The organism is Rothia sp. P5766, assembly GCF_048513555.1.
Lineage (GTDB): Bacteria > Actinomycetota > Actinomycetes > Actinomycetales > Micrococcaceae > Rothia.
Genome location: NZ_JBLXXS010000005.1, coordinates 1 through 57,457, shown reverse-complemented (window position 1 = coordinate 57,457; position 57,457 = coordinate 1). Strand labels below are relative to the sequence as shown.

At 57.0% G+C, this 57,457-nt stretch carries 55 protein-coding genes and 1 tRNA gene (1 of these 56 cut by a window edge); 46 read left to right on the top strand and 10 right to left on the bottom strand.

Translation table 11 applies throughout. From position 1 onward, the window contains the following. Positions 1–782, top strand: the 3' portion of a protein-coding gene (locus ACN08V_RS03765) for a metal ABC transporter permease (protein ID WP_419100532.1). The gene continues 106 nt to the left of window position 1, outside the view; the window shows 782 of its 888 coding nt (coding positions 107–888); its start codon lies off the left edge, out of view; it ends in the stop codon at positions 780–782. Positions 783–945: 163 nt separating this feature from the next. Here the strand turns inward: ACN08V_RS03765 and ACN08V_RS03760 are convergent, their stop codons facing one another. After that, a complete protein-coding gene (locus ACN08V_RS03760) occupies positions 946–1,377 on the bottom strand; it encodes a Fur family transcriptional regulator (protein ID WP_419104597.1) in 432 nt (143 codons plus the stop codon). A gap of 143 nt (positions 1,378–1,520) precedes the next feature. On the opposite strand from ACN08V_RS03760, the gene ACN08V_RS03755 reads away from it, so the two are divergent. The 9 genes from ACN08V_RS03755 (at position 1,521) to ACN08V_RS03715 (ending at position 7,426) form a co-directional block, all read left to right on the top strand. Then, complete coding sequence (locus tag ACN08V_RS03755) at positions 1,521–2,180, top strand: MBL fold metallo-hydrolase (RefSeq protein WP_419104596.1); 660 nt, start codon at positions 1,521–1,523, stop codon at positions 2,178–2,180. A gap of 10 nt (positions 2,181–2,190) precedes the next feature. Next, on the top strand, positions 2,191–2,616 hold the full coding sequence (locus ACN08V_RS03750) for an HIT family protein (RefSeq protein WP_419104595.1): 426 nt from the start codon (positions 2,191–2,193) through the stop codon (positions 2,614–2,616). A 311-nt stretch (positions 2,617–2,927) separates the two neighbouring features. Continuing rightward, a complete protein-coding gene (locus ACN08V_RS03745) occupies positions 2,928–3,389 on the top strand; it encodes a hypothetical protein (RefSeq protein WP_419104594.1) in 462 nt (153 codons plus the stop codon). A gap of 3 nt (positions 3,390–3,392) precedes the next feature. Then, on the top strand, positions 3,393–3,593 hold the full coding sequence (locus ACN08V_RS03740; protein WP_419104593.1) for a helix-turn-helix transcriptional regulator: 201 nt from the start codon (positions 3,393–3,395) through the stop codon (positions 3,591–3,593). A 273-nt stretch (positions 3,594–3,866) separates the two neighbouring features. Beyond that, positions 3,867–5,291, top strand: a complete 1,425-nt coding sequence (locus ACN08V_RS03735) for a hypothetical protein (protein ID WP_419104592.1) — start codon at positions 3,867–3,869, stop codon at positions 5,289–5,291. 224 nt (positions 5,292–5,515) lie between these two features. After that, positions 5,516–5,875, top strand: a complete 360-nt coding sequence (locus ACN08V_RS03730) for a hypothetical protein (protein ID WP_419104591.1) — start codon at positions 5,516–5,518, stop codon at positions 5,873–5,875. Between the two features lie 86 nt (positions 5,876–5,961). Then, positions 5,962–6,519 carry a hypothetical protein gene (locus ACN08V_RS03725; RefSeq protein ID WP_419104590.1) on the top strand — a complete coding sequence of 186 codons (558 nt, stop codon included), beginning with the start codon at positions 5,962–5,964 and terminating at the stop codon, positions 6,517–6,519. Positions 6,520–6,524: 5 nt separating this feature from the next. After that, a complete protein-coding gene (locus ACN08V_RS03720; protein WP_419104589.1) occupies positions 6,525–6,785 on the top strand; it encodes a hypothetical protein in 261 nt (86 codons plus the stop codon). Between the two features lie 119 nt (positions 6,786–6,904). Continuing rightward, positions 6,905–7,426 (top strand): hypothetical protein, encoded by a 522-nt coding sequence (locus tag ACN08V_RS03715; RefSeq protein ID WP_419104588.1) that lies wholly within the window; start codon positions 6,905–6,907, stop codon positions 7,424–7,426. Here the strand turns inward: ACN08V_RS03715 and hrpA are convergent. Then, the gene (gene hrpA, locus ACN08V_RS03710; RefSeq protein WP_419104587.1) at positions 7,423–11,904 is read right to left on the bottom strand and encodes an ATP-dependent RNA helicase HrpA; all 4,482 of its coding nucleotides are present in this window, start codon (positions 11,902–11,904) and stop codon (positions 7,423–7,425) included. The two genes, ACN08V_RS03715 and hrpA, sit on opposite strands and share 4 nt — an antisense overlap. 213 nt (positions 11,905–12,117) lie before the next feature. Continuing rightward, on the bottom strand, positions 12,118–12,840 hold the full coding sequence (gene deoD, locus ACN08V_RS03705) for a purine-nucleoside phosphorylase (RefSeq protein WP_419104586.1): 723 nt from the start codon (positions 12,838–12,840) through the stop codon (positions 12,118–12,120). A 92-nt stretch (positions 12,841–12,932) separates the two neighbouring features. Here deoD and ACN08V_RS03700 point away from each other — a divergent pair, with 92 nt between their 5' ends. After that, entirely contained in the window at positions 12,933–13,907 is a 975-nt protein-coding gene (locus tag ACN08V_RS03700) for a GNAT family N-acetyltransferase (RefSeq protein ID WP_419104585.1), read from the top strand. 159 nt (positions 13,908–14,066) lie between these two features. Here the strand turns inward: ACN08V_RS03700 and ACN08V_RS03695 are convergent. Continuing rightward, positions 14,067–14,139 (bottom strand) — tRNA-Arg (locus tag ACN08V_RS03695). A 260-nt stretch (positions 14,140–14,399) separates the two neighbouring features. On the opposite strand from ACN08V_RS03695, the gene ACN08V_RS03690 reads away from it, so the two are divergent. The 9 genes from ACN08V_RS03690 to ACN08V_RS03650 all read left to right on the top strand — a co-directional run bounded on the left by ACN08V_RS03690 (position 14,400) and on the right by ACN08V_RS03650 (position 26,506). Continuing rightward, positions 14,400–15,317 carry an alpha/beta hydrolase fold domain-containing protein gene (locus tag ACN08V_RS03690; protein WP_419104584.1) on the top strand — a complete coding sequence of 306 codons (918 nt, stop codon included), beginning with the start codon at positions 14,400–14,402 and terminating at the stop codon, positions 15,315–15,317. Positions 15,318–15,380: 63 nt separating this feature from the next. Further along, positions 15,381–17,042, top strand: a complete 1,662-nt coding sequence (gene argS, locus ACN08V_RS03685) for an arginine--tRNA ligase (RefSeq protein WP_419104583.1) — start codon at positions 15,381–15,383, stop codon at positions 17,040–17,042. Between the two features lie 2 nt (positions 17,043–17,044). Beyond that, positions 17,045–18,529, top strand: coding sequence for a diaminopimelate decarboxylase (gene lysA, locus ACN08V_RS03680; RefSeq protein ID WP_419104582.1), 1,485 nt, complete (start codon positions 17,045–17,047; stop codon positions 18,527–18,529). A 168-nt stretch (positions 18,530–18,697) separates the two neighbouring features. Further along, positions 18,698–19,993 (top strand): homoserine dehydrogenase, encoded by a 1,296-nt coding sequence (locus tag ACN08V_RS03675; protein WP_419104581.1) that lies wholly within the window; start codon positions 18,698–18,700, stop codon positions 19,991–19,993. An 18-nt stretch (positions 19,994–20,011) separates the two neighbouring features. Continuing rightward, positions 20,012–21,016, top strand: a complete 1,005-nt coding sequence (gene thrB, locus ACN08V_RS03670; RefSeq protein WP_419104580.1) for a homoserine kinase — start codon at positions 20,012–20,014, stop codon at positions 21,014–21,016. A 308-nt stretch (positions 21,017–21,324) separates the two neighbouring features. Continuing rightward, a complete protein-coding gene (rho, locus tag ACN08V_RS03665; protein WP_419104579.1) occupies positions 21,325–23,325 on the top strand; it encodes a transcription termination factor Rho in 2,001 nt (666 codons plus the stop codon). Between the two features lie 104 nt (positions 23,326–23,429). After that, complete coding sequence (gene prfA / locus ACN08V_RS03660) at positions 23,430–24,512, top strand: peptide chain release factor 1 (protein ID WP_419100642.1); 1,083 nt, start codon at positions 23,430–23,432, stop codon at positions 24,510–24,512. Positions 24,513–24,514: 2 nt separating this feature from the next. Then, on the top strand, positions 24,515–25,426 hold the full coding sequence (gene prmC, locus ACN08V_RS03655) for a peptide chain release factor N(5)-glutamine methyltransferase (RefSeq protein ID WP_419104578.1): 912 nt from the start codon (positions 24,515–24,517) through the stop codon (positions 25,424–25,426). 21 nt (positions 25,427–25,447) lie between these two features. Continuing rightward, the gene (locus ACN08V_RS03650; protein ID WP_419104577.1) at positions 25,448–26,506 is read left to right on the top strand and encodes an L-threonylcarbamoyladenylate synthase; all 1,059 of its coding nucleotides are present in this window, start codon (positions 25,448–25,450) and stop codon (positions 26,504–26,506) included. An 80-nt stretch (positions 26,507–26,586) separates the two neighbouring features. Here the strand turns inward: ACN08V_RS03650 and ACN08V_RS03645 are convergent, their stop codons facing one another. Next, a complete protein-coding gene (locus ACN08V_RS03645; protein ID WP_419104576.1) occupies positions 26,587–27,660 on the bottom strand; it encodes an NAD-dependent epimerase/dehydratase family protein in 1,074 nt (357 codons plus the stop codon). Between the two features lie 243 nt (positions 27,661–27,903). Between ACN08V_RS03645 and ACN08V_RS03640 the strand changes: the two genes are divergently transcribed. The 13 genes from ACN08V_RS03640 to ACN08V_RS03580 all read left to right on the top strand — a co-directional run bounded on the left by ACN08V_RS03640 (position 27,904) and on the right by ACN08V_RS03580 (position 40,538). After that, on the top strand, positions 27,904–29,754 hold the full coding sequence (locus tag ACN08V_RS03640; RefSeq protein WP_419104575.1) for a glycosyltransferase: 1,851 nt from the start codon (positions 27,904–27,906) through the stop codon (positions 29,752–29,754). Beyond that, entirely contained in the window at positions 29,747–31,609 is a 1,863-nt protein-coding gene (locus ACN08V_RS03635) for a polysaccharide biosynthesis protein (protein ID WP_419104574.1), read from the top strand. Before ACN08V_RS03640 ends, ACN08V_RS03635 begins: the two co-directional genes overlap by 8 nt. Next, complete coding sequence (locus ACN08V_RS03630) at positions 31,610–32,638, top strand: MraY family glycosyltransferase (protein WP_419104573.1); 1,029 nt, start codon at positions 31,610–31,612, stop codon at positions 32,636–32,638. Next, positions 32,628–33,050, top strand: a complete 423-nt coding sequence (locus tag ACN08V_RS03625) for a hypothetical protein (protein WP_419104572.1) — start codon at positions 32,628–32,630, stop codon at positions 33,048–33,050. Before ACN08V_RS03630 ends, ACN08V_RS03625 begins: the two co-directional genes overlap by 11 nt. Positions 33,051–33,074: 24 nt before the next feature. Continuing rightward, complete coding sequence (locus tag ACN08V_RS03620; RefSeq protein ID WP_419100634.1) at positions 33,075–33,329, top strand: hypothetical protein; 255 nt, start codon at positions 33,075–33,077, stop codon at positions 33,327–33,329. Between the two features lie 100 nt (positions 33,330–33,429). Beyond that, entirely contained in the window at positions 33,430–34,233 is an 804-nt protein-coding gene (atpB, locus tag ACN08V_RS03615) for a F0F1 ATP synthase subunit A (RefSeq protein ID WP_419104571.1), read from the top strand. Between the two features lie 135 nt (positions 34,234–34,368). After that, on the top strand, positions 34,369–34,578 hold the full coding sequence (gene atpE, locus ACN08V_RS03610) for an ATP synthase F0 subunit C (RefSeq protein ID WP_419104570.1): 210 nt from the start codon (positions 34,369–34,371) through the stop codon (positions 34,576–34,578). A gap of 51 nt (positions 34,579–34,629) precedes the next feature. Further along, positions 34,630–35,175: a F0F1 ATP synthase subunit B gene (locus ACN08V_RS03605; protein WP_419104569.1), complete on the top strand. Its 546-nt coding sequence runs from the start codon at positions 34,630–34,632 to the stop codon at positions 35,173–35,175. Next, positions 35,175–35,987 (top strand): F0F1 ATP synthase subunit delta, encoded by an 813-nt coding sequence (locus tag ACN08V_RS03600; RefSeq protein ID WP_419104568.1) that lies wholly within the window; start codon positions 35,175–35,177, stop codon positions 35,985–35,987. The genes ACN08V_RS03605 and ACN08V_RS03600 overlap by 1 nt, the downstream gene beginning before the upstream one ends. A gap of 158 nt (positions 35,988–36,145) precedes the next feature. Beyond that, a complete protein-coding gene (gene atpA / locus ACN08V_RS03595) occupies positions 36,146–37,771 on the top strand; it encodes a F0F1 ATP synthase subunit alpha (protein WP_419104567.1) in 1,626 nt (541 codons plus the stop codon). 77 nt (positions 37,772–37,848) lie between these two features. Beyond that, positions 37,849–38,769 carry a F0F1 ATP synthase subunit gamma gene (locus ACN08V_RS03590; RefSeq protein ID WP_419100629.1) on the top strand — a complete coding sequence of 307 codons (921 nt, stop codon included), beginning with the start codon at positions 37,849–37,851 and terminating at the stop codon, positions 38,767–38,769. A gap of 45 nt (positions 38,770–38,814) precedes the next feature. Beyond that, positions 38,815–40,278 carry a F0F1 ATP synthase subunit beta gene (atpD, locus tag ACN08V_RS03585; RefSeq protein WP_419104566.1) on the top strand — a complete coding sequence of 488 codons (1,464 nt, stop codon included), beginning with the start codon at positions 38,815–38,817 and terminating at the stop codon, positions 40,276–40,278. Positions 40,279–40,280: 2 nt separating this feature from the next. Next, positions 40,281–40,538, top strand: coding sequence for a F0F1 ATP synthase subunit epsilon (locus ACN08V_RS03580; protein WP_419100627.1), 258 nt, complete (start codon positions 40,281–40,283; stop codon positions 40,536–40,538). A 142-nt stretch (positions 40,539–40,680) separates the two neighbouring features. Here ACN08V_RS03580 and nucS read toward each other — a convergent pair whose 3' ends face one another. Then, a complete protein-coding gene (gene nucS, locus ACN08V_RS03575) occupies positions 40,681–41,397 on the bottom strand; it encodes an endonuclease NucS (RefSeq protein ID WP_419104565.1) in 717 nt (238 codons plus the stop codon). Between the two features lie 67 nt (positions 41,398–41,464). Here nucS and ACN08V_RS03570 point away from each other — a divergent pair, with 67 nt between their 5' ends. Further along, the gene (locus tag ACN08V_RS03570) at positions 41,465–41,806 is read left to right on the top strand and encodes an ATP/GTP-binding protein (protein ID WP_419100625.1); all 342 of its coding nucleotides are present in this window, start codon (positions 41,465–41,467) and stop codon (positions 41,804–41,806) included. A gap of 82 nt (positions 41,807–41,888) precedes the next feature. Here ACN08V_RS03570 and ACN08V_RS03565 read toward each other — a convergent pair whose 3' ends face one another. After that, positions 41,889–43,196: an AI-2E family transporter gene (locus ACN08V_RS03565; RefSeq protein WP_419100624.1), complete on the bottom strand. Its 1,308-nt coding sequence runs from the start codon at positions 43,194–43,196 to the stop codon at positions 41,889–41,891. 156 nt (positions 43,197–43,352) lie between these two features. Here ACN08V_RS03565 and ACN08V_RS03560 point away from each other — a divergent pair, with 156 nt between their 5' ends. From ACN08V_RS03560 to ACN08V_RS03540, 5 genes are all read left to right on the top strand, one after another. After that, complete coding sequence (locus ACN08V_RS03560) at positions 43,353–44,282, top strand: tetratricopeptide repeat protein (RefSeq protein ID WP_419104564.1); 930 nt, start codon at positions 43,353–43,355, stop codon at positions 44,280–44,282. A 139-nt stretch (positions 44,283–44,421) separates the two neighbouring features. After that, positions 44,422–45,315 (top strand): ABC transporter ATP-binding protein, encoded by an 894-nt coding sequence (locus tag ACN08V_RS03555; RefSeq protein ID WP_419104563.1) that lies wholly within the window; start codon positions 44,422–44,424, stop codon positions 45,313–45,315. After that, positions 45,291–46,904 carry a hypothetical protein gene (locus ACN08V_RS03550; protein WP_419104562.1) on the top strand — a complete coding sequence of 538 codons (1,614 nt, stop codon included), beginning with the start codon at positions 45,291–45,293 and terminating at the stop codon, positions 46,902–46,904. Before ACN08V_RS03555 ends, ACN08V_RS03550 begins: the two co-directional genes overlap by 25 nt. Before the next feature lie 84 nt (positions 46,905–46,988). Continuing rightward, entirely contained in the window at positions 46,989–47,276 is a 288-nt protein-coding gene (locus tag ACN08V_RS03545; protein ID WP_419100620.1) for a DUF3039 domain-containing protein, read from the top strand. Positions 47,277–47,461: 185 nt separating this feature from the next. Next, on the top strand, positions 47,462–49,246 hold the full coding sequence (locus ACN08V_RS03540; protein WP_419104561.1) for a DEAD/DEAH box helicase: 1,785 nt from the start codon (positions 47,462–47,464) through the stop codon (positions 49,244–49,246). Positions 49,247–49,315: 69 nt separating this feature from the next. Here ACN08V_RS03540 and ACN08V_RS03535 read toward each other — a convergent pair whose 3' ends face one another. Together ACN08V_RS03535 and ACN08V_RS03530 are read right to left on the bottom strand one after the other, a co-directional pair. Then, positions 49,316–49,942 carry an isochorismatase family protein gene (locus tag ACN08V_RS03535; protein WP_419100618.1) on the bottom strand — a complete coding sequence of 209 codons (627 nt, stop codon included), beginning with the start codon at positions 49,940–49,942 and terminating at the stop codon, positions 49,316–49,318. A 16-nt stretch (positions 49,943–49,958) separates the two neighbouring features. Further along, complete coding sequence (locus ACN08V_RS03530) at positions 49,959–51,269, bottom strand: nicotinate phosphoribosyltransferase (RefSeq protein ID WP_419104560.1); 1,311 nt, start codon at positions 51,267–51,269, stop codon at positions 49,959–49,961. Between the two features lie 216 nt (positions 51,270–51,485). Here ACN08V_RS03530 and clpS point away from each other — a divergent pair, with 216 nt between their 5' ends. From clpS to ACN08V_RS03495, 7 genes are all read left to right on the top strand, one after another. Beyond that, positions 51,486–51,818, top strand: a complete 333-nt coding sequence (gene clpS / locus ACN08V_RS03525; protein WP_419100616.1) for an ATP-dependent Clp protease adapter ClpS — start codon at positions 51,486–51,488, stop codon at positions 51,816–51,818. Position 51,819: 1 nt separating this feature from the next. After that, on the top strand, positions 51,820–52,380 hold the full coding sequence (locus ACN08V_RS03520) for a DUF2017 domain-containing protein (protein WP_419100615.1): 561 nt from the start codon (positions 51,820–51,822) through the stop codon (positions 52,378–52,380). A gap of 131 nt (positions 52,381–52,511) precedes the next feature. Next, positions 52,512–53,477: a glutamate racemase gene (gene murI / locus ACN08V_RS03515; protein WP_419104559.1), complete on the top strand. Its 966-nt coding sequence runs from the start codon at positions 52,512–52,514 to the stop codon at positions 53,475–53,477. A 13-nt stretch (positions 53,478–53,490) separates the two neighbouring features. Continuing rightward, entirely contained in the window at positions 53,491–54,393 is a 903-nt protein-coding gene (locus tag ACN08V_RS03510) for an MBL fold metallo-hydrolase (protein WP_419100613.1), read from the top strand. A 52-nt stretch (positions 54,394–54,445) separates the two neighbouring features. Then, positions 54,446–55,195 (top strand): ribonuclease PH, encoded by a 750-nt coding sequence (rph, locus tag ACN08V_RS03505; protein WP_419100612.1) that lies wholly within the window; start codon positions 54,446–54,448, stop codon positions 55,193–55,195. After that, positions 55,195–55,827 carry an RdgB/HAM1 family non-canonical purine NTP pyrophosphatase gene (gene rdgB, locus ACN08V_RS03500; RefSeq protein WP_419100611.1) on the top strand — a complete coding sequence of 211 codons (633 nt, stop codon included), beginning with the start codon at positions 55,195–55,197 and terminating at the stop codon, positions 55,825–55,827. Before rph ends, rdgB begins: the two co-directional genes overlap by 1 nt. Positions 55,828–55,850: 23 nt before the next feature. Beyond that, the gene (locus ACN08V_RS03495) at positions 55,851–56,732 is read left to right on the top strand and encodes a phosphotransferase (RefSeq protein WP_419100610.1); all 882 of its coding nucleotides are present in this window, start codon (positions 55,851–55,853) and stop codon (positions 56,730–56,732) included. Positions 56,733–56,743: 11 nt separating this feature from the next. Here ACN08V_RS03495 and ACN08V_RS03490 read toward each other — a convergent pair. Continuing rightward, the coding region (locus tag ACN08V_RS03490; RefSeq protein WP_419104558.1) for an ADP-ribosylglycohydrolase family protein at positions 56,744–57,457 on the bottom strand (714 nt) is incomplete at its 5' end.

Below are 57,457 nucleotides of genomic sequence, written 5' to 3'. Positions count from 1 at the left end.
TTGGGGGGTTCGTTGGACTCTTCGTCATGCTCCGCCGCCATGCCTTTGCCGTTCACGCTATTGCTGAGATGTCTTTCGCTGGTGCGGCGCTCTTCTTGCTCCTGGGCTACAACGTGGTCACCGGCTCGCTGATAGGGTCGATCTTCTCGGCCCTCATAATTGCCCTGATGGGTGCCAAGGTGCATGAGAACGACTCCATCATTGGGGCGCTCATGCCCTTTGGGCTGGGTCTGGGTATTCTCTTCTTATCCCTCTACTCGGGACGCTCGGCCAACAAGTTCTCTCTGTTGACCGGTCAGATTGTGGCGGTTGATTCGGCCCAGCTTACCTCTATGGTAGTTGGTGGGGCAGTTATCATTACGGCTCTAGCGCTCATGTGGCGGCCTCTGATGTTTGCCTCATTGGACCCGGTGGTTGCGCAGGCTAAAGGCCTGCCGCTACGCTTGCTCTCTGTCGCTTTTATGGTGGTGCTCGGTATCGCCACTGCGCTATCGGTTCAGGTGGTGGGGTCGCTCCTGGTGCTAGCCCTGCTTATCACCCCGGCTGCCTCAGCTCTTCAGGTTACAGCTTCACCCCTGCGGGCGCTCATCCTATCGGTACTCTTTGCTGAGGTCGCCATGGTAGGCGGAATCCTGCTGGCACTAGCCGGCTCACTCCCTATCAGCCCCTACGTCACCACGCTGTCTTTTCTTATCTTTGTCATGTGCCGCGGTATTCGGGCAGTACGCCAGCGCTACTCAGCATCGGGCCGCAAGCGCAGTGAGCCTGGGCTGGAGAAATAGCCGTATAAGCCATTACGTTCGCTTAGCACCCGGTGTGCCAACATCCCCGAACGCCAGACCCGAGCCAGTTGGCACACCGGGTGCTAAGCCGGGCTGTGGATGCGCTTGCCAATCTCGCCGAACGCCAGACCCGAGCCAGTTGGTAGCCTGGCCGCTGGGTCGCTTACCGGCCCTCAGCTGCGCAGGTAGCGCAGAGGCCCGTAATCTCAATGACGTGGCTGACCTGGGTGTAGCCGTGCTGACCGGCAATAGCGTGAACGAGCTCTTCAAGCTCAGGAATCTCAAACTCCTGGGCCGCCCCGCAGGACCGGCAGAGAATATGGTGATGGTGGTGCTCAAGGCCGCACTGGCGGTAAATGGCTTCGCCCTCTTCGGTTTTGAGGGTTTCGACCTCCCCAGCGTTCACCATGGACTGCAAGAGACGGTAAATCGTCGCCAGGGAAACCTTCTCGCCGCGTGAGAGCATGAGCTGGTGCAGATCCTGCGCCGAGATGAAATCCTCAAGCGTTTCAAGGGTTGCGGTTACAGCGCGACGCTGTTTGGTGTTTCTAATTTCTATAGGTTTGGTAGTAGCCGATGCCGGTTGGGTCGCCATGAAAGCATCCTCGTGGGGTCCAGGTCTGTTTTTCTTTGCCTTACTGTACACGATAGAGCGAACCGGCAGGGCTTAGGTCGCCGCTTGCTCGGTGTGCTCCCTGGTACTGGTATCGGGTAGACCGAGATACTAGGGTTGGAGGTATGAAACTTACTAAATACACCCACTCCTGCGTTCGTTTAGAAAAAGACGGCGCCGTGCTGGTGCTGGATCCCGGCAACTTCTCGGAAGTTGAGCAGGCCCTAGATGGCGCTGACCATGTTCTGATCACCCATATACACCCCGACCACTTCGATGAGGGTAGGGTACTGGCTTTCTTAAAAGAGAACCCGCAGACTACCCTGCACGCCCCTGCCGCTGTGGTTCAGGCGGTCCTCAAAGAGCTACCCCAGGCTCAGGCTCTGGCCGTAGAAGCAGATGGACAGCTGACCCTCTCCGGTTTTAACATCAAAACCTTTGGCGGTAACCACGCGGTTATTCACCCGCTCCTGCCGACTATCGACAACGTGGGCTACCTGATTGATGATAACCTCTTCCACCCTGGCGATTCCTTTGTGGTCCCTGACGGTATCGAGGTCAAAACCCTGCTGGTACCCATTCACGCCCCTTGGAACAAAATCCAGGAAGTCATCGACTTTATTATTGCGGTGCGGGCGCAGAAGGCTTATCAGATTCATGACTCCCTGCTGGCAGAGACGGGAAGGAACATGATTGTGGGGCACGCAACCAACTTTGGTAAGAAGTACGGTACAGAGTTTGAGTACCTGGCACCGGGTACCACCGTTGATCTAGAGAACAACTAGGGGAGTGGCTATGAGCACCATTTTTACTAAGATTATTAACCGCGAGATTCCCGGCCGTCTCATCTGGGAGGACGAGCACTGCCTTGCTTTCTCTACCATTGAGCCTTTCCAGTACGGGCATACCCTGGTGGTTCCCCGCCTGGAGATTGACCACTGGGTTGACTTACCCGAGCAACTGAGCGCCCACCTCTTCGCTGTGGCTCACAAGGTTTCTCGCGGCTTGGTAAAGGCCTTTGACCCGACTAGGGTCGGCATGATGATTGCCGGTTTCGACGTACCTCATACCCACCTGCACGTGTGGCCAGCTCTTGACCAGAGTGAGTTTACCTTTGAACAGGCCAACCGTAACCCTGACCCCGCACTTATGGACGAGGCGGCTGAGAAACTGCGCGCGGCCCTGACCGACCTGGGCTACGGGGAGTTTGTCACCAGCTAAGGGTACAAGGTAATTGTGGCTGTGAGGGTTGCAGTAAGGCCTTAGCAAGGTACTACCTAGATTGCTCTAGCTCTACGGCTTTCGGGTCAACTGGCTCGGGGCTGGCGTTTAAGGGTGTTGACCCGAAAGCCGTAGAGCTGGTGAGCTAGCGTGTGGATAAGCCCCTCCCGATACCTAGCCTTGTAGAGCTGGGTACTGGGAGGGGCTTTTCTATTCCCTGTGTGTAAAGTGTGCTTGACTTAAAAATGCTGAGATGTGTAAAGTCTGTTTTACAAAGAAATGTAAAGCACCTTTGACATGAGGAGTCTGAAATGGAAACAAAAAAGAAAGTAAGCACCTGGGGTAGCTCCCGCTATGGTGGCGGGCAAGCAACCCTGCTGACCATCAGTATTGTTGGCGGTGCGGCTCTTTCCTTGCTAGTGGGCTGGGGCATTGTGAGCTTCCGGCAGGAGGACTTGCCGGGCTGGGCTCTTCCTGTGGTTTCCTTACCTGTATGGCCTGTAGCAATAGCAGGTATTTGGGCCCTCCTGGTAGACCGTTCAACCCTCAAAGGGGCGGTCCGTAACCCAGAAGCCAGCGTTGAAAGTCACTGGTATGCCAAGGCGGCAGAAAACACCTTTTACTGGATGATTGCCATCATGGGCCTGGGTGTCGGAGCCTTTTCAACCTTCGGCTGGGACGCGCCCGCCTCCCTAGTGCTCACTGCCACCACAGTCTTAGCAATGCTCATCTTCCTGGCAAACTACTTGGTCTATAAGCGCAGGGGCGTTTAGCCTATGCAGAATCGTCTCAAAGAACTGCGGGCAGACCGCGGCTACTCCCAGCAGGAGCTAGCGGACCGGCTGGGAGTTTCCCGGCAGACCATTATCAGCATCGAAAAGGGCCGTTTTGACCCTTCCCTGCCCCTAGCCTTCCAGCTAGCCGCCGCCTTTAGCTGTAGAATCGAGGACATTTTTACTCCACATCATGCAGGGTAATGAGCCTTGCCGGAACCCAATGTTGTCATAGTTGTTACCTTGCGCGTTGTTAACCTAAGGTAAATTATGAGTTGCGGTGGAGCCGCGGCGGCAGCGATAGCAAGTTATCAAGAAAGAGTTTAAAGAGGCATGGGATCAACACTCAGTAGTTTTGCTCAATCACAAGCTGCTCCGTCTGCTCTATCCATTGGTAGCTACCCTCAGGACTAGTCACTTTTTGACACTGGGGACCCTGCCCCAGGAAGTCCTTTTGACTGGGTCGCGATTCGCTCGATGTGGGATAACAAAGCAGAGGCACTTAATGTTGCGCTTTCTTCTTTTAGGGCCACTGGGGAGCTTGCCGGGCAAGGCTATAAAGTTCGCTATCTCAACGAGTCCCTGTATCTTGGAGAATACTTTATTTGGCAGGTTCACAAAGAATTTAATCGCATGGCGCAGTTAGCTCAGCGTTGGGAGCAAACTCTGATTGATATTAAAGGGCGTGCTCAGGAAGCGCATCGTCTAGCGACTGCGGCGCAAGACAGCGCTAGGGAATGTTCCATAAAATTGGCGGCATTGACTGTAAGCCTGAATCACATAGACGATAAGTCAGAGAGGGAAGATACCCAAAAAAGTATTGCAGGGTTCGCCACTGAACTATCGGATGCGCAGCAGGTTTTGGAGGCGCAACGTGAGATTGTTCGTGGTCTTGCACGTGAATATCAGACTGCTGGGGAAGGCTTAGGTGCTGAGTATAAGCTGACTCCGGTGGGGGATATGTTCGCCCTGGCGCATACCAATCATGGGGTGCCTAATTTTGCTTTGGGAACTGCCTCGGGAGGCTCATTGTTTGAGCTTTCGCCCGATGTGATTCGGGGTAACCCGCCGGTTTCTGCTCGTGATTTGAAGCTCCTGTCGGAGAAAACTGCTGAAAGCCCTGAAGCTTTGCAGGAGTACCTATCTAGTATTGCTTTGTTATCGCCGGCTGAGATTGCTGATTTTGCCCGGCGGTACCCTGAATTAGCGGGCCTGCCTCTGCATGTGTCTAATGATGGTGTTGGTAATGCGCAGGCATCACGGGACTGGTGGAATCTTGACGGCTCTCATGTTTATGGCTTATCGGAGGAACAGCGTGCTGCTTTGATTGCACAGATGCCTGGTTTCGTGGGAAATCTTGAGGGCGTACGGTACTCTGACCGGCACCAGGCAAATATGACTTTACTGAACCTGAAACTAGAGCACCCAGAGCTCTTATCTGATTACGCCAAGGATACCTTGCTGCTCATTCAAACAACTATAAACGCCCAGCAGAAAGGCGCTCCTCGAAGCCTCATTAATCTTGATTTGTCCAATATGGGTACGACGGTGCGCTACGACGGGTTCGGTCGAGAACATCGAAAGGATAAAGTCGAGACAGACGATGTACTCACTACAATTGCGTACGGTGTTTTGGATCGGGCTGATGTCGTGACTATTTTTAATCCTGGGATGCTTAACCACCCCAAGACCAGTCTTGATCCGAACGATGGAGATTTGGCGGGGATGGGCCAAAGAATCTACAATGACCAAAAAAATATCTACAGGGATAACAACAGCAAAACTGCCCACGCTGTGGTTATCAACCTGAACTATGTAACCCCCCCCAAGGGCTGGATGTACTTTCAACTGACGATGCCGAGATTGCTTCCGAGCGCAATGCTAACGCGGTTGATGCCTTGAACGTGCTGGGCAATAATCTTTCGTTCGGGGATGATAACCGTAAAATCTATTTGTGGAACCATTCCTACGGCTCTACAACCGCTGGTTTTACGCTACAAAATGTAAATTCACCCATTGAGGCTTATTACAATATTGGAGCCGCTGGGTGGCCCAAATTCTATTTTGGTGACCCGAATGCCATGTCCTTTGAATACCTGGGGAAGGACGGTCAGGGGCATCCACAAATGTATAGCACACTAGCTGATGCTGATAACATTGCTCGCGCCGGTGAATACGCTAGCGGTAGGTTTGACCCGCGCGCTTTTAAAAATAGTTTTACCCTATCTTCGGAGGCCTCTGCTGACGGTCAATTTGGTGCTGTGCAGGGGCACCCGGTGAATCCGGCTGATGGGACGGGCTATAACTCCCCCGGAAGGACTTCCTATGCCAACGGAATTCTCATTACAACCGACAATGCTGGGATGATTAATTCTTCTGAGATTACCTTTAACGCTGATTACCCTGAATGGGTCTACAAACGGGGTAGTGCTACCCTAAGGGATGATCCGTCACACAAAGACTTCATTCTGGACCGCAGTAAATAGGGGGAACGGTGTTCTATAAAAAACTACTGGCAGTCCTACTGCCGCTCTGTCTTTTAGTTTCAGCATGTAGCGCGAAAGAAGAAAAAGTGGAAGATTCCAAATACTACACTAAGGTGTCTTTGCAGGAGACCATTGATGAGTGGATGTTGGCTCGTAATGGGACTATTAAGGCGAGTGGGGATCAACCTTTCTACTATGACGGTGAGGATAGGTTTGCTGTTGATCCTGAGAGTACGGATATGCGGTATGACTTGCCGGGGAATTATTGTCCGGGGACGGTGATCTCGGACCCAGAGACTCATTCAGCCTATGCTTCATTGAATGTTTCTACGAAGGCTTTTGATTCTTCGGGGATGGATGTTGAGGTTGAGATTGAGCGGGTGAGTGAGTTTTGGCGGTCTCAGGGGTGGACGGATATTCGGCGTGGCCCTGAAGCTACTGGTGAGCGACGTATTTATGTTTATAGTCCTTCGGGGTTAAGGCTGATCTATGAGGTAATGATTTCTGGGGATAGAGCTATGAAATCTTTGCAGATGGATTCTATGTGTGCGCGTGAGTTCGCCAGTGGTAGTCCGGTGTACTTGGGGGATTTTGAGGACCGTTATTTTGCTTCTCCGAGTGCTTCGTCTTCTGAGGGGCAGTGATAGGTATGTCTCTTGAGATTCATTATGATCAGCTTCAGAATTCTATTGATACTTTTCATGCCGTCTGTTTGGCTCTTGAAGATGCTCAGGGTGTAGGGGTGGCTTATGTAGCTGAGGGTAGGGATGCCTTATCTGGTGTTCATGAGGTTGCTTTGGGGGAGCTGGGGAGGCTTTTTGAGGTAGCTGGTGGTGATTTTGCTCGGGTTCGTTCTTCTGCTCAGGTTATTTTTGATGGTTTTAAAGCTGCTGATAGTGCTGGGGGGTGAGAGCTGTGGTGTTGGGTAGAAGGGGGTTAGTGTTTGTCTTGTTGGGGTGTCTTGTGTTGTCTGCCTGTGGTTCGGAGGCGGTGAAGCCGGAGGATTCTGAGTATTACACCAAGGTGTCTTTGCAGGAGACCATTGATGAGTGGATGTTGGCTCGTAATGGGACTATTAAGGCGAGTGGGGATCAACCTTTCTACTATGACGGTGAGGATAGGTTTGCTGTTGATCCTGAGAGTACGGATATGCGGTATGACTTGCCGGGGAATTATTGTCCGGGGACGGTGATCTCGGACCCAGAGACTCATTCAGCCTATGCGTCCCTTCACGTTTCTACGAAGGCTTTTGATTCATCGGGGGTGGATGCTGAGGCTGAGCTTGAGCGGGTGAGTGAGTTTTGGCGGTCTCAGGGGTGGACGGATATTCGGCGTGGATATGGAGGTGTTGGCGATCATCGCATTTATGTTTATAGTCCTTCGGGGTTAAAGCTGGTTTATACCTTGATGATTTATGAGGGTAATGCTGTGAGGGTTTTGGAGATGGATTCTATGTGTGCGCGTGAGTTCGCCAGTGGTAGTCCGGTGTACTTGGGGGATTTTCAGGACCGTTATTTTGCTTCTCCGACTGCTTCGTCATCATCCGCCTAGCCTGCAGAACCCCTCATGGTCTCAACTGCCTGGCGCAGGGCCTTACCGACGCGCTTCTCACTGACCGTGTAGGCGGTCCCCAACTCCTGAGCAAAGAAGCTGACCCGCAGTTCCTCAATCATCCAGCTCACAGCCTCCAACTCGGGGGTAGGGGAAACCCCGGCAGGCAGAGACTCAAGAGCCTTATCGTAGGAATCCTCTAGCTCCTGAACAGCCAGCATGAGCTGATTATCCCGGTTGATGTTTGGCCCCAGCTTCTCCATACGCTTAATCATGGCTTTGAGGTAGCGCGGTAGGTGGTGCAGTTGAGCCGCGCCGGTAGCGGCCACAAAACCCGGGTAAATCAGGTTCTCCAACTGCGCTTTCATATCGCCTATAGCGTGAATAACAGCCAGCGAGGTGCTCTTTTTCATGAGCTTCTGAACAGCGGTTGCCTGGGTAAGAATATCGGCCACCAGCTTGGTGATGGTAAAAACCGTATCAATCAAATCAGCGCGCACACTGTTAAAAAGCTCGGTGTAGTCGGCCCGGGTGAAGGGCGGGGTCGCCGGGGTGAGTTGGTCAATGGCCGCTACGGTGCAGTCGCTAATGAGTGAATCAACAGAGCCGTGCGGGTTCTGGGTAAAGACCATCTTCTCCCTATTATTCAGGTGCTCAGATACATACCGCTCAGGGGAGGGAGTATTGAGTTTGAGCAGGCGGATAACACCGGAACGCTGGGCACGGACGGCCTCGGCCTCGGAGGGAAAAATACGCACAGCAACAGAGGAACCCTCATCGACCAGAGCCGGATAGCCAGCAACCTTTTGGGTGGCGATGACGCGCTCTACCTTACGGGGCAAATCCTGGGCAGGCCAGTCCGTCAGGCCCGATACCTCACGTACAGCACCGGCAGCTGGAGCGGTAGCGGCCTGCCCGCCAGCGGGTGCAGCGCCCTGAACTGGGCCCTTACCAAGCTGGGATGGCTGGCCCGGGTAGGAGCCACCGCTCCTGCCCGAGGCCTTAGAGCCCGAAGCTACAGCACCCTGAGCCATAGCCTGCATCCGATTCATGGTCTCCGGGGAAGCTCCCAAAGAAGCCGCCAGAGCCGAACGGATCTCGGCGTGCAGACTGGCCTGCAGGCTGGCGAGATCCTTGCTCTCACCCAGAATCTTGTTGCGGTGATCGCGCACCTGGAAGGAAAAACGCAGGTGCTCCGGAACAGACTCCCAGCTAAACTCAGCCGGGTCCACCACATGTCCGCGCAGACGGCGCAGAACCAGGGCCAGCGAATCGGTCAGCGAATCCTCAGCCGGCGAAAAATCAGCCGTCAGCTTCTCTACCGCCTGGCGGGCGACATCGGGGGCAGGCACAAAATTCTTACGAATCTGCTTGGGTAGGGACTTAATCAGGGCGGTTACCAGCTCCTGGCGCAGGCCAGGAATCAGCCACTCAAAAGGAGCTGGATCTAGCTGCCCCAAGAAAAGCACCGGAACCTGAACCGCAATACCGTCCGTCTGGGCGGCAGAAGAACGTACCCCGCCAATAGACACGGTGGGGGCATACTCATAGCGTAAGTCCAGATCAAGCTCCCCACCAGAGGTGCGGGCAACCCAGGTGCGGGGGAAGAGCGACTCATCATAGTCACCTGCCTGCTCATCAATCAGGTTCTCTGGGCTGAAATCCAGCAGGTGCTCATTGACCTTGCGCTCCTGGGACCACCAACGGTCAAAGTGCCGTTCGGAGACAACATGGTCAGGAATACGGGCATCGTAGAAGTCAAAGAGAACCTGGTCATCAACCCGCAAATCACGCCTGCGCAGGCGGGCTTCCAGCTCTTCAACCTCAGCCAGGGCCTTCTGGTTGCGCGCAAAGAAGCGGTGCCGGGTAGACCAGTCACCTTCCACCAGGGCAGAACGGATAAAAATTTCACGAGCTGCCTCCGGATCAACCCGCCAGTACTGCACCCGGCGATCAGCAATAACCGGCAGACCCAGCAAAGTTACCTTCTCATGGGCCAGCACGGACCCCTGGCGCGAAGACCAGTGAGGGTCAGAATACTGGCGTTTGAGCAGGGGACCACCCAGCTCTTCCACCCACTCCGGCTCAATCTGAGCGTTCACCCGCGCCCACAGGCGTGAGGTTTCTACCAGTTCAGCAGACACCAGCCAAACGGGGTTCTTCTTAAAGAGAGCAGAGCCAGGAAAAATAGCGAACCGGCTACCTCGTGCACCACGGTACTCGTGCCGGTTAGTTTCGTCCTGCATACCAATGTGGGAGAGCAGACCGGTCAAGAGCGACTTGTGCACCTCAGTCTCGTGGGCCGCAGGGTCAATATGGCGCCCACCCTCAACCGTGATACCGGCAGACCGGCCAATCTCGCGGAGCTGAGTAAACAGATCCTGCCACTCACGAATCCGCAAGAAATTCAGGTACTCCCGGTGGCACATCTTCCTGAACTGGCTTGAAGACAGTTCGGACTGCTTCTCGTGGATGAACTGCCACAGGAGCAAGAAGCTGGTGAAGTCAGACTTATCGTCCTTGAAACGGGCGTGCAAGGCATCGGCCTCGCCCCGGTGCTCAGCCGGGCGTTCGCGGGGGTCCTGAATGGTCAGCGCCGCCGCCAGAACCATAATTTCCTTGGCAACACCGCGCTTGGCGCCCTCCACAATCATGCGGGCCAGACGCGGGTCTACCGGTAGCGCCGCCATTGCACGGCCTGCTGCTGTGAGCGGGCTGGTGGGCTTGCGGAGCTGACGCGGCTGGTGCTTGGCTGCGCTCAGCGCCCCTAGCTCCCGCAACAGGTTCAGACCGTCGTTAATAGCCCGGGTCTCCGGGGGCTGAACAAAGGGGAACTTCTCAATATCGGACGGGGAACGCACCACACCGATGGCGGTCATCTGTAGGATAACAGCGGCTAGATTAGTACGGAGAATCTCGGGGTCAGTGAATTCAGCGCGTGAGGCAAAATCCTCCTCCGAATAGAGGCGGATAGCGATACCGTCCGACACACGGCCACAGCGACCTGACCGCTGGTTGGCGCTGGCCTGAGAAATGCGCTCAATGGGTAGGCGCTGAACCTTGGTCCGGGATGAATAACGGGAAATACGGGCCGTCCCCGTATCAATCACATACTTGATACCCGGCACCGTCAGAGAGGTTTCAGCGACGTTGGTTGCCAGCACAATGCGGGGCCTACCACCGGGTTTGAAGACCCGGTGCTGTTCAGCCATCGAAAGACGGGCAAAGAGAGGCAGAACTTCGTAGTCAGCCAGACGGCGGGTGGTACGAACCATCTCGGTAATGGCCTCTGCCGCGTCCCTAATCTCTCGCTCACCCGAGAAGAAAATCAGGATATCACCGGGTGCTTCCTCCGAAAGTTCACGGATAGCATCTAGCACGCCGTCCAGAGGGTCGCGGTCCTCGTCCTCCAGGCCGTCGCCTGCATCGTCGGCATCCTCGCCGCCGTCACCGGTGCGGGGTTCACTCAGCGGGCGGTAACGAATCTCCACCGGGAAAGTACGGCCAGAGACTTCGATAATGGGCGGGGCGTCATCGGGTAGGGCGGCCTCGGCGATTTCCCCTTCCTTACCGGTTGGCGAATCATCGATGATTCCCACACCGGGCACAAAGCTGGGGGAGAAGTGGCGGGCAAAACGCTCGGGGTCAATGGTCGCTGAGGTAATAACAATTTTGAGGTCTGGGCGTTGGGACATAATCCGTTTGAGGTAGCCCAGAATGAAGTCGATATTGAGACTGCGTTCGTGCGCCTCGTCAATGATGATTGCCGAGTAGTTTTTCAGGAGCGGGTCGTTCTGAATCTCAGCCAGCAGAATACCGTCGGTCATGAGTTTAATGGCTGAGCTCTCACCGACCTCGGAGGTGAAGCGCACCTGGTAGCCCACGGTCTGCCCGATTTTTTGACCCAGCTCTTGGGCAATACGTTCAGCAACCGAACGGGCGGCAAGACGGCGGGGCTGGGTATGACCAATCATGCCCTTTTCAGCTAGCCCAAGCTCTAGAAGCATTTTGGGTAGCTGGGTGGTCTTACCGGAGCCGGTTTCACCGGCCACGATAGTGACCTGGTTCTCGCGGATAGCGGCCATGATGTCGTCCCTGCGGGCAGAAACAGGTAGGGCCTCAGGGTAGCTGATGGTGTCAGGAATGAGTGGGCTATAGGGGCGGCGGGTGCCTTGAGCTCTGTCCCGGTTGCCAGAGCGTGAGCTTCTGGGGTTCTGTTTCTGGTTGCCCTCTTGCTGTGGTTCGGTGGTCTTGTTTCTGGGTGACTTCTTACGCTGTCCGGTAGCTTGCGGGCGGCGGGTGCGGCCTTGGTTGCGGCTCCTACCCTGTGCGGGCTGGCCAGGCTGTTCTGACCCGCGGGTGTGCTGATTGCCGGTGGCTTCTGGCTGTGCGGTGCGCGTCTTTGCGGCGTGCATAGCGGCGGCAATGGCTGAGAGCGGCTGGGCGGGGGTGCGGGGTGAGGGCGATGAAGTAGACATACTGCCTACCATTTTAGGGCTAGAAGCTGTGCCCGTGGGCGGGTTTCTCTAGACGCGTGAAGCCAGCTAGTTCTCTGGCTCAAAATAGCCAGAGATACCTGTTAGGGGCTGCCTGTCTTTGCACCCAGGAGAGCTGAAGCCCTGTGAAAGACGCAGCGCCCCGCCCTCCTGCTTCTTGGCAGGGGGGCGGGGCGCACCTATCAGCAGAGATCTTTAGAGGCTGGCGGCCACCGGCAGGACCAGTTCCATCATGCCGGTGAAGGCGGTCTGGCGTTCATCAGCGGTTGTCTCTACACCCTTGAAGAGGTGGTCAGAGACAGTGAAAACCGAGAGGGCCTGCACCCCGGCAGCGGCGGCGACCGAGTAGATACCTGCGGTTTCCATCTCAACAGCCAGTACGCCCATGTCGGCCCACTTTTGGGCGTCGCTGGGATCTGCGCGGTAGAAGACATCCGAGGAGAGCACGTTGCCCACGTTCAGGGTCAGGTTCTGGGTTTTAGCTTCCTTAGCTACGGCTGAGAGCAGGGGCCATGACGCGGTGGGGGCGTAGGTGCCGGGTAGCTTGTAGTGGTGCAGGAAGTTGGAGTCGGTGGAAGCTGCCGAAGCGACCACGATGTCAAAGAGGTCCAGGTTGGTGGATAGGCCACCACAGGTGCCGATGCGAATCAGGTTCTTGACCCCGAAGCTGTGAATGAGTTCGTGGGCGTAGAGGCTGGCTGAGGGGATACCCATGCCGGTGCCCATGACGCTGATACGTGAGCCCTTGTAGTCGCCGGTGAAACCGAACATGTTGCGGACGGTGTTGAACTGTACGACGTTCTGCAGGTAGGTGTCGGCAATGAACTTGGCGCGCAGGGGGTCGCCGGGGAGCAGAATGGTTTCAGCAATTTCAGCGCCGTGAGGGGCGATATGGGGGGTATTGACGTTCTCGGTCACAGGGTCTCTTTTCGTAATAAGCGGGGAGAATCTTTCCTCACCTAGTCTACCCAGTCCACCGGGGCCGGAACTTCACTGTTTAGACTTGCACTATGAAACTTCGACTGTGGCAAAGCACCGATGCGTCCGCCCTTCTTGAACTGGTTGAAACCAGCACGGACTTAGAGAGGCAGATGCCCCTACCTGGCACCCTCCAGGAGGCTCAGCACCTGATTGAAGGGCAGTGGCTCCCTGCGCAGGGGCGGGCTGTCTTTTGCCTGGACGATGGGCAGGCCGTTGGGTTGGTCGGTATCACCTACAGCGCACAGCAAGAGGACGGTTCCTGGGACAGGGGCTGGGTCTACTACTGGATTGCCGACCGGGCTCGATGTAAAGGAATCCTTAAAAGCGCGGTGCGGGCAGTCTGCGACTGGGCCTTAGGAAGTCAAAGCCCGCCAGATGAAAAGCACCCAAGGCTAGATACTGAACTGCTGGGTACTTTAGAATCGCCCAACCTACGCCGCCTGGAACTGGGTTACCGGACCAACAACCCAGCTTCTGGCGCGGTGGCCCGCTATGCAGGCTTTACCGTGGAAGGCATTGAACGCCAGAAGTTCCTGTACCTGGGGCAAACCTATGATGCTGTTCTTGCCGTCCGACTCCGCCAGCTACCGGCACCGGACTTCAGCACAGGGGTAGCAGTTCACCACATTGAACTGTGGACGCAGAACCTAGAACAGGTGCGCGGTTCCTGGGACTGGGTACTGACCCAACTGGGTTTCAGCTCCTACCAGCAGTGGCAGGGAGGGCAGTCCTGGCAGGCCCAGGACGGTTCTTACATTGTCCTGGAGCAGTCCCCTCAGGTTTCTGGTGCCCACCAGCGCACCCGCGCCGGGCTCAATCACCTTGCCCTCACCTGCCCTAGCGCCCACAAGCTAGACAGCCTGCGAGATCAGGCGGCTGAGCACGGCTGGTCTGAGCTCTTCGCCCCGAACTACCCGCATGCAGGCGGGCCACAACATTACGCCCTCTACCTGGAAAACACCCAGGGCTTCGAACTTGAAATCGTAGCGCCCCAGCCACAATAAATGCCCACCACAAAAAAGAGAAGGCATGCCAGCGCTTCGCGCATTCTGGCAGAACTGATTGCTGGCTAAAATCGCCACATCGGTGACGATTTTGACGCCAGGCACAAAAAGAGAAGGCATGCCAGCGCTTCGCGCATTCTGGTATGCCTTCTCTTTTTGTGCCCTCGAAAGGATTCGAACCTTCGACACCCAGCTCCGGAAACTGGTGCTCTATCCACTGAGCTACGAGGGCTTATGATGACTCTTTGACCAAGCCATGTTTACCAGCCTAGCAAGCTCGGCTGATTCATTCGGATTTCTTATCCGCCTGTAGGCGGAAAACCTCATTCACCATGAGCTACCAGGGTAACAAACTCTCAGCCAAAACCTTTATGCGGTTAGGCCATCAAGCCACACCCACTATATCAGAAACACTTGGGCTGGGCTAAACGCCTGCAGACAGGTGCAAACGCTACAGTATTGAGGGTAAGTACCGGCAGATGAAAGGCACCCGTGAACGTCACCAGCGGCAACTACGCAGGCACCAGCGACCCCGCCCAAACCTACGACTTCTACCCGCCTGCAAGCACCGGGGCCAACAGGCAGCCAGCACCTTTACTCATCTATGTTCACGGGGGAGCCTGGCGCTTTGGCGACAAAGCCAGCTTTGCCCAAGCCGATAAGGGCCTGCACACAGTGCGCCAAGGGCTGGCAGAAGCCGGGTTCGCTACAGCCTCCATCAACTACCGGCTCAGCCACCAAGCACTCTTTCCCGCCCAAATCAACGACCTTAAAACCTCGATTCGCTACTTCAAAGAGCAGGCCGCAGAATTTTCCATCGACCCCGACCGTATCGCCCTAGCCGGTGGCTCAGCCGGTGGACACCTGGTTCAGCTAGCCGCCGCAACCGGCCACCTGGCAGAACCCTACCTTGAAGGTATCCCAGCAACGGCGCTAGCCGCCGCACAAGCACAGGGGCAACCGGACTCAAGGGTTCGCTGTGCCCTGAGCATCTACGGGGTCAGCGACCTGCGCAGTATCTTTGACGACCGCGTGGCCTGGGGCTTTGACCGGGACCACCCCGAAGACGACGGCGCAGAATGGCGGCTTTTGGGATCCACCTACCCGGCCCCCGCAGGTAGCCAGGCCGCTATCAACTGGGCAAAAGCTCACCCCATCGACTATGCCCTCGCCGCCAGCCCGAGCGGGCCAAGAACCCACGCACCGGTCTACTACCTGCACGGAACCTCAGACACCTGCGTGCCCCCCAACCAATCAATCCGCGCCCACCGGGCCCTTGCAGGGGCGGGTATCCCCACCGAACTCACCCTGGTTGGCGGTGCTGAACACTCAGACCCGGCTATCTACGCCAGCGCCAGCCTCTGGGTACACATCATTGACTGGCTGACCCAGCACACCAATAAGAGCTAGGCCACACCCTAAGAACCTGCCTGCTGGGTTGGCTCGGTGGTGCCTTTGGGTAGACTTGAACCTATGACACCCGAAGAACTCTCCCTTGCTATTGACGGCGCGCTCGCAGCAGCCTTTGCTACCGGTGAACTGACCCTGACCGATGGTGAAACCGCACCCGCTGTGCGCATTGAACGCCCCAAGAACCGTGACCACGGTGACTGGGCCACCAACATCGCCCTCCAAATCTCTAAGAAGGTCGGCAAGAACCCGCGCGAAGTAGCCCAGGTCCTTGCGGGCAGAATCATCGAGCTTCCCGGTGTTGCCTCTGTTGATATCGCAGGCCCCGGCTTCCTAAACATCATTCTCGATGCCGCCGCCGCCGGTGAACTGGCGCAGACTATTCTCCAGCAGGGGCAAGCCTACGGAACCAACCAGACCCTGGCCGGTAAGACCATTAACCTTGAGTTCGTTTCGGCTAACCCCACCGGCCCCATCCACCTGGGCGGTACCCGCTGGGCCGCTGTGGGCGATTCTCTGGCCCGTATCTTCCAATCCCAGGGCGCCAAGGTCGTGCGTGAATACTACTTCAACGACCACGGTAACCAGATTGACCGCTTTGCCCGCTCTCTGCTAGCCCGTGCCAGGGGAGAGGCTGCACCCGAGGACGGCTACGGTGGCGAGTACATCACCGATATTGCCAACCGCGTGCTCGAAGCCCGCCCCGATGCTTTGACCTCTGCGGACCCTCAGGAAGTCTTCCGCGCCACCGGCGTTGAGTTTATGTTCGAGGACATCAAGAAGTCCCTGCACGAGTTCCACGTAGATTTTGACGTTTTCTTCCACGAGAACTCACTCTTTGAAGAGGGAAAGGTCGATGAACTCCTTGAAAAGCTTAAGGAGTCCGAGAACCTCTACTTCAAGGACGGCGCCTGGTGGCTCAAGTCCACCGATTTTGGCGACGACAAGGACCGTGTGGTCATCAAATCCGACGGCAACGCCGCCTACATTGCCGGGGATATCGCCTACTTCCAGGACAAAACCAAGCGCCCTGTTGACCCGGCTGACCTAGCTATTTACATGCTGGGCGCTGACCACCACGGCTACGTTGCCCGCCTCAAGGCCGCCGCCGCCGCGCTGGGCGATAACCCGGACATGGTCGAGGTCATGATTGGCCAGATGGTAAACCTGGTCAAGGACGGCAAGCCTGTGCGTATGTCCAAGCGCGCAGGCAACGTGGTGACCATGGAGGACTTAGTCGAGATTGTGGGCGTGGATGCGGCCCGCTACTCGCTGACCCGCTACTCGGTGGACTCCAACATCGATATCGACCTGGACCTGCTGACAAAGCAGTCCAACGAGAACCCCGTGTTCTACGTTCAGTACGCCCACGCCCGCACCTGCGCTATTACCCGTAATGCCGAGGCCGCCGGGGTGAGCACCGACTCAGTGGACTTGGCCCTGCTGGACTCCGAAGCAGACTCTGCCCTGCTGGCCGCCCTGGGCCAGTATGCCGGTACTGTCAAAGAGGCCGCGGAGTTCCGCGAGCCCCACCGCCTGGCCCGCTACCTTGAAGCTCTAGCTGGCACCTACCACCGCTGGTATGGCCTCTCCCACGTGGCCCCCAAGGGCGACGAAGAGATAACCGACCTGCACCGCACCCGGCTGCTCCTGAACCAGGCAACTGGCCAGGTTCTGGCCAATGGTCTGGGACTGCTGGGCGTGAGCGCTCCGGAGAAGATGTAACCATGGCTCACCAAGTAGCGCTTTATAAGCCTGAATGGCTAACCTACCCGCAGAACCCGGCTGAGCTCAGCCCTGTCATCTGGATGCCCTCTTTTGCCCGTGACGCACAGGGGCAGCTGACCGTGGACGGCACCGCTGTCTCGTCATTGGTGGAGGAGTTTGGAACTCCCCAGTACGTCTTTTCGGAGAGCACCTTCCGTGCCCGTGCCGCCGAATTCCGTGCCGCCTTTGAGCAGGCCTTTGAAGCTCACGGCGCTGAAGTGTCGGTCTACTACGCTGGCAAGTCCTTCCTGACAACCGCCGTGGCCAAGTGGGCTGAGGAAGAGGGCCTATGCCTGGATACCGCCAGCGGCGGCGAACTGGCTTTGGCTATGCGCGCCGGTGTTGCCGGGGGCAAGATTGCCCTGCACGGGAACAACAAGTCAGAAGCCGAGATTGCTCGCGCTCTGACCTACGGTGTGGGCCGCCTAGTAGCAGACTCGGTACCGGAGGTTCAGCTTATTGCACGGGTTGCCACTGAACTGGGTGTTACCGCGCCGGTCATGCTCCGGGTAACCCCCGGTGTTCACGCCTCCACTCATGATTTCATTGCCACAGCACACGAGGACCAGAAATTCGGCCAGTCACTGGTACCCGGCACCGCCGCTCTGGCTGGGCTGAGCCAGGCAGAATTGGATCAGCTGGGTGTCACCGCTGATGATGCTTACGCCACTCTTGCGGCGGCTCTAGCTCTAGCCAGTGAGAGCATTGACCTGCGCGGTCTGCACTGCCACATCGGTTCCCAGATTTTTGAAGCCGAGGGCTTTGGAAAGGCCGCCGAGAAGGTGCTGACCTACATGCACCAGCTCAACGAGCGCTTTAATGTGGTGCTACCCGAAATCGACCTGGGCGGTGGCTACGGCATTGGCTACACCGAGCAGGACACCCCGCGCGGTTCGGCAGAAATTGCGCGGGAGCTGGCCGCTATGGTTGCCTCAACCTGCCGGGCTGTGGGTATGGCTATCCCGCATCTCTCCTTTGAACCCGGACGCTCTATCTCCGGCCCCTCCGGTATCACCCTCTACACGGTGGGCACCATCAAAAACGTTTCTATCGAGGACGAAAACGGTGACACCCGCGTGCGCCGCTACGTCTCGGTTGACGGCGGTATGAGCGATAACCCCCGCCCGGTTCTTTACGAGTCGGACTACGCAGTGACCCTGGCTAACCGTGCTCCGGCAGGGGAGCAGCTACTAAGCCGCGTGGTGGGTAAGCACTGCGAATCCGGTGACATCGTAATTCGCTATTGTTACCTGCCTGCCGACCTCACCGCTGGTGATGTTCTAGCGGTCCCCGCAACAGGTGCCTACAACCACGTGATGAGCTCGAACTACAACTACCTCACCCGCCCGCCGGTGGTGGCAACTAGCCAGGGTAAGCCTGCCCGCGCTATCGTTCGCCGGGAAAGCGAAGAGGATATGTTGGCCCGCGACCTGGGCCTGGTCTAAGCCCTCAGCAGGAGCCTGCCATGCTGTGCCACTGATCGTAATATGGACGACACGGTATGGCAGGCTCAGTCATACTGAAAGAATGGAAGCGGGACCCGCCGCATAAATACAGTGCGCCTTGGATAGTATGGTGCGCTGCCCCCCCCTTTACCCCAAAACCGTCAGGAGATGCCATTGGGTAAGACCACCACCATCAAAGTAGCGCTACTAGGTGCCGGTAACGTCGGCTCTCAGGTAGCTCGTATGCTCACCGAGGACGCCACCGCCCTCCGGGACAGAATCGGTGCCGATGTTCAGCTCATCGGTATCGCTGTGCGCGATACGAAGGCTACCCGGCACTATACGGCTGATCCATCCCTTTACACCACCGATGCAGAAGGCCTGATTGATGCCGCCGATGTGGTTATTGAGCTGACCGGTGGTATTGAGCCAGCCCGCACTCGTATTCTGCGTGCACTGGCCGCTGGCAAGTCGGTTGTCTCGGGTAACAAGGCTCTGCTAGCTAAGCACGGTGTCGAACTTACCGCTGCCGCCGCTCAGAGCGGCGCCCAGCTCTCCTACGAGGCCGCTGTTGCCGGCGCTATCCCCATTCTGCGCCCCCTGCGTGACTCCCTGGCTGGTGATCAGATTAGCCGGGTACTGGGTATCATGAACGGCACCACCAACTACATCCTGGATCAGATGGATACCACCGGTGCCCAGTTTGCTGATGCACTGGCTGAGGCCCAGCGCCTGGGTTACGCCGAGGCTGACCCCACCGCCGATATAGAGGGCCACGACGCCGCGTCCAAGGCCGCTATCGTTGCCTCTCTTGCTTTTCACTCAGATTTCACCATTGACGATGTGCACTGTGAGGGTATTACCTCCGTCAGCGCCGAAGAGGTTCAGGCCGCTGCCGCCGATGGCTACGTCATCAAACTCCTGGCAGTGTGCGAGAAGGACGGGGAAGGCGTGAACATTCGTGTCAACCCCACTCTGGTTCCCCGAACCCACCCGCTGGCCAGTGTTCGCGGTGCCTACAACGCGGTCTTTGTCCAGGCTGAAAACGCCGGCGAGCTCATGTTCTACGGCCCCGGTGCTGGTGGTGCTCCTACCGCTTCGGCTGTGCTGGGCGACTTTGTCTCCCTGGCCCGCCGCCTGGTTCTGGGCGGCCCAGGCATCCCGGATTCTTCCTTTGCTCAGCTCAAGGCAACCAGCATGAGCCAGGTCATTTCTCGTTACTCTGTGGGCATTGTGGTAGAGGATAAGCTGGGCGTTCTGTCAAACATTGCTCGTATCTTTGCTGAGCACGGTGTCTCAATCGAAACCATGCGTCAGGTTAAGGGAACCGGCGACGGTAGCAGCGCGACCATCCGTATTGTGACCCACCGCGCGACCGATGCCAACCTTGGCAAGACCATGGCCGTTGTTGATTCCCTGGATACGGTCCGCGAAATCTGCTCCGTGATTCGGGTGGAGGGCTAGAAACTGATGGTTTTGTCGATGACTGACGGTTCAGACGAATCCCTGCTTGAGCCTCATGCTATCCCGGTGGGTGCCCGCGTGACGGTGCGGGTACCGGCCTCCTCAGCCAACCTTGGCCCCGGCTTTGATTCCCTGGGTCTATCCCTGGCCTACTACGACGATTTGGTTGTGACCAGGCTAGCGGGGGAGGGAGAGCTGACTTTCGACCTGTCCGGCGAGGGTGCCGACCAGGTGCCCCGAGATGCCAACCACCTGGTAGTCAAGGCTATGCAGACCGCCTGGAAAGCCGCAGGGCTTCTTGAGCTACCCAGCCTGCACATTCAGGCTCATAACCGCATTCCGCATTCGCGCGGTATGGGATCATCTGCCTCTGCCATTGTTGCCGGGGTAAGTGCCGCAAACGGACTGCTACCTGCTGAGCTCCAGCTTGATGCTGATACTGTACTCCAGATTTGTTCGGGTATGGAGGGGCACCCTGACAATGTCGCCCCCTCACTGCTCGGCCAGGTGGTGATCTCCTACGGTGATGATTCGGGTTGGCATTCCCTGCCCGTCCCCGCTCACCCTGAGGTCCTCCCCGTGATTGCGGTACCCGACTACCAGGTGCCAACCAGGGTTGCCCGCGGTCTGATTCCCGAAACCGTTCCTCACCGCGAAGCCGCCACCAATGCAGGGCGCGCCGCCCTGCTAGCCCAGGCACTGACCTCCTACCCAGAGTACCTGCTCCCCGGCACCAGCGATCTACTCCACCAGTCCTACCGGGCTGCTGCCATGAAACCCAGTGCCGCGCTGGTTCAGCACTTACGTGGCTTGGGCTATGCGGCAGTGATCTCCGGGGCTGGCCCCACCGTCATGGTTCTGGCACAGGGGCAGGAGCAACGGGAACATATCGGCTCCGCTATTGCTGAGTTCGTAACCCACCCCGAAGCCGGCACCTATGAAGGTCAACCGGTCACCTGGCGCGTGCTGAATATCGATATTGACACGCAAGGTGTTATGCTTACCTATGAGGAAAACGCTTAGTTCCTTAGGGGCCATACCCCTAGACCCGAACTTATGTTCTCCGTTTCACGGTTCCGAAACCTGTAGAAGCCTCAGGTATTTGGCCGTTTACCAAGGTTCTGCCTTATGGCACTAGCCTTTCTGCTGTCCCAGGCATAGCCGTGCTCATCAGCAGTTGTGCTTTCGCACATCCGTTACCTAGTCCGCGCATCAGCCGATGCTGATAGCTAGTTAGCTAATTTATGAACACTCGCCCGTTCTGGGCATGACGCATCTGTTGCGTCACTACCACCCGCGAAATCAACGACATTTCGAGAGAAGGAATCTTCGTGGCAGAAAACACCGACCTCACCGCAGGTACGGAAACCGCACAAGCGGTAGAAACCAAGTCCCCAAGCCTGAGCACTCTCAAGCTCGCTCAGCTCCAGTCCCTAGCCTCCCAGCTGGGCATCACCGGCGCTCGTCGTATGCGTAAGTCAGACCTGGTTGAAGCTATTAGCTCCCACCAGCGTGGTGGCGCTATCGCCGACCGTGAAGAGGCACCCGCTCCTGAGGCCGCTCCCGCTGAAAAGCCTAAGCGTACCCGCACCCGTAAGACTGCCGCAGAAAAAGCCGCCGAAAAAACTGCAGAGGCCCAAGCCCCTGCGCAGAGCGACCAGGATGCGGCTGAGGAAAAGGCAGAGAAGCCCGCAACTAAGCGTCGCACCAACCGCCGTGCTACCAGCGCATCGGCTACCGCTGCTGAGGCTAACCCCCTCGAAGCAGTAGAAGCTGCCCTGGATGCAGTCGAGTCCAAGAAAGCCGGCCGCGGTGAAAATGCTGAGGGCGAGGAAGCTCCCCGCGCTACCCGAACTCGTACCCGCAGCGACCGCCGTCGCAAGGCCGAAACCGAGACAGCCGAATCAGCTGATAACACCGAAAGCAACGGTAACGAAAAGACCGAACGCTTCGAGCGCAAGAACCGCCGGGACCGCGACAACCGCGGTGACAAGCAGGATCGCTCCGAGAAGCAGGACCGCGATAACCGTTCTAAGAACAACGACCGCGATAACCGCTCTGAGCGCCAGCAGAACAACGGCCCCGACGAGGACCGCCGCAACGGTCGTAAGAACCGCCGCGACCGCCAGCAGGAGCGCCGTGAACGCCGTAGCAACCGCAGGGACGACTTCGAACCCGAGATCCGTGAAGACGATGTTCTGATCCCCGTCGCCGGTGTTCTTGACGTTCTAGATAACTACGCTTTTGTTCGTACCTCCGGCTACCTGCCCGGTAGCAACGATGTCTATGTTTCGCTGGCCCAGGTCAAGCGTCACGGCCTGCGCAAGGGCGACGCAATCGTAGGCACAATCCGTGCCCCTCGAGAAGGCGATAACAACAACCGCCAGAAGTTCAACGCTCTGGTTCAGGTCACCACCATCAACGGTCTGACCCCCGAAGAGTCCAAAGGCCGCCGCGACTTCAACAAGCTAACACCGCTTTACCCCAAGGAGCGCCTGCGCCTGGAGACCGAAGCCAAGAAGGTTGGCCCCCGCGTCATTGACCTGGTTGCCCCCATCGGTAAGGGCCAGCGCGGTCTTATTGTTGCACCCCCCAAGGCCGGTAAGACCCTGATGCTTCAGTCCATCGCGAACGCTATCACCACTAACAATCCTGAGGTTCACCTCATGATGGTTCTGGTCGATGAGCGCCCCGAAGAAGTAACCGACATGCAGCGCACCGTCAACGGTGAGGTCATTGCCTCCACCTTTGACCGCCCCGCCGATGACCACACCATTGTCGCTGAACTCGCCATTGAACGCGCTAAGCGGCTGGTAGAGCAGGGCCGCGACGTTGTCGTTCTGCTGGATTCCATGACTCGTCTGGGCCGTGCCTACAACCTGGCCGCCCCCGCATCGGGCCGTATCCTCTCCGGTGGTGTCGATGCCGCTGCGCTCTACCCGCCCAAGAAGTTCTTCGGTGCGGCTCGCAATATTGAGGAGGGTGGCTCACTGACCATTTTAGCTACCGCCCTGGTTGAGACCGGCTCCAAGATGGACGAGGTTATCTTTGAGGAATTCAAGGGTACCGGCAACATGGAACTGCGCCTTTCCCGCCACCTGGCCGATAAGCGTATCTTCCCTGCTATCGACCTCAACGCTTCCAGCACCCGCCGCGAAGAGGCACTCCTCTCACCCGAGGAAATCAAGATTATGTGGCGTCTGCGCCGCGTCCTAGCTGGCATGGATCAGGAGCAGTCACTCTCGGTTCTGCTCAGCAAGCTCCGCGAGACTCAGTCCAACGTCGAATTCCTGCTGACCGTTTCTAAGAGCGGGCTCGGCCACGGCGAATAAAGGCTCGGTACACCGCCTGCTCCACACGGGGCAGGCGGTGCTTCACCCCTTAAACAAAAGATTGAGGTGCCTGTAGCGGGCACCGCGAAGAAGAGGCACATACAGTGATTGATTCAATCCAGGGTCTGCTCGATGAACACGCAGACCTCCAAAAACAGCTGGCTGACCCCGCTGTGCACGCCGCCCAGGGTAAGGCACGCAAACTCGGTCGCCGTTACGCAGAGCTCAACGGCATCGTTGAAGCCTATAAGAAGGTCACTGCCCTGCGTGATGACCTCCAGGCTGCTAGCGAAATGGCAGCCGAGGACGCCGAGTTCGCCGCTGAGGTCAAAGAAATTGAAGCCAAGCTCCCTGCCGCAGAGGAAAAACTGCGCCGCTTGCTGATTCCCCGCGACCCGGACGATGGCCGCAACGTGATTCTGGAGGTCAAGGGTGGTGAAGGTGGTGACGAGGCTTCCCTCTTTGCCGCTGACCTCTTGCGCATGTACACCCGCTACGCGGAAACCAAGGGCTGGAAGACCGAGATGATTTCCTCCCAGAGCACCGATGTGGGCGGCTACAAGGATGCCCAGATTGCTATCAAGGGCAACTCTACTGATCCGGCTGAGGGCGTCTGGGCCCACCTCAAGTACGAGGGCGGTGTTCACCGTGTTCAGCGTGTACCCGCAACAGAGTCCCAGGGGCGTATCCACACCTCTGCCGCCGGCGTACTGGTTTTCCCCGAGGTCGATGAACCCGAGGAAATCGACATTAACCAAAACGATCTGAAGATCGATGTTTACCGTTCATCTGGCCCCGGTGGACAGTCAGTGAACACCACTGACTCCGCTGTACGTATTACCCACCTGCCAACCGGCATCGTGGTAGCTATGCAGAACGAAAAGTCGCAGATTCAGAACCGCGAAGCTGCTATGCGCGTGCTCCGCGCCCGTCTCTTGGCTTGGCAGCAGGAACAGATTGATGCGGAGAACGCCGAGAAGCGTCACTCCCAGGTGCGCACCATGGACCGGTCAGAGCGTATCCGTACCTACAACTATCCCGAAAACCGTATTGCGGATCACCGCACCGGCTACAAGTCTTACAACCTGGACGCTGTCCTCAACGGTGACCTGGGCGCTGTTATCCAGTCTGCTATTGAGATGGATGAAGCCGCCCGTCTTGAGAAACTAGGCCAGGACAACAAATAATCGTGGCTGACTTTTCTGCCTTGCCCGGTGAGGATCTGGATTCAGCTCTTGGCCGGGCCTCGGTCTACCTGGCTGAGGCAGGGGTGGAATCCTCCCAGACTGATAGCCAGCTGCTTGCGGCCTATCTGTTGGAGAAGCAGACCGGTGAGCCGGTCAGCCGGGGGAGGGTTCAAACTCTTGCTCTGCTGGGTACCCCGGTGCCTGCTGATTTTGATCGGCTGGTGACTCTGCGCGGTCAGCGGATCCCGCTCCAGCACCTGACCGGGCAGGCCCATTTCCGGGGACTGACCCTTTCTGTTGGCCCGGGGGTTTTTGTTCCGCGTCCTGAGACTGAGCTACTGGTTGAACACGCTGTCGTAGAGTATCAGCGTCGCGTGGCCAAGGGTACCCTGCCGCATCGCCCCCTGGTCCTTGACCTCTGTACGGGTTCCGGGGCGATTGCTGCTTCGCTAGCTACTGAGCTGGCTGGGGCTGAGGTGCTAGCGGTCGAGCTGTCCAAGGATGCGGCCGCTTGGGCTGAGCGTAATCTTGATGGTACGGGTGCTCGACTGGTCAGGGGTGATGCCCTCACCGCACTGGAAGAGCTCAAGGGACAGGTGACACTGGTTGCCTCGAACCCACCTTATATTCCGCAGGGTGCTGTTCCAAAGGATCCCGAAGTCAGAGACCACGATCCGGCACTTGCCCTTTACGGTGGGGGAGAAGACGGCATGGAGTTGCCCTCCGCGATAGCTTACCGTGCCTACGATTTGCTGGCTCCTGGAGGGTACCTGATTATGGAGCACGCGGAAACCCAGCGGGAGCTCATGCGCCAAGCCTTTGAAAAGGCAGGCTTTGAGCGTACTGAATCTATTGACGATCTGGCGGGTAAACCCCGTCACACCAGCGGCTACAAACCGGTGTCCAAGAGCTAGGAATGTGAAAGAATAAAGAGTGTGAAAGCAACCATTGTTAGTGCCACAGACCAAGAAGCCTTTGACCAGGCTATAGCTACTGCTGAGTCGGTCATTAAAGACCACAAGCCCATCGTCATTCCGACCGATACCGTCTACGGTATTGCCGCAGACGCTTTTTCTGTTGAGGGCGTTACTGCTTTGCTGGCAGCTAAGGGGCGAAGCCGTCAGATGCCCCCGCCTGTTTTGATTTACGATAAGGCCGTACTGGCGGGGCTGGCTGATGAGGTGTCAGCTGATGCGCGGGCCCTTGCCGATGCTTTTTGGCCTGGAGCGCTGACCCTGATTTTCTACTCTCAGCCTTCTCTGAACTGGGACCTGGGGGAGACTCAGGGAACGGTAGCACTGCGTGTTCCACATGACCCTGTAGCGATCGAGCTGCTCAAAAAGCTGGGCCCTCTTGCCGTATCCTCAGCTAATAAAACGGGGCGTGTAGCGGCAACCACCGCTGATGAAGCCATGGAGCAGCTGGGCGCAGACGTTGAGCTTATTCTTGATGGCGGCCCTCGTCCCGCTGAGCGTTCCGATGATTTTGAGTCGGTACATGCCCAACCCTCGACCATTGTGGACTGCACCTCGGATCGACTGATTGTGGTGCGAGAAGGCGCTATCCCGGTTGAGCGGCTGCGCGAGGTTGTGCCCTCAGTAGTGACCCGAGCAGAGTTTGACGAGCAAGAGAAAGCCCGGCGGGAGGCCGAGGTTGCTCTGGCCCAGACCCAGCAGGCTATGACTACCCTGGAGAACGACTCAGACCAGCAAGAAATCGATGGTGTTGGACCAAAGGCTGCCGCACCGGTTGCAGGTTCCCTGGCGGCTCACCTGGTCTCTCATAGCGGGCTGAAGGCGGTGGACCAGAAGCGAACAGCTACTGCCTATGTGGCACCCATTCGCACGGTGGAAGATAAGACTAAGCCCTTTACCGTGGCTGAGGCCCGAGCCTTAGTTTTTGGTTCTAGCTCGAGCACCTCAGCGGGCATCACGCTTGAAAGCACGGCTGGGCAGGCGGAACTGGACGAGCTTGAGGAGCTACCAGAGGCCTAAGGCTCCTAGCAGGCTATAGCCGCTGTGAGCAGGGGGGCCGGTTGGTAATGAACCGGCCCTCCCCTTGATTTTGCATAAAACTAATCGCTGAACTTACGGTCCCGTTTTGAACCCAAAGAGCTATGGGCAGTGCGTAAGACCTCTTGCACCCGTGCCTGGGGGATTAGCCCGTGAGCCCTAGCCCAGGAGTCGTCAATGTCCTGGCCAAACCACATGACTTCTACGCGACGCACCGGCCCGGTCAGCCTATCGCCCAGGAGTTCGGAGACCTTATAACCGGCAGAAACTGCGGCGCGGCAGAGCGCTTCAGGCAGGTGGATTGGTTGCCGGCGCCCTGCATCGACGAGAACAGACTCGGTGGTTGCGCCTTCCCAGGGCTGAACTACGATGGCGGGCAGCTCACCTTCAAAGGCAGCAATCATATGCACGAATTCAGCCAGAGCGTAGTTAGATGACACGGGGGTCCGGCGGCTTGCTGAACCAGCAACCGATGCCAGCGGTGAGGATGCAATTTTGGCGAAAGCCTGGGTGGTGCGGCGACCGCGTCCCTGGACGCTAGTGGCCCGAATAATACAGATTTCTACCGCGTGATCTTTTGCAACCTGAACCGGCGCGTACGAGGGAGCGGCAGGGAACTCGGATTGTTCAGACCCTGGGGCACGGCCTTGAGCAGCAGTTTCTTCTACGAAGGAGCGAATCTTGAGTAGGGCTTCTTCGCCCAGGGCCTTGGAAAATGAGTATGCGGAGAACGGGTCAGTTTCTTCGGTGGGGGTTAGTACACTGGCCGCGCCTAGAACAGCGGCTGATGAGATATGGATGACTCGGCGCACACCTGTTCGCTGGGCGGCAATGGCAATGATGATGGGGAGCAGAGCGTTTGCCCCGATTAGAGGAGCCAAGTCTTCTTGGTCGGGGGCAGCCAGACCTGAAGCATTAATAACAAGGTCGCACCCGGCAAAGGAATCAGCCAGGGTATCGATAATGCCCTCCAGGGAGCGAGCCTCGGCAATGAGTTTGTCGGGGTCACTAGTTCGGGTGAGTAGGCGTGGAGCCTCAACCGCCTCGAGCGTGACACCTTCTGAGGCTAGCCGGGCAAGGATTGATGACCCCACAAAGCCGCTTGCACCAATAACTTTCCATGTGGCGTGAGCCATGCCTTTTCTCCCTTGTGAGCTAAATGGAGCCAGTGAACCCCTGTCCTTTTAAGGTTGTCACAGCCGGGGCCTCATTGCACGTAAGGGGCTGATAAAAAACAAGGGTAGCCTTGATGCCCGTGCTCATGGGGGTAATACTCAGCCGGGTTAGGTAAACTTTATGTAGTTGTGTGGATTCTGCCCTTTCTTCCGGGCAGGGGCCGCGTATAGGTGGCCTTAAGCCCACGAAAGGACCTGTTCTTTATGGTTTCTGACCAGAGTAACCAGCAGCGACCGGCTGAGTGTATCGCCGCCGTTGTTGTCACCTACAACCGGCGTGACCTCTTGGAGCGTACTCTGGCTGGTATAGCTGGCGGTCTGCTCACCCCTGATGTCGTTATTATCGTCAACAACGCTTCAACGGATTCCACTCCGGACTATCTTGAGAGCCTGGACTATGAGCTTGAAGCAGATATTGTTCACCTGCCCGAGAACGTGGGTGGGGCTGGCGGGTTTACCGTCGGTATTGACCGTGCCCTGGTCCGTCATCGGGCCGATTTGGTCTGGGTTATGGACGATGATACCGAGCCAACCGAGGGAACTTTAAGCGAGGCTTACCGGGCTTGGGCTAATTACTCACCTGTTAAGGCTGAACGCCCTGCGGTGGTTGCCTCCAAGGTGGTCTGGACTAATGGCGAAGATCACCCCATGAACACTATGCGAACCATGTTCGCCGCTGGTGCGGAACGAACCGCGCAGGCCGCGGCTGTGGGTGCGCGCCCTATCCGCTCTGCTTCTTTTGTCTCGATTTTGATGGACGGGGCGGCCATGCGTGCTACAGAGTTACCGCTGGCTGACTTCTTTATCTGGAACGATGATTTCGAGTACACCACCAGGCTGATTCAGCATAGCCAGGGGATTGCCACTGAGCGTTCTGTTGCTATCCACAACACTAAGACTTTCGGTACAACCGATACTGCCCCGGGGCCACGTTTCTATCATGATGTGCGCAACAAGCTCTGGGTTTTTTGTGCTCGGCGTACTCTCGCCCCGCACGAAAAGCTACTCTATGGCGGTTCTACCGCCCGACTGTGGGCTAGCACCCTCTTAGGGACCGATGATAAGAAAATCTATAGCGGGTATTTCTTGAACGGCCTTAAAGATGCTCTTGCCGGTTACCGCTCTAACTCTGAGGTACTCAAAGATATCTACCAGTTAGAGACCCCAAATTTAGCCGAGATAGTGCGCGCACAATACCGCGATGCCCGCGATTTTTCTTTGTTGATGAGTGTCTACCGGGGTGATACTCCCCAGAACCTGAAGGCGGCACTGAACTCTAATACTGTTGAGCAGACGCTCCCTCCCACCCAGGTGGTTTTGGTTCAGGACGGTCCTGTAACTCAGGAGGTAGCCGAGGTCATCGCTGACTTTAAGATATCGGCACCCATGCCAGTCGAGCACATTGAGCTGGCAGAAAACCACGGGCTGGCTGCCGCCCTGCGCGAAGGTCTAAGCGCCTGCGCTTACGATATCGTTGCCCGTGCTGATGCCGACGATATCTCAGTACCGGAACGGTTCGAACACCAGATACCCCTGCTAGCAGACGGACGGTTTGACGTGCTGGGAAGTGCCATGTACGAGTTCTCTCTAGACCCGAGTACCCCCGATGCCCTGCGCCGTGTAGCTACAGGGTCGCGGCGTATTAGCGAAGTTATTCCCCGACGTAACCCTATGCTCCACCCGACCGTCGTATTCCGTAGGAGTGCTGTCCAAGCTGTGGGTAGCTATATCGAGCTGCCGGGGGCCGAGGATTACTGGCTGTGGGCGCGTATGGATAAGGCAGGTTTTATTCTGGGTAACCTGCCCGATCCTTTAGTTAAATATCGGGTTAGTACGGCCTACACCCGTAGAGGTGGAATAAGCGCCCTGCGCAAAGACATTGATGTTCAGCGCCGGCTCTACAGTGGAAACGTGGTGAGTCCCGTGCGTTTTGCAAAGAATATGGGTATTCGCGGTCTCTATCGTCTAGCCCCCGAAAAGATACGAACCAAAGCATTCCGCTGGATGACCGGTCGGACCCCGCAAGTGATTGAGAGAAAGGGCGACATTGTCTAAGGAACCCTCCTTGCAGACCACCTCGATTCCCGCTCTCACCTCAACGTCTGAGCGCAAGAATTGGTGGAAGTACATTCAAGTTCTGCTTGACTCCCTGGCATGGCTGCTTGCGCTACCCGTTGCTTTCATGCTGCGTTACGGCATGGATACCGATCAGATCGACCCGCAAGGACTTACCCTTGTAGCCCTTGTGATGGTTACCCTTCAGGTGGGTGGCGGGCTGATGCTGGGTCTCTATCGTGGCCGCCACAGTTATGGCACCTTGCAGGAGGGGAGCAAGCTTTACCCCTTGCTCCTGATCAACCTGGTTATCATGCAGTTTTTGTTGATGATGTACTCCCGTACTTTTGGGGTGCCTCGGTCTGTGGTTATGATCGCTTTCCCCATTGCTATTTTGCTGATGATGGGTTTTCGCTACCTTAAGCGGATTTACGAGGAAACCACCAACCGTCCCACGGGGGAGGGCTCCGAACGCGTCATTATTTATGGTGCAGGATTTTTGGGGCGTAACCTCGTCTCTTCCTTGATGACGGACCCCAAGGCAAAGTACCTGCCTGTCTCCATCGTGGATGATGACCGATCGGTCAAGAACGCTAGAATCCACTCGGTTAAGGTGGAGGGTACGAGCGCTGAACTGCCTGCACTGGTCAAAAAGCACGGTGCGCGTAAGGTTCTCATAGCTATTGGTGAAGAAATCCCCGAGCGGCGTCTGGTTCACGTTGCCCAGACCATGAAAGATTTGGGCGTAGAAACAATTCGCATCAACTCAGTTGTTCCTGATTTTTCGGGGGCTAGCCGTCGAACTCACGAGGGCAATGAGCGTGAACTCTTAGAGGGAATCCGAGGGAAAATCGATTACAAGATTGACCATGCCCTGATCCGGAGCTATGTTCAGGGTCGTCGGGTGCTGGTGACTGGCGCCGGTGGTTCGATCGGTTCTGAGCTGTGCCGGCTGCTAAGCGGGTATGAACCTGCAGAACTGATGATGCTGGACCGCGACGAATCCCTGCTGATGGATACTCGATACTCTATGACCGGTCTTTCTAGCCTTGATGACCCGAGCGTTATTCTGGCTGATGTGCGTGATGCTGAAGCTATCGAGGCAGTATTTCTTGAACGTAAACCTCAGGTTGTATTTCATGCCGCTGCCCTCAAACATGTGTCCGCTCTGGAGGCCTACCCCAAGGAGGCCTACAAGACTAATACGCTGGGTACCGCGAACGTCCTAAAGGCTGCATCTCTAGTAGATGTTGAAGCTTTTGTGAATATCTCGACCGATAAGGCAGCTGACCCCACCACTGCACTGGGGCAATCCAAGCGCAGCGCAGAAATGCTGACGAGTTGGTACGGTAAGCAGACCGGAAAAACCTACGTCTCAGTACGCTTCGGTAACGTATTCGGTTCACGGGGTTCTATCAAACCGCTCTTCACCAAGCAGATTCTAGATGGCGGTCCGCTGACGGTCACCGACCGCAATGCGACCCGCTTCTTCATGCTAATTCCCGACGCCTGCCTGCTGGTCATGCTGGCCGGCGCCATTGGTAAGAGCGGGGAAGTGCTAGTTCTCGATATGGGTCAGCCGGTCAAAATCATGAAGGTGGCTGAACACATGCGAAGTCTCTACGAACGCTTTGATGTTGCTATTGATGTCATCGGCTTGCGGGCTGGCGAAAAGCGCGACGAGGTCCTCTTTGGTCTGGGTGAACAGGTACAGCGGAGCGAAGAAAACGAGAATATTATGCGGGCCCAGGCACCGGATATGGACCCGAGCGATTTGGACTATGGCCGCTGGCTGGCTAACTATCGTGAGCATCGCGGCTACGATCGGGTTGAACGCCCCGGGCAGGCGGCCTAAATGGAAACCTCATCAATGATTGGCCTGGCTACCGTTGTGGCTCTTCTTGCCGGTTGCGCTGGCCTGCTCCTCCCCTTTGTGGTTCGCCCCTTTCTGCACCGCTGGAACCTGGTGGATATACCCACCGCCCGCTCTTCGCACACTTCCCCGGTCTTTAGGGGCATGGGCTTGGCAACGGCACTTGCCGCAGTTTTGGGCTATATCGCTGTTCTTGTTGATGGGCAGATTCCCACAGACCGATCGATTGCCCTCTTGGTCCTCTTTGGAATGCTGGCTTCGGGTGCACTGGGCTGGTTAGAAGATTACAGCGGTGTGCCGATTGCGATCCGGGCAGCTATCCAGCTCCTCATTGGTCTTGTGGTTACCGTAGGTATGACCATCATGCTGGGGACATCCGGGTTTTGGATTCCGCTGGGTGTTTTTGCTATTGCCGCCTACATCAATGTGGTGAATTTTATGGACGGCATCAATGGCATTTCCGGCCTGCATGGTCTTACTGTGGGCGGTGCCTATGCTTTTGCGGGCTGGGTCAATAATATGCCCTGGCTACTTGCGGGGGGACTTGCTGTAGCGGCGGCCTATCTAGCTTTTCTGCCCTGGAATGTGCGTACCGGCAAAAATGTTTTTCTGGGGGATGCAGGCTCTTACTTTTTGGGCGGTGCCATTGCTTCAATGGCTGTCGGTGCTTTCCTCTCCGGTGTTTATGTGGAATACATCCTTGCACCGCTTTTGGTCTACCTCGCTGACACCGGCACCACTTTGTTGCGCCGTGTTATCAAGGGGGAGCAATGGTACAAACCCCACCGGACCCACACTTACCAGAAGCTGACGGATCTGGGCCTGAGTCACCTGGCCAGCGCCGGGGTGGTGACCCTGGCAACGGTTTTGGTGACGGCTATCACGGTTATCGCCTTACCCTTTGAAACGCAGAACGCTGTGGGGGCGGCCCTGCTTGTCGCTCTTGTCTTGGCTCTCTACCTTACCCTGCCGGCTATCTTGAGAAAGGTCGGTCAGCCCAATGGTAGGTAAGCCCCTGAAGGTCAATGAGATGCCTTGGCGCAGGATGCTGACCTGCGTGACTCTGGCTTTGGCGATCTTGGCCCTTGTCGGTAGCATAGTGGGTGTAGTCATTGCAGGTTACCCGGCAGCAGGCGCTTTCCTTGTCGGTCTGGGGCTGGTCTACCTGAGCTTTTTTATCGGGATTCTTATTGCACTCCTGACGGAAAAGAAATCAATGAAGACGGCTGCGGTTGCCTTGGCGGCTTCCTATCCGTTCAAAATTTTGGTTTTCACCGGTCTGCTAATTTTCCTACCTATTCCGGACGGTTTTAGAAACGGATGGTTACTGGCCGGAGCTGTTACTGGACTGCTTGTTCAGCTAGCCCTGGAAACGAAAATTATCACGAAACAGAGAATCCTCTACTTCGATTCGGTAGGATAATGCTAAGCAAAGGAGCGTGCATAGGTGGCTAATGCCGATGAGAAATGGTACCAGCAGAATAAGCAATTGCGATCAGCTGGTGAGCTTGTAGCAGGCGGCGGTACCGCTGGGGCTGTCATGACGCTTCTCTATGTCATGATAGGTATTGGTATCTGGAGTTTGGTAGGCTATGGTCTGGACCACTTGCTGGGTACCTCCTGGATTGTCTGGGCAGGCGCGGCTATCGGTGCCTTTGGTGGTATCTATCTGGTATTCATCCATATGCAACAGAGCAAATAAAACCGGCTCCTCGGAGCGGGCCCATACACATTTTTAATTCTTACAACCTCTGAGGTTGCTTTATAACAAGCGGCCAACACGAAGCAAGAAAGGACTTGCCTTGATTTCAAACGGGCTAGTTGTCGCAGCAGGAGAGCAGCAGGGCTACGTGCCGCCCACCATCGAAGACATGCACCTGCCTGCCCTTTTCCAGATTGGTGACTTTGAATTCGGCAAGCACACAATTCTGATTCTGCTATCAGTTGTCATCGTCGCTGGCTTCTTCATGTTTGCCGCTCGCAAGCGCGCTATGGTTCCCTCCCGGACCCAGTTTGTCGGTGAAATGGGCTACGGTCTGGTGCGCAACAGTCTGGGCAAGGAGCTGATTGGCGCTCACCACTACAAGCCTTTCGTGCCCCTTCTATTCACAGCTTTCTTCTTCATTCTGGTCAACAACCTCTACGGCTCCATTCCTGTCTTTCAGCTTCCCACCATGTCACACGTTGGTAGCGCCTATGCGCTGGCTGCTATCGCCTACATCACCTGGGTTGGTGTCGGCATCAAGCGCAAGGGTCTGGGCAAGTTCTTCAAAGACATGACCATGCCTGCTGGTGTTCCCCCGCTGGTTTACCTCATCCTCATTCCCATTGAGTTCATGTCCAACATGCTCATCCGGCCCGCAACTCACGCCCTGCGTCTTTTCGCTACCATGTTCGGTGGCCACCTGGCAATCATGGTTGCGGCCTCACTGACTCAGTACCTTATCGTTGAAGCAGGCGGCTTCGCTGCGATTGCTTCAGTTGGCTCCGGTGCTCTGGGGCTCTTCCTCTACTTCCTGGAACTCATGATTCAGTGCATCCAGGCTTACGTCTTCACCCTGCTCCTTGCGGTTTACCTGCAGGGTTCAGTCTCCGAAGGCCACTAAAGGTTTTCTCCGGCAGGGCAACCTGCCGGACGAGAAAAGCAACCCGCTCGCGCGGGGAGTCTACACAAATAAATACTCTGCCCCTGACAACACACGCCCTAAGGGGTAGGGGCACTGTGAAAGGAAACAAACATAATGGAACTTACCGGTTCACTCACCTCAGTTGGCTACGGTCTTTCAGCAATCGGTGGCGGCATCGGCGTTGGTCTGGTCTTCGCGGCCTACATGACCTCCGTGGCTCGCCAGCCTGAATCGCAGAAGACCCTGCAGCCCATGCTCTTCCTGGGCTTCGCCTTGGTTGAAGCTCTAGCAGTTCTCGGCTTTGTTCTTGCGCTCATCAAGTAATTTTTGGCCCCGCCGAAAATTTGACCAAACTATAGAACAGGAAAATCCCCTATGACCTACCTAATGGCTGCAGAAGAGGGTGCTAGCCCTCTGATTCCTAACGTCTGGGAAATCGCCATTACCGCCATCGGGTTCCTGATCCTCCTCTTCATCGTTACCAAGTACGTTGTCCCGGCATTCGAAAAGATTTACCAGGACCGTAAGGAAGCAATCGAGGGTGGTCTCGCCAAGGCCGAAAAGGCTCAGGCAGAGGCAGCAGCAGCACGCGAAGAGTACGGCCAGCAGCTCGAAAGCGCTCGCCTGGAAGCACAGAAAATTCGTGAAGAAGCACGTGCCGAGGGTGAGGCTATCGTAGCTGAAGCCAAGGAGCGCGCTACCGCAGAAGCTGCTCGCATCACCGAGAACGCTCAGAGGACAATCGAAGCAGAACGTGCAGCTGCCGCAGCCTCACTTCGCACCGAAGTTGGCGTGCTGGCAACCTCACTGGCAGGCAAGATTGTGGGCGAATCCCTCAGCGATGATGAGAGGTCTTCACGTGTCGTCGATCGTTTTCTTGCTGACCTTGAAGTTCAGCAGCAGGCAGGTGTGGCCCGCTAATGTCAGCAGTATCGACTGAATCACTGAACAAGGTGGAACAGGTGCTAGCAGCTCATGCTGGCCAGAACCCGACTGACCTCGCAGCAGAACTCTTTGCTATCGTCGATGTCATTGATACCAACGGTGGGTTCCGCCGAGGCCTCACTGACCCCTCCCGTCAGGCGGCCCAGCGAGCAGGCATCGCCCGCTCAGTGCTGGGCGGTAAGATTTCCGATAACGCTCTGGCAATCGTGACTGCGGCAGCAGAAGCCCGCTGGAGCGCCGAACGAGATCTGGCAGATGCACTCGAGAAAACCGCTGTTTCCGCAGTAGCACTGTCTGCTGAGAAACGCGGCGGTATCGACGCTCTGGAGCAGACTGTCAACGAACTGCTGACCTTCATCAACACTGTTGATGCTTCAGCTAAGGCACAGGCTGCTCTGGCCGACACCCGGGCTAGCAAAGAAGCACTCAAGAAGCTGGCCGTTTCTCTCGGTGGCAAGGTGTCCTCCGAAGAAGGCAGGCTTCTGCTCGAACGAGTTGGCACCGTAGCCCGTGGCACCACTGCCGCACGCTTGGCTAACGAGTTCGTTGAAATCATCGTCAAGCGTCAGAACAAGTGGATTGCGCGGGTTGTTACAGCACGACCCTTGACTGCAGAGCAAACTGCTAAACTCCAGAGCTCCCTGAACAAGACCTACGGTAAAGAGCTCAAGCTCGATATCACCGTAGATTCCACACTTTTGGGTGGGCTCAGAGTACAGGTGGGGGACGAGGTCATCGATGGCACTCTATCTACCCGCCTGGCAGATCTCAGCAGAGCATTCGCATAATCGTTGACATCAGTCGAGACCTCGACGGTGATTTAGAAGATACACAGACGATTCGGGCCAGCTCAGAGCATATCGCCCCGGCACGTCATACAAGTTTCGGTGAGCCTGTCAGCACTGGTGGCGGGCCTACCAACAATCTAGGAGAGCAGGGACATAAGATGGCCGATTTGACCATCAACGCCGATGATGTCCGTAACGCGCTGAACGAATTCGCAGCGTCTTACGAACCCGGCAACGCAGAACGCGTAGAGGTGGGTCGAGTTGCATCAGCATCCGACGGCATCGCACGCGTTGAGGGCCTTCCCTCAGTAATGGCTAACGAGCTGCTTCGCTTTGAAGACGGCACCCTTGGCCTGGCACAGAACCTTGACACCCGTGACATTGGTGTCATCGTCCTCGGTGACTTTACCGGCATTGAAGAAGGCCAGGAAGTCCACCGCACCGGCGAGGTTCTCTCGGTACCTGTAGGCGATGCCTACCTGGGCCGTGTAGTTGACCCCCTGGGTAACCCCATCGATGACCTGGGCGAGATCGTACCCGAAGGTCGCCGCGCCCTCGAGCTTCAGGCCCCCGGCGTCACCCAGCGTAAGTCAGTTCACGAACCCCTCCAGACCGGTCTCAAGGCAATTGATGCCATGATCCCGATCGGCCGTGGCCAGCGTCAGCTCATCATTGGTGACCGCCAGACCGGCAAGACTGCAATTGCGGTTGACACCATTCTGAACCAGAAGGACAACTGGGCAAGCGGCGACCCCACCAAGCAGGTTCGTTGCGTTTATGTAGCAATCGGCCAGAAGGCATCCACCATTGCAGCTGTCCGTGAAACCCTCAAGCAGAAGGGCGCACTGGAGTACACCACCATCGTTGCTTCACCTGCATCTGATGCTGCGGGCTTCAAGTATCTTGCGCCCTATACCGGTTCGGCTATCGGCCAGCACTGGATGTACGGTGGCAAGCACGTCCTCATCATTTTTGATGACCTCTCAAAGCAGGCAGAAGCCTACCGTGCAGTGTCACTGCTTCTGCGCCGTCCTCCGGGCCGCGAAGCCTACCCCGGTGACGTTTTCTACCTCCACTCCCGCCTGCTTGAGCGCTGTGCAAAGCTCTCAGACGAGCTGGGTGCAGGATCAATGACCGGTTTCCCGATTATTGAGACCAAGGCAAACGACGTTTCAGCCTTCATCCCCACCAACGTCATCTCCATCACCGACGGCCAGATCTTCCTGCAGTCAGACCTCTTCAACGCTAACCAGCGCCCCGCAGTTGATGTAGGTATCTCTGTTTCTCGCGTCGGTGGTGCAGCTCAGACCAAGGCAATGAAGAAGGTCTCCGGTACCCTCAAGCTTGATCTGGCTCAGTACCGCGCAATGGAAGCATTTGCCATGTTCGCCTCGGACCTTGACGATGCTTCTAAGGCTCAGCTGACCCGCGGTGCTCGCCTGACCGAGCTTCTGCGCCAGCCCCAGTACACTCCCTACGCTGTTGAGGATCAGGTTGTTTCAATCTGGGCCGGCACCAACGGTCACCTGGATGATCTGGAAGTTTCAGACGTCCTACGTTTTGAGGCAGAGTTCCTGGACCACCTACGCCGCTCAACCTCGGTGCTGCAGAACATTGCATCATCGGGCAAGCTGGAAGAGGACACCGTAGCAGCACTTGAGGCCGCTATCCTTGACTTCAAGAAGGGCTTCCGCTCAGAGGGCACCAGCCACCTGGTTGAGGCCGGCCATGAAGAGCACAAGCCTCTGTCAGACAGCGAAGTATCACAGGAAACTATCGGTTAGCGATTTTCCTAGTTCCGTGATTGGCCCCTCACCTTTTGGGGGAGGGGCCCTCACCACTAGGAGTGAAAGGAATCTCTATGGGAGCCCAGATTAGGGTTTACCGCCAAAAGATTACTTCAACATCGTCTATGAAGAAGATCTTCAAGGCGATGGAGATGATCGCAACCTCACGCATTAACAAGGCACGTCGTAGCGCAGAGGCTGCAAGCCCCTACGCAAATGCGCTGACTAAGGCAGTAACTGCTATTGCGACCCAGCACCCCATTGAGCATCCCCTGCTCAATCCCAGCTCTAAGCATAGGGTTGGTCGCTCTGCAGTTCTGGTTCTAACCAGTGATCGTGGCCTTGCGGGTTCATACTCCTCATCCGTCCTCAAGAAAACCGAGGGTCTTATTGAGAAGCTCCGCGGTGAGGGACGCGATGTCAAGCTCTACCTGATCGGTCGCAAGGCAAAGTCCTACTTTGACTTCCGCGAACGTGATTACGAACAGGCATGGGAGGGTAACACCGATAACCCCAACATCGAGATGGCAATTGCCGCTCGTGACGCTGTTCTGGCCGCCTACGAAAACGGCGAAGTCGATGATCTCCACATCGTCTATACAGAGTTCGTTTCCATGGTGACTCAGGAGACTCGCGTCTTGCGCCTGCTCCCCATTGAGGTGGCAGCTGCACGGGCACTCGGTGAGGACATCATCCCCGGTGAACGTCTTGAAGATGACCAGTTCCAGCAGAACTCGGTCTTCGAATTTGAGCCCAACCCCCAGGAAGTGCTTGATGAACTGCTCCCGCGCTATGTTGCCTCCCGCATCTATGCGTGCCTGCTTGAAGCCGCCGCCTCCGAACTCGCATCTCGCCAGCGCGCGATGAAGTCCGCAGGCGATAACGCTGATGAGCTCATCAAGAAGTACACCCGCCTGATGAACAATGCTCGCCAGGCTGAAATTACTCAGGAGCTCAGCGAAATTGTTGGCGGCGCCGACGCACTCGCCTCATAAACCCACCACAAACTTTTCCACTCTCTACATAGGTAAGTGAGAACAATGACTGCCACTCTGAACGAATCGGCTACCGCGCCGGCTCAGGGCGCAACCGGTCGTATTGCTCGCGTTATCGGCCCTGTCGTCGACGTTGAGTTCCCTGCCGGCCAGGTACCCGAAATTTACAATGCGCTGACCGCTGCGCTCACCCTCAACGGCGCCACCCGCAAGATCACCTTTGAGACCGCTCAGCACCTGGGCGACTCATTGGTACGCGCCATCTCCCTGCAGCAGACCGACGGCCTGGTCCGTGGTCAGGCTGTTGTTGATACCGGTGCCCCCATCTCCGTCCCCGTTGGCGACGGCGTCAAGGGCCACATCTTCAACGTCCTGGGTGATGCTCTGGATGTCTCCAACGATGAAATCAAGGCCGATACCTACTGGCCTATCCACCGTGCAGCTCCCGGCTTCGCCGACCTTGAAGGTTCAACCGAGATGCTGGAAACCGGCATCAAGTCAATTGACCTTCTAACCCCCTACATTCGCGGTGGTAAGATTGGCCTCTTCGGCGGTGCAGGCGTTGGTAAGACCGTTCTGATTCAGGAAATGATTACCCGCGTTGCTCGTAACTTCGGTGGTACCTCCGTATTCACCGGTGTGGGCGAGCGTACCCGTGAGGGTAACGACCTCTGGGTTGAAATGGAAGAGGCAGGCGTTCTTAAGGACACCGCCCTTGTCTTCGGCCAGATGGACGAACCGCCGGGAACCCGTCTGCGTGTTGCGCTGACCGGCCTGACCATGGCGGAGTACTTCCGCGATGTCCAGAACCAGGACGTGCTGCTCTTCATTGACAACATCTTCCGCTTTACCCAGGCTGGTTCTGAGGTTTCAACCCTGCTTGGCCGTATGCCTTCAGCTGTGGGCTACCAGCCCAACCTGGCCGACGAAATGGGTCTGCTCCAGGAGCGTATTACCTCAACCCGTGGTCACTCCATCACCTCCATGCAGGCAATTTACGTTCCTGCGGATGACTACACCGACCCGGCGCCTGCAACCACCTTCGCACACCTCGACGCAACCACCGAGCTGTCTCGTGAAATTGCTTCTCGTGGTCTGTACCCCGCGATTGATCCGCTGTCCTCCACTTCCCGAATCCTGGATCCCCAGTACATCGGTCAGGAGCACTACGACACCGCGATTCAGGTCAAGGCGATTCTGCAGGAGAACAAGGAACTTCAGGACATCATCGCCATCCTTGGTGTCGATGAACTCTCTGAGGAACAGAAGATTGTTGTCTCCCGTGCTCGCCGTATCGAGCAGTTCCTGTCGCAGAACACCTACACCGCTAAGCAATTCACCGGCGTTGAAGGCTCAACCGTGCCCCTGAAGGACACCATTGAGTCATTCCAGATGATTTGCCGTGGCGATGTTGACCATATCCCCGAGCAGGCCTTCTACAACATCGGTGGCATGGACGATGTCATGCGTCGTTACGAGGAAATCAAGGCACAGTCTGGAGCCAAGTAATCATGGCACTGAAAGTTGAAGTTGTTTCCCGCGAACACATCGTGTGGGTCGGCGAAGCAAAATACGTTCGGGCTCGCACCGTGAACGGGGATTTGGGCATTATGCCCGGTCATATCCCGACCATGGCGCTTCTGGCCGACGATGGTGAGCTTCTGATTGAAGACATCACCGGCGAAAAGAAGACAACCCGCCTGAACGAAGGTTTCTTGACCGTGTCAAACGATCGAGTCACCATCGCCGCGAAGCACGCACAGATTTAGTCTGTTCCTGCTCAGCAGATACGGTCGCCTTCCCTATCTGGGGGAGGCGACCGTTTTTGCCTCACACTGTGACTTTGCTACCGGGGGAATAAGAAGAGGGGGCGGCACCCCATGGGTGCCGCCCCCCTTATGTCTAGGTTCTTTAGAAGAGCCGGGAGCTGCTATCGTCAACACCGCGCATAGCATCGTAATCTAGGGCTAGACAACGGATGCCACGATCCTCTGCTAGTGTGCGTGCCTGGGGTTTGATACGCTGGGCAGCAAAAACGCCCTGAACGGGAGCCAGGAGGGGATCGCGGTTCAGGAGTTCAAGATAGCGGGTGAGCTGTTCAACGCCGTCAATATCACCTACACGCTTGAGCTCAACAGCCACCGAGATACCCGAGGCATCTTTGGCCAGAATATCGACCGGGCCGATAGCGGTGGGGTATTCACGGCGAACCAGGCGGTAGCCACTGCCCAAAAGCTCAATCTGTTCAGCCAGTAAACGCTGAAGATCTGCCTCAACACCGTCCTTGATGAGACCGGGATCTATGCCTAAGTCCTGGCTCAGCTCGCCCTGCTTCTCAAAGACACGGATGACCAGTCGGTCATCGGATTTGGCGGCTTGCACGGTCCACAGCTCGCTGACATCGGAGTCAAGATCTTCGCCTGCGGTGGTTCCTTCAAACTCCTCGCGGGGTGCAATATGCAGACGGCAGGGCGGGCTCATCCAGTTGAGCGGTTTGTAGGAGCCGCCATCGGAGTGGATAAGTACCGAGCCGTCATTCTTAATCATGAGCAGACGGGTCGCACGGGGTAGGTGGGCCTTCAGACGGCCCACATAATCAACAGAACAATCAGCTATAACTAAACGCACCGTACCACTCTAACAGCTGAGCAAGAAGCAGTTGGGGCTTAGCTCAAGGACATGACAGAATAAACCCATGCCTCGTAGATCCCCATCCAAGAAACGTCGCCCTCATTCTAATTCCGGCTCTGCCCCTAGCAAATGGCAAAAGCAGAGCAAGCCTGGGCGCGATATTTCTCGTCTACTAGACCCATCACCGCGAGTGGAACGGGCAGGTGATGGTGACTGGTTCGTGCAGTATATTCCCCCCATGAATGCTCAGAAAACCTACACCTGCCCTGAATGTATGACCTCGATTAGGCCGGGTGTAGCGCACCTGGTGGTGTGGCAGGAAGATCACATGTTCGGTTCTCAACGCGCTATCGAGGAACGCCGGCACTGGCACCAGCGTTGCTGGCAGACCCGCCGCTTCTGGTAGCCAAGAGCTTTGTACATAGAGCGGGCCGGGGTAGGTAATGATTACCTACCCCGGGGCCCCTTAAACCTCATCGATCAGGTATTTATAGACGATCTTGTCGAGGCACAAGGACCTCATTGACCAGGATCAAGATAGAGGCGGCAACTGGGATAGCAATTATTGCTCCCAGTACGCCCCAAATCGAACCGCCCGCAACTACCGCAATAATAGCAACAGCGCCGGGCACAGCCACCGCTTTTTTCATGATGCGCGGCGAAATGAAGTAGGCCTCGATCTGGAGATAAATCAGGTAGGGGACCAAGAAGAAGAGGGCAGTCTGCCAGCTATCGGTCAGTGAAATCAGCGACACTAGGACCGCTGCGCTGACCCCACCGATTAGGGGGATAAAGGCCAAAACCAGAACTAAGAGCATCAGGAGCTGGGCAAAGGGAACACCGACAATCAGCATAATAAGGGCAGCCACCGTTGCGTTACAGATAGCTACTAGAGCCTGGCCCATCACATAGTGGCCCACGGAGTCAGAAATCTTTTCGGTCAAGTATCCAACGCGTTCTCGACGTGAGGCAGGAGCCAGACGAATAAACCAGGCCTTGATGGTTGGCAGCGAAGCTAAGACGTAGATAGAGAGGAAGAGAACGATAATAATGCCTGTGGTGGTCTCCGCTAGGGTGGATCCCGCGTTGAGCAGAGAGTTCATAAAGTTGCTGACCACCGAGGTATCGGAGGTTAGCTGGGTAAAAACCTTTTCAACTTCTCCGTCAACTGCTGAGCGGATCTGAAACTTTTCATCCAGAGAAGTAAACAAATCTGAATTGAGAAAGGCTTCAAGCTGGTTGGGGAAACCCGTGATAAAGGAGACGGCCTGGCGAGCTACCATGGGGATGATCCAGAAGGTCAGGGCACCCACTATAGAGGCAAAGGCCAGGAACACTACACCTACACCTGCCCCTCTGGGCAGACCCCTCTGCTCAAGTTTGCGGACGGCAGGGTCAAGGCCTAGCCCAATAAAAACAGCACCGGTGATCCAGCCTGCTAGGGCACCTACATTCAAGACAAAGTAGATGCAGATAAGAGCTAGAGTAATTCCAACTGCCAGCATGAAACCGAAGTAGATGGGGTTGGTGATATGGCGGCCGTGCTCGGGGACCTGCGATTGCTTAGAAGGCAAATGTGAGACCTGCTGATCGGGTTCCTTGACTGTGTTGGCTGTCTCGGTAGGATCAGCCGGAAGCTGCAGCCTATGCCGGGGCCGAGCGCCGGGTATGGCCGGTAGCGCTGGCATCGTGAACTTGGAGCTACTACTGTTTTGAGCATCGTCACCCGATGCGGCTTGAGCAGGTTCTGAGCTTCTGGCACGAGAAGCTCGGGAGGACAAAAATGGTAGTGGCATATTCCTGGCCTGGTCATCAAAAAGGGATAGTTGTCTACTACCTTATCGTGATTTCTGCCCTGGGCTAGAAAGTAGAGGCTCTCTTGGCGGCGGTGGCCTGTTTTTGACAGCATAGACTGGAGAGAAAAGAACCTGCTACTCCCTAAGGAGAAAACCATGACCGCATCATCGGGTTTCCAGCCTGAGAACCTACCGGCTTCGGTGCGCAATGCTCCGGATCTAAGTGTTACTGCTCAGGCTAACGCTCAGCCGGGGGAGCAAACGGCCCAGGCAAGTGAGCCCAGTTGGCGTTTTGACGTCACCGATGTAGCCCAGTTCCAGCAGCTGGTTCAGGAGTCCAACCGGGGTGCCGTTATTTTTGCCCTGTGGGCACCCCATTCCCCTGCTTCTGTGCAAATGCTCGAGCAGGTTGAGGCACTGGTCAACTCCGCCGGAGGGAACCTGCTCCTGGCGGCAGTGGATATTACCAAGACTCCCGAGATTGGTCAGGCCTTCCAGATTCAGGGTGTACCAGCCGCTGTTGCGGTACTAGCTGGCCGTCCCGCCCCGCTCTTTAACGGGCCTGTTGAACCCCAGGCTCTGACCGAGGTGCTGGGGCAGGTAGTCCAGCTAGCAACCCAGCAGGGTCTGGCCGGTGGCTTTGAGCCGGTTCTCAGCGAACAGGAAAAGCCCCTGCCGCCCCTGCACCAAAAAGCCCTGGACGCTCTTGACTGCGGGGATTACGCTGGTGCTGAAGCCGCCTACACCCAGGCATTGAATGAGAACCCAGGCGATACCGATGCGAAAATTGGCTTGGCCCAGGTTCACCTACTCCACCGAGTTTCATCTCTGACTCTGGCCGATGAACGAGCCAGAGCCGCCGCAGATGCCACTGATATTCAGGCTCAGCTCAATGTGGCTGACCTAGATATTGCTGGTGGCCATATTGAGGATGCGTTCAAGCGCCTAATCACTCTTTTTAAAGCAGTTGGCCCTGATGACAAAACACGGGTACGGGAACGCCTGCTAGAGCTCTTTGAGGTAGTCGGTTCAGCAGATCCCAGGGTCAAGAAAGCACGGGCGGCACTGATGATGGCTATGTTCTAGTCAGGAGCATATCTTTATGAGGGGCCTCCTGGGAATTCTCAGCGCTAGAGCTTAGATCTTTCCCAGGAGGCCTCGTCATACAATGGATATCAGCCTGCTGGGGGAGCTCAGAGCTAGCTAGGTCACCTACCATAGTTATATGGAACACGATGAGAAGACCTGGCCGCACCAGGCAATCCCCCAAGAAGTCACGCCCCTTTACCCGACGGCACCCAGTGATCAGGTTTCCCCGGCATCTCCGGTGGAAGCTGAGATTGCTCCCGAGAGCCTAGATACACCTGCCCTACAACTGCTTAACCTGGTCAAGGTTTTTGACCAGCACCCTGCCGTTAACGGTATTAACCTAACCATTCCTCGCGGGTCCTTCTACGGTCTGGTAGGGCGTAACGGTGCCGGTAAAACAACAAGCCTGTCAATGGCCACAGGCATGCTTAAACCCACCGACGGTCAGGTGCTGGTGGGCGGTACAGATATGTGGGCTAGTCCGCTGGAGGCCAAGCGTAAGGTGGGGGTTCTGCCCGATGGCGTGCGCCTCTTTGATAAGCTCACCGGAGAGCAACTGCTGACCTATGCGGGTCGCCTGCACGGGCTTGACAAAGTGACGGTTGCTGAACGAACCCGCGATTTGCTCCTAGCCCTTGACCTGGTTAATGCCGCCGGGAAGCAGGTTGCTGATTACTCCGCCGGTATGACCAAAAAAATTGCCCTGGCCTGTGCAATGATTCATGCGCCCTCCTTGCTGGTGCTTGATGAACCTTTTGAAGCGGTTGACCCTGTCTCCGCCTCCAACATTCAAGATATCTTGAAGGGGTATGTTGCTGGTGGGGGCACCGTCATTATTTCCTCTCACGTCATGGATTTGGTTCAGAGACTGTGCGACCATGTGGCGGTTATGAATGAGGGGCGAATCCTGGCTTCGGGTACCGTGGAGCAGGTTCGGGCCGGTATGAGCCTGGAAGACCGATTTGTTTCACTGGTCGGCGGTCGAATGGTGAGGGAGGGCCTGTCATGGTTGCAGTCCTCGTCCGACTAAAGCTTGCGCACTTTATCGCATATTTTACCAGGGGTAACGCCTGGGCTATCGTGGGGTTCTCTTTTGCCATGCTCTATGGGCTGGGCCTAGTGGTCTGCCTAGGAGCGGGCGGGTTCTTTATTGATAATGCCAGTGGTGCTCAGGTTTTTCTGGCGCTGGTAGGCGGAATTCTGACCCTAGCCTGGTTCCTTGTTCCCCTCTTTGCCTCCGCTGCCGATGCCACCTTGGATCCTGAGCGGCTGGCACCATACCCCATTCGGGTTAAGGACCTGATGCTGGGCCAGGCTATCGGGGCTCTCGTGGGTGCCCCCGGAATCCTGACTCTCCTCATCGCTCTGGCGAGCGCTACCTCGCTGTTCTTCTCGATTCCGGGTCTCTTGACCTACCCGGTAGCCGCTATCCTGGGTCTTGCACTGGCGATTGCCGGTTCCCGGGTTGTGACGCTTGCTTCTATCCCTTTGCGGGCTCGTAGGGGTATCAGTAACCTGCTGACGATTGCCTCCTTTATGGTGGTGATGCTCATGGGGCCTATCATTGCGGGTGCTGCCGGTGGGATAGCGCAGGTGGCAGACCGCCTCCCCGAATACATCGAGGTGCTACAGTGGTTGCCTTTGCTGACTCCCTGGCTCATTCCGGTTCATGTTGCCTCCGGTAGCTACGGGCTGGCTGGAGCCCTGTTGGCTCTTAGCCTTCTCTACCTGGCCATCATCTGGTGGTTCTGGTACCTGCTGGCTGCCCGCACCATGGCTAACGTTGGGGAAGTCACCGGGCGTAAGGAAGCCCGCAACCTGGGCGCCGGACACCTGGGCATTCTTGACCGCTTCCCGGCGACCGTTCGGGGCACAATTGCTGCCCGCATTGTGCAGATGATGTTCAAAGACCCCCGGTGCACCGTCAATGTTATGAGCCTACCGCTTTTTTACCTGATCTTTACTTTCATGGGTAATTTGAGTGTTACAACGGATACGGGGGAGGACGTTTCAACACCCATTATGGGAGTCTTTTTCTGTAGCGCCTTCATCCCTGCTTTCGCTGGTTACATATATGCCTATCTGGTGTCCTATGAAAGCACCGCTTTCTCCTTACACACCACCACGGCTGTGCGCGGCATTGATGACCGGCTGGGGCGGGCCTACGCCATGATACTGATTTACGCACCGATGATTCTGATGGGCACCCTGCTCTTTGGCCTGATTGCAGGAGCGGGCGCTTATACGGTACCCATGCTGGTGACCGCCTACTCGGTTTTCTTCTTAGGTATGGGACTCGCGTCCTATGCTGATACGGTGTTTTCCCTACCTGTGCCGCCACCGGGCTCAAGCCCCTGGAAAACGGCCAAGCAACCCGACGGCATGGCCAAAGCATTTGTGCGCGGTCTCACCATGATGATTCCCATGTTCCTTGCTGCCCCCGGCCTGGCCGGTATGGCGGCCTCAGCAATCAACGGCAATATGCTCTGGGCTTGGCTGGGCGCTGGTGTCATGCTGGTGATGGCAGTGGGCGGTTTCACTCTGGGAATCCGCCTGGGCTCCCAGCGCTTTGAGCGCCACAGCGCAGATATGCTCTACCGGGTTACCCAGTTCAGCTAGCCTATTGTGCTCGCCGGAGAACCTGCCTGGCTTGGTAGACTAACTAGAGATAGCCCGCCTGGGCCACTACGAAAGGACGCACCCGTGTCATCTATTCCCGGAATTGAAGATCCCTTCCCCGAAACCGCCCACTCAGGCGGTACTGCGCTCCTTGAGCGTGAGGAAGTTCAGAACGTAGAACCCGGTGACCACGAGCGCTTTGCCCACTACGTGCGCAAGGAAAAGATTATGGAGTCTGCCCTCACCGGAAACCCCGTCCGTGCTCTCTGCGGCAAGAAGTGGACTCCTGGCCGAGACCCCGAGAAGTTCCCGGTCTGCCCTGAATGCAAAGAGATCTACGAGGGCCTGGCCCCTGGCGGGGACGACCAGTAATCAAGCCATTCGCGTTCGCCCGTTCTGTCGCGTGAGGCCAGCACCCTACCCCGAATACAGAACAGGGGGAGAGGTCGCTCTCACAGGTGCAGGTGCTCGTTGATAGCCCCATTCCTCACCGAATGGGGCTAAACTTTTGTGGTGCCCACCGTGGCTCATATCTGTTGTGAGGGAAGGGAAAATACATGGACGATAGCCAGCCAACACTCTTTGGAGAAGGCAGCAGCGCCCTACCCCCAGCCTACCCGGACCGCGCCGCCTGGGGCACTGCTCCCAAGCTCCGCGCCTGGCAGGCCGAAGCTATGACCAAGTACTTCACCCAGAACCCCCGCGACTTCATGGCTGTGGCTACTCCCGGTGCAGGTAAGACCACCTTTGCCCTGACCGTTGCCAAAGAACTTTTCAACCGGGGAACCATCAACCGCATGACCGTGGTCGCGCCTACCGATCACCTTAAACGCCAGTGGGCCGATGCCGCCGCCCGTGTAGGTATCTCCATTGACCCTAACTTCAAAAATGCAGACGGTAGCGTGGGCATGGGCTACCAGGGTGTTGCCCTGACCTACGCCCAGGTAGCCAATAAACCTATGCTCCACCGGGCGCGTACCGAAAACGGCCGAACCCTGGTGATTATGGACGAAATCCACCACGCCGGTGATTCTCTCTCGTGGGGCGACGGCCTGCGCGAAGCCTTCGAGCCTGCTACCCGCCGCCTGGCTCTGACCGGTACCCCCTTCCGTTCCGATACCTCACCCATTCCCTTTGTGCAGTACGAAGAGGACGCAGAAGGCATCCGCCGTTCCAAGTCTGACTACTCCTACGGCTACGGCCCCGCCCTCAAAGACCATGTTGTGCGCCCCGTCATCTTTATGGCCTACTCAGGTCAGATGCGCTGGCGCACTAGCGCCGGTGAAGAAATGGCGGCCAACCTGGGGGAGGGCTTCACCAAAGACGTCACCGCCCAGGCCTGGCGCACCGCCCTTAACCCTGAGGGCGAGTGGATTCCCACCGTACTTGCTGCCGCCGATAAGCGCCTGACCGAGGTACGCCGTACCGTACCCGATGCTGGTGGCCTAGTGATTGCTACCGATCACGCCGATGCCCGCGCCTACGCCGCCCAGCTTCAGCGTATTACCGGTGAAAAGCCCGCCCTTATTCTTTCCGATGACAAAGAAGCCTCCAACAACATTGAGGAATTTTCCCAGGGGCTTGCTCGCTGGATGGTTGCTGTGCGCATGGTCTCCGAAGGCGTGGACGTTCCCCGCCTGGCGGTGGGTGTTTACGCAACTTCCACCTCAACGCCTCTCTTCTTTGCTCAGGCTATTGGGCGTTTTGTGCGCTCGCGAAAGCGCGGGGAAACTGCTTCTGTCTTCCTGCCGTCTGTTCCTCAGCTCATGATGCTGGCTAACGAGATGGAGACCGAGCGCGACCATGCCCTGGACCGCAAGAACGCTCAGCAGGAAAACCTTGACCCGCTCAATCAGGGGCTGGACGATCACCTGATTGAAGAAGCTAACCGTGAAGAAGGGGCCAGCGAGCAGTTGACCCGTGGCAAGTTCGAAGCTATCGGTTCCCAGGCCTCCTTCCACGGGGTCCTTTTTGATGGTGCCGAGTTCGCCTCGGGCGGTCTTGAAGTGGGTTCAGATGAGGAACAGGATTTTTTGGGGATCCCCGGCCTGCTGGATGCTGAGCAGGTAGGTACCCTGCTGAGGGCACGGCAGAAAGACCACGCCTCGCGCCGCCCGGCGACGGCCGTGCCGCAGGTGGTGGATCACCGCCAGCTCAAAGAGCTCCGCAGCAAGCTGGCTAAGAATGTTGCCGCCTGGGCTGCTCGGACAGGTAAGCCGCACGGGTCTATCCACAACGAGCTCCGTCGTATCTGCGGAGGCCCTGCTGTTGCCCAAGCCTCCGCCGAGCAGCTCCAAGCGCGCCTGGATAAGCTCCAGGACTGGTTCGTGGGCAGAAAATAAAGAGCAGAAAAAGAGGCCGGGCCACTGAAATGAATCAGCGCCCCGGCCCCTTACCTGCACCAGCTGAGACTAGAGAACCTGGATAACTGTCACACCGGCATCTTCTAGCTCGGCCACGGTGTCATCAAGCGAATCCTCAGACACAGGGGCCGTGAGATCAAGCAGCACGCGTGTCTCGTAGCCCGCATCAACAGCGTCCATCGCAGTTGCCTTAACACAGAAATCAGTTGCGATGCCTACGACATCAATATCGGTAATCTCGCGCTCGCTCAGCCAAGCATCCAGAGGAGTCTGCTCACCGGCATCTTCAACCGGAGCGCCGGCTTCACGCTCACCGGGCATGACCGTGTACTCGGGAGCCAGAAGGCCCTCAAAGGCTGAGTAGGCAGGGGCATAGGCACCCTTGCGGAAGTAAGCCTCGATGTAGTCGGTATCAAGCTCGGGGTGAAGCTCAGCGCCCTTAGACTCTGCGCGACAGTGCGGGGGCCAAGAATCCTGATAATCTGGGTTATCCGAAAAGTGCGTGCCCGGGTCGATATGCCAGTCCTGAGCTGCCACAATGGCCTGGTAACGGTCGTGGTAGTTTTCTACGAACTCGCTGATCAGAGCCGCAACCTCAGCGCCGCGTTCGGTAGCTAGCGCACCGCCTGGGCAAAAGTCATTCTGGACATCAACAATAATCAAAGCTTTAGACATAGTTTCCTCAGGTGGGCTAAACAGCGGGCACAAACTCGGTGGGGATTACCGGGTCACCGGGGGACAGACGGGTTGCAGTGACGGGCAGCTCGGCCAGGGACCGGGCGTGACGTTCAGCGGCACGGCGCACGCCTTCGGCACCGGTAAAGCCGGGCTGAAGCTCACCATCGACCACAAAATCAACCATAAGCTGGCGGTCGTTGGCATCGGCAGGTGCGCTCACATCGAGGCCTATGACCTCAGCGGTAGCAATACCACGTTTATTTAGGCGGCGCACCGCGCTCTTTTTGCCACCCACAGATGCCTTACCAGAGGATGCCTTAGCGACCGGCTCCATTACGCCCTGGGCGTTCTCGCGCAAAACCACCTTGTAAACCATGGAAGAGGTTGGAACACCTGAGCCGGTCACCAGCTTGGTGCCCACACCGTAGGAATTAACCGGGGCTGCTGCCAGAGAGGCGATAGCGTACTCATCAAGATCGCTGGTCACAGTAATCTTAGTGGAGGTGTTACCGAGGCTATCGAGAAGCTGACGGACGAAAGCGGCCTGGGCAACCAGGTCACCGGAATCCAGGCGAACGGCACCGAGTTCTGGGCCGGCCAGCTCGCAAGCCAGGCGAACAGCGGCTTCAACATCGTAGGTATCTACTAGCAGTGTTGTATCTACCCCGAGCGAAGCAAGCTGGGCTTCAAAAGCCTGGCGCTCGCTGTCATGGAGCAGGGTAAAAGCGTGGGCGCTCGTGCCCACCGTGTGCAGGCCATAGCGGCGGCCAGCCTCTAGGTTAGAGGTGCCGATAAAGCCTGCAATTACCGCAGCCCGTGCGGCAGATACAGCGGCTTGCTCATGAGCCCTGCGTGAACCCATCTCAAGGCAGGGGCGCTTACCGGCGGCTACCGTCATACGGGAGGCCGCAGTTGCAACGGCTGAATCGAAGTTGAGAACCGAGAGAATATAGGTCTCTAAAAGGCAGGCCTCGGCAAAGGAAGCTTCAACCTGGAGCACGGGGGAGTGGGGAAAGAAGATTTCCCCTTCGGCGTACCCACGAATATGCCCGCTAAAGCGGAAGTCAGCCAGGTAGTCCAAGGTCTGCTGGTTGATCACCTTGCGGGAGGCAAGGAACTCAAGTTCGTTCTGGTCGAAACGGAAATTTTCAAGACCCTCAAGGAGCCTGCCAGTGCCGGCAAGGACACCGTAGCGGCGGCCACCGGAGAGCCTGCGGGTAAAGACCTCAAAGACGGTCCGCCTATGGGCGGCACCGGAGGCAAGAGCCGCCTGAACCATGGTTAGCTCGTAGTGGTCTGTTAACAATGAAGTTTTCTGAGTCACGGCTACCACTCTAGCCCCTGTGCGGCCTAAAAAGACAGCCCTCTCAGAAGATAAAACTGTGACCTCTAGCTTGCTCTAGCTGGCGCGTGGCAGTTGTGGCTCCTTAGCCGTATGATAGATAAGGTGTATGTGACCTATAAGTCTGCTAAGGGCCCAGTGGCGTAAGCTTGTTCAAGGCGCTACCGACTCAAAGATTTTCACAAGGAGAAGAAGGCTATGTTATCGGCTGAAACAGCTATCACCCTGAATACAGCGGTGGATACTTTAGCCGACCTTGAACGTAGCTTAGAGAGCGAAACGAATGACCGACCCCAGCTTCCTTGGACGGTGCTGGTCTGGGATGACCCAGTTAACCTCATGAGCTTTGTCACCTATGTTTTCCGCACTCAGTTTGGCTACAGTACCGAAAAGGCCCAGGAGCTGATGCTCCGTGTACACACCGAAGGTAAAGCCGCAGTCTTTAGTGGTTCCCAAGAAGAAGCCGAACGCCACACAGCAGCCCTGCATACCTGGGGGCTGTGGGCAACGCTAGAACAGGCAGGTCTATAAGATGGCAGAGCCTTTTAGCAGGACACCGCGTGGCCTGACTGCACGCTTTACTCCCGAAGAGGTCCAGGTGCTTACCCGCCTTTTTGAAGATGTAGCGCTTGCCCTGGAACCTGAGGAAGACCCCAACACTGACCCCCTGGCAGCTCTGGTAGGAATTTCGGAAAAAGCTGATGTGCCTGCCGATCCCGCTGTCGCCCGCATGCTGCCTGTCGCCAGTGATGATCCTGAGGTAGCCGATGAGTACCGGCGTTTCACCGATCTCTCCCTCCGACAGGCTAAAATCTCGCACCTGAAACTGGCCGCTATGGATATCCAGGCAGGCACAGTTCACCTGGATACAGAACACGCCAAGGCCTGGGCCGCAGCCCTGAACGACGTTCGTCTGACCCTGGGTTCCAGGCTGGGCATTATCAGCGCAGCAGATGCCGAACGGGTGGGGGAGCAGACCGACTGGGACCGGGTAGAAACAACCGAGGACTATATGGCTCTGCTCTATAACTTTGCAACCTGGCTTCAGGAAAGCCTCATGCAGGCACTCCTGATAGGGCTGGAAGAAGATTGATTTTTACCGGTCCAGAGTGTCTATTTATGACACCAAAAAGTCGTGTTAGAGCGTGATTGTCCACTCAAAAACCGGCAGGTGAGTTCTACACCTTACTGAATAACCATCGAGTAGCTAATGTCAGGTCTGTCATGAATGATTCAAACCCAAAAATAGTCACCCCCTGGGGCAGCAAGGTGCTGGCAGAGCCAGCCGCCAGCGCCCCCATTGGCGTGTTTGACTCGGGTGTAGGTGGGCTGACGGTTGCCCGTGCCATCATGGACCAGCTACCGCACGAATCGATTATTTATGTGGGTGATACCGCCCACGGCCCCTACGGCCCCCTGAGCATAGCTGAGGTGCGTGCGCACGCCCTGCGGATTATGGACGAGCTGGTAGATTCCGGTGTGAAACTTTTGGTTATTGCCTGCAATACAGCCTCAGCGGCAGTTCTGCGTGATGCCCGCGAACGCTATACCCGCAAGTACGGTATTCAGGTGGTTGAGGTTATCCAGCCTGCCGCCCGCCGTGCGGTGGCCGCAACCCGCAAGCGTAAAATCGGTGTCATCGCCACAGAAGCCACGGTCACCTCACGCGCCTACGAGGACACCTTCTCCGTGATGAGCGACCTGGAGATTTATTCGGTGGCCTGCCCCCGCTTTGTGGAGTTTGTTGAGCGGGGCATTACCTCCGGACCTGAGCTTCTCCAAACAGCCGAGTCCTACCTTGCCCCCCTCAAAGAAGCCGGGGTTGATACCCTGGTGCTGGGTTGCACCCACTACCCGCTCCTGACCGGCGTTATTTCCTACATCATGGGTGATGATGTAACTCTGGTCTCATCATCGGAGGAATCCGCTAAAGATGTTTACAAGGCGCTACTGAGAGCCGGCCTTGAACGCCCCGCTGATCTACCGGCAAGCCACGAATTCTTGGCAACCGGTCACAGCGAAACATTTGAGCACCTCGCCCGCCGATTCTTGGGCCCCGAGGTCGCTCGCGTCCGTCACACCAACTCGGTAGCAGAGCAGTTTCCCACAGGCTCGCTTGCCCTTATCCCATCGGAGTTGATTAAGCCACGAGTCACCATCGAGGCAGACCGCTCCACCCCCAAACGCTAAGGAAGAAGACACCATGCGACTCACAGTGATCGGTTGTGCCGGTTCCTTTCCAGGGCCGAATGCGGCAGCTAGCTGCTACATGGTTTCGACTATCGATGATCTAGGTAAGACCTGGCGGATTATCATCGATATGGGCAATGGTGCCCTGGGGACTCTTCAGACCCACATGAACCTTGAAGACATAGATGCGATTCTGATTTCGCACCTGCACCCCGATCACTGCATTGACCTGTCGGGCCTGCACGTTGCCGTCAAATGGAACCCCAACGGCTGGGGCAGAGGCCCTATTCCCCTGTATGGCCCCAGCGATATTCACCAGTACCTGGTCAATACCCACGGGCTACCGCTAGAACCGGGGATGCACACCGAGTTTGAGTTCAACGAGTGGAGCAACCACGCTGAGGTAAAAATTGGGCCATTCACCGTCACGCCCTATGCGGTCGTGCACCCCGTTAAAGAACCCTACGCGCTCCGTATCGTCTGTGAGACAGGTGAAGGGAAAACGATTCTGACCTACTCCGGTGACACCGATTCCTGTGACGGCTTAATTGAGGCAGCCCGCGATGCTGACCTTTTCCTCTGCGAAGCGGCCTACCAGGAGGGGCGTGACGACGCCTTGCGCGGTATTCACCTGACGGGCCGCAGGGCAGGGCTGGCTGCCCAAGAAGCCGGTGTGCGTAATCTGCTCCTAACCCACCTACCCATCTGGAACGACCCTGCTGTCGCCTTTGCAGAAGCCAGTGAGGTCTTCTCTGGTCCTATTTCGGTGGCCGAGGCTTCAGCTACCTACCGGGTTAACCCCCGCCGGGCACCGGAAGACTACGAGTCCGACCCCCAGACCACTACCCTCCAAGTGATTGAGCGCTACGTTGCCGGGCAAGGTATGCGCGCGCAAAGCTGGCAGGGACACGGCTAAAAAGTTTGCCCACGATTTCTACGGGTTCAAGCGAAGAAGATAGGCTGAAAGCATGACAGATACTATGGAATCCTCACCCGTCCGTGGCGACGGACGCACACCCGATGAACTCCGACCCATCACCGTGACCCGGGGCTGGGCTAAGAACGCAGAAGGCTCAGCTCTCATCGAGTTCGGTAATACCCGGGTGCTCTGCACCGCCTCGCTCACCGAGGGCGTTCCCCGTTGGCTCAAAGGCCAGGGAACTGGTTGGGTCACCGCCGAATATGCCATGCTCCCGCGTGCCACCAATACCCGTAACTCCCGTGAGTCCGTTAAAGGCAAGATTGGTGGCCGTACCCACGAGATTTCCCGTCTGATCGGTCGCTCTCTGCGCGCCGTGATAGATACCGAGGCTCTGGGCGAGAACACTATTGTTCTGGACTGTGATGTTCTTCAGGCTGACGGTGGCACCCGAACTGCCGCCATCACCGGTGCCTATATTGCTCTGGCCGATGCCATTACCTGGGCCCAGAAAGAGGGTGTTATCCCCGCTAAGGCTCGCCCTCTGACCGGGTCTGTATCGGCAATTTCTGTGGGCATCATTGACGGTGTCCCCATGCTGGACCTTCCCTACGAAGAGGACGTCCGCGCCGAAACAGATATGAACGTCGTGGTGACCGGTGAGGGTAAGTTCGTGGAGGTTCAGGGTACAGCCGAGGGCGCTCCCTTTGACCGCGATGAACTCAATGATCTGCTGGATCTTGCCTTGCACGGTACAGCCCAGCTAGCCCTGATCCAGCGTCAGGCCCTGGAGGACTAATGCCCGCCAAAATTGTTCTTGCCACCCATAATCAGGGTAAGCTGCGCGAGTTCCGTGAACTGCTGCGCGGAGCTATTGACGGACTGGACGTTGAAACCCAAGTGATTGATGCCGGTAGGGCCGGCGCCCCCGATGTGGTGGAGGACGGGGTAACTTTTGCCGAGAATTCACTGCTCAAGGCTCGCGCGGTAGCTGAGGCTACCGGTCTTATCGCTATCGCAGATGACTCCGGGCTTGCCGTGGACGTCCTGGGTGGGGCACCCGGTATCTTCAGTGCCCGCTGGGCAGGCAAGCATGGTGATGACCGGGCTAACCTGGACCTACTGCTTGCCCAGCTTTCGGATATTTCCGATGAACATCGGACCGCCCGCTTTGTCTGCGCGGCATCACTGGCTACCCCGGACGGGCGGCAGGCCGTTGAACACGGCGAGCTGGTCGGAACCCTGCTCCGTGAACCGCGCGGAGAGGGCGGGTTTGGCTACGATCCCATTATGGCCGCCCAGGGATTTACCGGTGAATACAGCGGCAAGTCATGCGCTGAGGTCCCGCCCCATGTCAAGAACGCCATAAGCCACCGCGCTCAAGCTCTGACTAAGCTCATCCCTCATCTGCAAGCAGTGCTGGCAGACTAACAGGCACCTAGGTAAAGACTCTTATGGCAGCGCACCTTACGCAGCTTGAACAAATGAAGGCCCTCCCCGTTGTCTACGCGGTGATGGAGCAGGCCGGTGTTGTCGTCCCCTCTGACCGTTGGGATATACGAACAACCGGGTCAGCTCATATCATCGTGAACATGGGCTCTGAGCTGAGCGTGCGTGTAGCTAAGACTCAACAGACCGGCTACCTGGTAGCTCGGCGTACGGAGATTTTACGTCGCCTGCCTAAGACCCTCCCTTTTGCGGTGCCCCGCCCCATTACCCGGGTGATTACCCGCAATGGTTTTACAGCGGTGGGTTTGACCTGGATTAAGGGCGAGCCTCGCCAGCAGGGAGCGGCCCCTCCCAAACAACTGGCAACCATGCTCAAGGCTATCCATTCGGTAGATTTTTCGGGCTATGGCCCCTACTTGGATATGGTGCATGAGCACTGGGGCGGGAGAGAAAACTGGGAAGAACTCCTGCGCCAGCAGGTAGTTCCTCGGCTCTTGACGACTGCCCAAAAAATCGCGCACAGGGCCATTGACCGGGTCGTCGCCCTGGACCCGGTAAGGCCAGTACTGGTTCACAGCGATCTAGCTGGCCACAATATCCTGTGGAAAGGCGATAAGCTGGTGGGCGTCATCGACTGGGATCATGCGTCGGTGGGGGATCCCGCGATTGATTACGCAGCCCTGGGTAACTACTACGGTTGGGATTCTCTGACCAGGGCCCTGGACGCTACCCAGTTAGAGCGGGCACGCACTGTTGCCCAGCTCCTGCCCCTTCAGTCGCTGGCCTACAGCATGAAGAACGGTATGGGGGGCGCTATCCAGCGGCTCGCCCTAGAGCGGGCAGATGAATGGTATCTGGACCACCGCGCCGAAATTTTCGACGGATAAAACCCAGTGGTTTAGATACCCAACTGGGTGAACCAGGCTTTCTCCACGAGCTCGAGAGCGGCCCGTGCATCGAGCCCTTCCAGCAGTTTTGCCGGTAGGACGGCGTCACTCCACCGGGCACCGACAAGGGAACCAACCAAGGCCGCGATAGAGTCTGAATCCCCGTCAACAGCTACAGCATCGGCTAGCGTTTGGAGCAGGGCCTGGCTTGGCTTCATGCCCTGGGAAACCAGGCTTTCTGTAGCAAGGAGCAGGTAGAGACCGTAGCCTAGGCAGTCGGTTGCCAGAACCAGGGCACCAAAACTTTTGCGGGCTTCATGAGCCGGGGACTGCCGGTCCGCCAGTTCAAGCGCCCGGCCAAATGCCGCACGGGTGAGCGTGGCATCACCGGGAAGTAGGCTACTTTTTTCAACAGTCCCTAGCCAGTTTTTAACCTCCTTGAGGGCAAGACGTACCGGAGAATCCACCGGCACAGCAAGCTCGTGTGCACCTAAAAGGTAGCGGATCATCAGAGCGTAGGCGGCTGCTGAAACCAGGGCTTCTGGGTGCCCGTGCGTGAGGGCGGCGGCCTGGACGGCAAGTTTGATGACCGTAGCATCATCAGCAACTGGCAGATAGCCAAAGGGAGCAGAGCGCATGAGCGCACCGGTACCCAGGGCGTCAGGGTTTACATTCTTGGAAATGAACTGCATCTGCCCGGTTGCTAAAGCATTCAGAGTGGCCTT

What these genes read in the sequence shown, in the direction of transcription:
- ACN08V_RS03755 (WP_419104596.1), top strand. Translation starts at nt 1,521, where the DNA reads ATGAAACTTACTAAATACACCCACTCCTGCGTTCGTTTAGAAAAAGAC.
- hrpA (WP_419104587.1), bottom strand. Translation starts at nt 11,904, where the DNA reads ATGTCTACTTCATCGCCCTCACCCCGCACCCCCGCCCAGCCGCTCTCA.
- ACN08V_RS03740 (WP_419104593.1), top strand. Translation starts at nt 3,393, where the DNA reads ATGCAGAATCGTCTCAAAGAACTGCGGGCAGACCGCGGCTACTCCCAG.
- atpD (WP_419104566.1), top strand. Translation starts at nt 38,815, where the DNA reads ATGACTGCCACTCTGAACGAATCGGCTACCGCGCCGGCTCAGGGCGCA.
- ACN08V_RS03645 (WP_419104576.1), bottom strand. Translation starts at nt 27,660, where the DNA reads ATGGCTCACGCCACATGGAAAGTTATTGGTGCAAGCGGCTTTGTGGGG.
- ACN08V_RS03640 (WP_419104575.1), top strand. Translation starts at nt 27,904, where the DNA reads ATGGTTTCTGACCAGAGTAACCAGCAGCGACCGGCTGAGTGTATCGCC.
- ACN08V_RS03580 (WP_419100627.1), top strand. Translation starts at nt 40,281, where the DNA reads ATGGCACTGAAAGTTGAAGTTGTTTCCCGCGAACACATCGTGTGGGTC.
- rdgB (WP_419100611.1), top strand. Translation starts at nt 55,195, where the DNA reads ATGCCCGCCAAAATTGTTCTTGCCACCCATAATCAGGGTAAGCTGCGC.
- ACN08V_RS03550 (WP_419104562.1), top strand. Translation starts at nt 45,291, where the DNA reads ATGGTTGCAGTCCTCGTCCGACTAAAGCTTGCGCACTTTATCGCATAT.
- ACN08V_RS03570 (WP_419100625.1), top strand. Translation starts at nt 41,465, where the DNA reads ATGCCTCGTAGATCCCCATCCAAGAAACGTCGCCCTCATTCTAATTCC.
- ACN08V_RS03720 (WP_419104589.1), top strand. Translation starts at nt 6,525, where the DNA reads ATGTCTCTTGAGATTCATTATGATCAGCTTCAGAATTCTATTGATACT.
- ACN08V_RS03510 (WP_419100613.1), top strand. Translation starts at nt 53,491, where the DNA reads ATGCGACTCACAGTGATCGGTTGTGCCGGTTCCTTTCCAGGGCCGAAT.
- ACN08V_RS03630 (WP_419104573.1), top strand. Translation starts at nt 31,610, where the DNA reads ATGGAAACCTCATCAATGATTGGCCTGGCTACCGTTGTGGCTCTTCTT.
- ACN08V_RS03625 (WP_419104572.1), top strand. Translation starts at nt 32,628, where the DNA reads ATGGTAGGTAAGCCCCTGAAGGTCAATGAGATGCCTTGGCGCAGGATG.
- ACN08V_RS03735 (WP_419104592.1), top strand. Translation starts at nt 3,867, where the DNA reads ATGTGGGATAACAAAGCAGAGGCACTTAATGTTGCGCTTTCTTCTTTT.
- rph (WP_419100612.1), top strand. Translation starts at nt 54,446, where the DNA reads ATGACAGATACTATGGAATCCTCACCCGTCCGTGGCGACGGACGCACA.
- ACN08V_RS03675 (WP_419104581.1), top strand. Translation starts at nt 18,698, where the DNA reads ATGCCATTGGGTAAGACCACCACCATCAAAGTAGCGCTACTAGGTGCC.
- ACN08V_RS03540 (WP_419104561.1), top strand. Translation starts at nt 47,462, where the DNA reads ATGGACGATAGCCAGCCAACACTCTTTGGAGAAGGCAGCAGCGCCCTA.
- ACN08V_RS03760 (WP_419104597.1), bottom strand. Translation starts at nt 1,377, where the DNA reads ATGGCGACCCAACCGGCATCGGCTACTACCAAACCTATAGAAATTAGA.
- ACN08V_RS03560 (WP_419104564.1), top strand. Translation starts at nt 43,353, where the DNA reads ATGACCGCATCATCGGGTTTCCAGCCTGAGAACCTACCGGCTTCGGTG.
- lysA (WP_419104582.1), top strand. Translation starts at nt 17,045, where the DNA reads ATGGCTCACCAAGTAGCGCTTTATAAGCCTGAATGGCTAACCTACCCG.
- argS (WP_419104583.1), top strand. Translation starts at nt 15,381, where the DNA reads ATGACACCCGAAGAACTCTCCCTTGCTATTGACGGCGCGCTCGCAGCA.
- ACN08V_RS03605 (WP_419104569.1), top strand. Translation starts at nt 34,630, where the DNA reads ATGACCTACCTAATGGCTGCAGAAGAGGGTGCTAGCCCTCTGATTCCT.
- ACN08V_RS03745 (WP_419104594.1), top strand. Translation starts at nt 2,928, where the DNA reads ATGGAAACAAAAAAGAAAGTAAGCACCTGGGGTAGCTCCCGCTATGGT.
- ACN08V_RS03600 (WP_419104568.1), top strand. Translation starts at nt 35,175, where the DNA reads ATGTCAGCAGTATCGACTGAATCACTGAACAAGGTGGAACAGGTGCTA.
- murI (WP_419104559.1), top strand. Translation starts at nt 52,512, where the DNA reads ATGAATGATTCAAACCCAAAAATAGTCACCCCCTGGGGCAGCAAGGTG.
- ACN08V_RS03750 (WP_419104595.1), top strand. Translation starts at nt 2,191, where the DNA reads ATGAGCACCATTTTTACTAAGATTATTAACCGCGAGATTCCCGGCCGT.
- atpE (WP_419104570.1), top strand. Translation starts at nt 34,369, where the DNA reads ATGGAACTTACCGGTTCACTCACCTCAGTTGGCTACGGTCTTTCAGCA.
- ACN08V_RS03565 (WP_419100624.1), bottom strand. Translation starts at nt 43,196, where the DNA reads ATGCCACTACCATTTTTGTCCTCCCGAGCTTCTCGTGCCAGAAGCTCA.
- thrB (WP_419104580.1), top strand. Translation starts at nt 20,012, where the DNA reads ATGACTGACGGTTCAGACGAATCCCTGCTTGAGCCTCATGCTATCCCG.
- ACN08V_RS03520 (WP_419100615.1), top strand. Translation starts at nt 51,820, where the DNA reads ATGGCAGAGCCTTTTAGCAGGACACCGCGTGGCCTGACTGCACGCTTT.
- ACN08V_RS03730 (WP_419104591.1), top strand. Translation starts at nt 5,516, where the DNA reads ATGTATAGCACACTAGCTGATGCTGATAACATTGCTCGCGCCGGTGAA.
- ACN08V_RS03700 (WP_419104585.1), top strand. Translation starts at nt 12,933, where the DNA reads ATGAAACTTCGACTGTGGCAAAGCACCGATGCGTCCGCCCTTCTTGAA.
- ACN08V_RS03590 (WP_419100629.1), top strand. Translation starts at nt 37,849, where the DNA reads ATGGGAGCCCAGATTAGGGTTTACCGCCAAAAGATTACTTCAACATCG.
- ACN08V_RS03555 (WP_419104563.1), top strand. Translation starts at nt 44,422, where the DNA reads ATGGAACACGATGAGAAGACCTGGCCGCACCAGGCAATCCCCCAAGAA.
- atpA (WP_419104567.1), top strand. Translation starts at nt 36,146, where the DNA reads ATGGCCGATTTGACCATCAACGCCGATGATGTCCGTAACGCGCTGAAC.
- ACN08V_RS03535 (WP_419100618.1), bottom strand. Translation starts at nt 49,942, where the DNA reads ATGTCTAAAGCTTTGATTATTGTTGATGTCCAGAATGACTTTTGCCCA.
- ACN08V_RS03495 (WP_419100610.1), top strand. Translation starts at nt 55,851, where the DNA reads ATGGCAGCGCACCTTACGCAGCTTGAACAAATGAAGGCCCTCCCCGTT.
- clpS (WP_419100616.1), top strand. Translation starts at nt 51,486, where the DNA reads ATGTTATCGGCTGAAACAGCTATCACCCTGAATACAGCGGTGGATACT.